At 70.7% G+C, this 57,098-nt stretch carries 50 protein-coding genes and 2 pseudogenes (2 of these 52 only partly in view); 36 read left to right on the top strand and 16 right to left on the bottom strand.

Annotation, left to right across the window (positions count from 1 at the left end):
- The 3 genes in view from AWQ70_RS01175 to AWQ70_RS01165 are tightly spaced (at most 28 nt apart) and all read left to right on the top strand, a layout consistent with a single transcriptional unit that may run on beyond the window.
- On the top strand, positions 1–1,253 hold the 3' portion of the coding sequence (locus AWQ70_RS01175; protein WP_067168848.1) for a bifunctional 3-(3-hydroxy-phenyl)propionate/3-hydroxycinnamic acid hydroxylase. 292 nt of this gene lie to the left of the window's left edge; 1,253 of the gene's 1,545 nt are visible here — the last part of the coding sequence; its start codon lies beyond the left edge, outside the window; the stop codon is at positions 1,251–1,253.
- 28 nt (positions 1,254–1,281) lie between these two features.
- On the top strand, positions 1,282–2,217 hold the full coding sequence (locus AWQ70_RS01170; protein WP_067168846.1) for a VOC family protein: 936 nt from the start codon (positions 1,282–1,284) through the stop codon (positions 2,215–2,217).
- Positions 2,214–3,059, top strand: a complete 846-nt coding sequence (locus AWQ70_RS01165; RefSeq protein WP_067168844.1) for an alpha/beta fold hydrolase — start codon at positions 2,214–2,216, stop codon at positions 3,057–3,059. Before AWQ70_RS01170 ends, AWQ70_RS01165 begins: the two co-directional genes overlap by 4 nt.
- 73 nt (positions 3,060–3,132) lie before the next feature.
- Here the strand turns inward: AWQ70_RS01165 and AWQ70_RS01160 are convergent, their stop codons facing one another.
- Positions 3,133–4,158 carry a LacI family DNA-binding transcriptional regulator gene (locus tag AWQ70_RS01160; protein ID WP_067168842.1) on the bottom strand — a complete coding sequence of 342 codons (1,026 nt, stop codon included), beginning with the start codon at positions 4,156–4,158 and terminating at the stop codon, positions 3,133–3,135.
- A gap of 199 nt (positions 4,159–4,357) precedes the next feature.
- Here AWQ70_RS01160 and AWQ70_RS01155 point away from each other — a divergent pair, with 199 nt between their 5' ends.
- The 8 genes from AWQ70_RS01155 to AWQ70_RS01120 all read left to right on the top strand — a co-directional run bounded on the left by AWQ70_RS01155 (position 4,358) and on the right by AWQ70_RS01120 (position 15,438).
- Complete coding sequence (locus tag AWQ70_RS01155; protein WP_084516405.1) at positions 4,358–5,884, top strand: ABC transporter substrate-binding protein; 1,527 nt, start codon at positions 4,358–4,360, stop codon at positions 5,882–5,884.
- A gap of 37 nt (positions 5,885–5,921) precedes the next feature.
- Entirely contained in the window at positions 5,922–7,592 is a 1,671-nt protein-coding gene (locus tag AWQ70_RS01150) for an amidohydrolase (protein ID WP_084516404.1), read from the top strand.
- Positions 7,585–8,928, top strand: a complete 1,344-nt coding sequence (locus AWQ70_RS01145) for an amidohydrolase family protein (protein WP_067168836.1) — start codon at positions 7,585–7,587, stop codon at positions 8,926–8,928. The genes AWQ70_RS01150 and AWQ70_RS01145 overlap by 8 nt, the downstream gene beginning before the upstream one ends.
- Entirely contained in the window at positions 8,925–9,869 is a 945-nt protein-coding gene (locus AWQ70_RS01140; protein ID WP_067168834.1) for an ABC transporter permease, read from the top strand. The genes AWQ70_RS01145 and AWQ70_RS01140 overlap by 4 nt, the downstream gene beginning before the upstream one ends.
- On the top strand, positions 9,866–11,800 hold the full coding sequence (locus tag AWQ70_RS41880) for a dipeptide/oligopeptide/nickel ABC transporter permease/ATP-binding protein (RefSeq protein WP_084516403.1): 1,935 nt from the start codon (positions 9,866–9,868) through the stop codon (positions 11,798–11,800). Before AWQ70_RS01140 ends, AWQ70_RS41880 begins: the two co-directional genes overlap by 4 nt.
- Positions 11,797–12,801, top strand: coding sequence for an ABC transporter ATP-binding protein (locus AWQ70_RS01130; RefSeq protein ID WP_067168832.1), 1,005 nt, complete (start codon positions 11,797–11,799; stop codon positions 12,799–12,801). Before AWQ70_RS41880 ends, AWQ70_RS01130 begins: the two co-directional genes overlap by 4 nt.
- 24 nt (positions 12,802–12,825) lie before the next feature.
- Complete coding sequence (locus AWQ70_RS01125; RefSeq protein WP_281196812.1) at positions 12,826–13,878, top strand: NAD(P)-dependent oxidoreductase; 1,053 nt, start codon at positions 12,826–12,828, stop codon at positions 13,876–13,878.
- A 114-nt stretch (positions 13,879–13,992) separates the two neighbouring features.
- Complete coding sequence (locus AWQ70_RS01120) at positions 13,993–15,438, top strand: NAD-dependent succinate-semialdehyde dehydrogenase (RefSeq protein ID WP_067168828.1); 1,446 nt, start codon at positions 13,993–13,995, stop codon at positions 15,436–15,438.
- A 166-nt stretch (positions 15,439–15,604) separates the two neighbouring features.
- Here the strand turns inward: AWQ70_RS01120 and AWQ70_RS01115 are convergent, their stop codons facing one another.
- On the bottom strand, positions 15,605–16,294 hold the full coding sequence (locus AWQ70_RS01115; RefSeq protein ID WP_067168826.1) for a GntR family transcriptional regulator: 690 nt from the start codon (positions 16,292–16,294) through the stop codon (positions 15,605–15,607).
- 11 nt (positions 16,295–16,305) lie between these two features.
- Positions 16,306–16,812, bottom strand: a complete 507-nt coding sequence (locus AWQ70_RS01110; protein ID WP_067168824.1) for a VOC family protein — start codon at positions 16,810–16,812, stop codon at positions 16,306–16,308.
- Positions 16,813–16,953: 141 nt separating this feature from the next.
- Between AWQ70_RS01110 and AWQ70_RS01105 the strand changes: the two genes are divergently transcribed.
- Both AWQ70_RS01105 and AWQ70_RS01100 read left to right on the top strand, forming a co-directional pair.
- The gene (locus AWQ70_RS01105) at positions 16,954–19,134 is read left to right on the top strand and encodes an alpha-ketoacid dehydrogenase subunit alpha/beta (RefSeq protein WP_067168823.1); all 2,181 of its coding nucleotides are present in this window, start codon (positions 16,954–16,956) and stop codon (positions 19,132–19,134) included.
- Between the two features lie 13 nt (positions 19,135–19,147).
- Positions 19,148–20,593, top strand: a complete 1,446-nt coding sequence (locus AWQ70_RS01100; protein ID WP_218004365.1) for a 2-oxo acid dehydrogenase subunit E2 — start codon at positions 19,148–19,150, stop codon at positions 20,591–20,593.
- A gap of 223 nt (positions 20,594–20,816) precedes the next feature.
- Here AWQ70_RS01100 and AWQ70_RS01095 read toward each other — a convergent pair whose 3' ends face one another.
- Positions 20,817–21,392 carry an FAD-binding oxidoreductase gene (locus tag AWQ70_RS01095; protein WP_245646616.1) on the bottom strand — a complete coding sequence of 192 codons (576 nt, stop codon included), beginning with the start codon at positions 21,390–21,392 and terminating at the stop codon, positions 20,817–20,819.
- Positions 21,393–21,597: 205 nt separating this feature from the next.
- On the opposite strand from AWQ70_RS01095, the gene AWQ70_RS01090 reads away from it, so the two are divergent.
- A complete protein-coding gene (locus tag AWQ70_RS01090) occupies positions 21,598–22,266 on the top strand; it encodes a hypothetical protein (protein ID WP_067168819.1) in 669 nt (222 codons plus the stop codon).
- Between the two features lie 166 nt (positions 22,267–22,432).
- Positions 22,433–22,723 (top strand): annotated as a pseudogene (locus tag AWQ70_RS42330) (DUF3800 domain-containing protein); the annotation flags it as partial.
- Here AWQ70_RS42330 and AWQ70_RS01085 read toward each other — a convergent pair.
- The 4 genes and pseudogenes from AWQ70_RS01085 to AWQ70_RS01075 form a co-directional block, all read right to left on the bottom strand.
- Positions 22,712–24,046 carry a serine/threonine-protein kinase gene (locus tag AWQ70_RS01085; protein ID WP_169808602.1) on the bottom strand — a complete coding sequence of 445 codons (1,335 nt, stop codon included), beginning with the start codon at positions 24,044–24,046 and terminating at the stop codon, positions 22,712–22,714. The pseudogene AWQ70_RS42330 and the gene AWQ70_RS01085 sit on opposite strands and share 12 nt — an antisense overlap.
- Positions 24,047–24,202: 156 nt before the next feature.
- Positions 24,203–24,535 (bottom strand): annotated as a pseudogene (locus tag AWQ70_RS40920) (transposase); the annotation flags it as partial.
- Positions 24,536–24,645: 110 nt separating this feature from the next.
- Positions 24,646–25,998 carry an amidohydrolase family protein gene (locus AWQ70_RS01080; protein ID WP_067168814.1) on the bottom strand — a complete coding sequence of 451 codons (1,353 nt, stop codon included), beginning with the start codon at positions 25,996–25,998 and terminating at the stop codon, positions 24,646–24,648.
- Between the two features lie 43 nt (positions 25,999–26,041).
- Positions 26,042–27,589: an ABC transporter substrate-binding protein gene (locus AWQ70_RS01075; RefSeq protein WP_169808601.1), complete on the bottom strand. Its 1,548-nt coding sequence runs from the start codon at positions 27,587–27,589 to the stop codon at positions 26,042–26,044.
- 393 nt (positions 27,590–27,982) lie between these two features.
- Between AWQ70_RS01075 and AWQ70_RS01070 the strand changes: the two genes are divergently transcribed.
- The 8 genes from AWQ70_RS01070 (at position 27,983) to AWQ70_RS01035 (ending at position 37,240) form a co-directional block, all read left to right on the top strand.
- Positions 27,983–29,617 (top strand): amidohydrolase, encoded by a 1,635-nt coding sequence (locus AWQ70_RS01070; protein WP_169808600.1) that lies wholly within the window; start codon positions 27,983–27,985, stop codon positions 29,615–29,617.
- Between the two features lie 30 nt (positions 29,618–29,647).
- Entirely contained in the window at positions 29,648–30,607 is a 960-nt protein-coding gene (locus tag AWQ70_RS01065; RefSeq protein WP_067168806.1) for an ABC transporter permease, read from the top strand.
- Positions 30,604–31,494: an ABC transporter permease gene (locus AWQ70_RS01060; protein ID WP_067168804.1), complete on the top strand. Its 891-nt coding sequence runs from the start codon at positions 30,604–30,606 to the stop codon at positions 31,492–31,494. The genes AWQ70_RS01065 and AWQ70_RS01060 overlap by 4 nt, the downstream gene beginning before the upstream one ends.
- On the top strand, positions 31,491–32,474 hold the full coding sequence (locus AWQ70_RS01055; RefSeq protein ID WP_067168801.1) for an ABC transporter ATP-binding protein: 984 nt from the start codon (positions 31,491–31,493) through the stop codon (positions 32,472–32,474). Before AWQ70_RS01060 ends, AWQ70_RS01055 begins: the two co-directional genes overlap by 4 nt.
- The gene (locus AWQ70_RS01050; RefSeq protein ID WP_245646612.1) at positions 32,467–33,525 is read left to right on the top strand and encodes an ABC transporter ATP-binding protein; all 1,059 of its coding nucleotides are present in this window, start codon (positions 32,467–32,469) and stop codon (positions 33,523–33,525) included. The genes AWQ70_RS01055 and AWQ70_RS01050 overlap by 8 nt, the downstream gene beginning before the upstream one ends.
- A gap of 69 nt (positions 33,526–33,594) precedes the next feature.
- Positions 33,595–34,554 (top strand): NAD(P)-dependent oxidoreductase, encoded by a 960-nt coding sequence (locus AWQ70_RS01045; protein WP_218004364.1) that lies wholly within the window; start codon positions 33,595–33,597, stop codon positions 34,552–34,554.
- Entirely contained in the window at positions 34,551–35,795 is a 1,245-nt protein-coding gene (locus tag AWQ70_RS01040) for a M24 family metallopeptidase (RefSeq protein WP_067168799.1), read from the top strand. Before AWQ70_RS01045 ends, AWQ70_RS01040 begins: the two co-directional genes overlap by 4 nt.
- A 92-nt stretch (positions 35,796–35,887) precedes the next feature.
- Complete coding sequence (locus tag AWQ70_RS01035) at positions 35,888–37,240, top strand: amidohydrolase family protein (RefSeq protein ID WP_067168797.1); 1,353 nt, start codon at positions 35,888–35,890, stop codon at positions 37,238–37,240.
- A gap of 13 nt (positions 37,241–37,253) precedes the next feature.
- Here the strand turns inward: AWQ70_RS01035 and AWQ70_RS01030 are convergent, their stop codons facing one another.
- Positions 37,254–37,616, bottom strand: coding sequence for a YybH family protein (locus AWQ70_RS01030; RefSeq protein ID WP_067168795.1), 363 nt, complete (start codon positions 37,614–37,616; stop codon positions 37,254–37,256).
- Between the two features lie 208 nt (positions 37,617–37,824).
- Complete coding sequence (locus tag AWQ70_RS01025) at positions 37,825–38,235, bottom strand: DoxX family protein (RefSeq protein ID WP_067168793.1); 411 nt, start codon at positions 38,233–38,235, stop codon at positions 37,825–37,827.
- A 75-nt stretch (positions 38,236–38,310) separates the two neighbouring features.
- Between AWQ70_RS01025 and AWQ70_RS01020 the strand changes: the two genes are divergently transcribed.
- The gene (locus tag AWQ70_RS01020) at positions 38,311–38,820 is read left to right on the top strand and encodes a MarR family winged helix-turn-helix transcriptional regulator (RefSeq protein WP_067168791.1); all 510 of its coding nucleotides are present in this window, start codon (positions 38,311–38,313) and stop codon (positions 38,818–38,820) included.
- A gap of 10 nt (positions 38,821–38,830) precedes the next feature.
- Here the strand turns inward: AWQ70_RS01020 and AWQ70_RS01015 are convergent, their stop codons facing one another.
- From AWQ70_RS01015 to AWQ70_RS01005, 3 genes are all read right to left on the bottom strand, one after another.
- Positions 38,831–39,328, bottom strand: a complete 498-nt coding sequence (locus AWQ70_RS01015; RefSeq protein ID WP_067168789.1) for a nucleoside deaminase — start codon at positions 39,326–39,328, stop codon at positions 38,831–38,833.
- A 131-nt stretch (positions 39,329–39,459) separates the two neighbouring features.
- The gene (cynS, locus tag AWQ70_RS01010) at positions 39,460–39,930 is read right to left on the bottom strand and encodes a cyanase (RefSeq protein ID WP_067168787.1); all 471 of its coding nucleotides are present in this window, start codon (positions 39,928–39,930) and stop codon (positions 39,460–39,462) included.
- Positions 39,931–40,103: 173 nt separating this feature from the next.
- Positions 40,104–40,712: a carbonic anhydrase gene (locus tag AWQ70_RS01005; RefSeq protein WP_067169026.1), complete on the bottom strand. Its 609-nt coding sequence runs from the start codon at positions 40,710–40,712 to the stop codon at positions 40,104–40,106.
- 123 nt (positions 40,713–40,835) lie between these two features.
- Between AWQ70_RS01005 and cynR the strand changes: the two genes are divergently transcribed.
- Together cynR and AWQ70_RS00995 are read left to right on the top strand one after the other, a co-directional pair.
- Positions 40,836–41,741, top strand: coding sequence for a transcriptional regulator CynR (cynR, locus tag AWQ70_RS01000; protein WP_067168785.1), 906 nt, complete (start codon positions 40,836–40,838; stop codon positions 41,739–41,741).
- Positions 41,742–41,932: 191 nt separating this feature from the next.
- On the top strand, positions 41,933–43,159 hold the full coding sequence (locus tag AWQ70_RS00995) for an amidohydrolase (RefSeq protein ID WP_067168782.1): 1,227 nt from the start codon (positions 41,933–41,935) through the stop codon (positions 43,157–43,159).
- Between the two features lie 112 nt (positions 43,160–43,271).
- Here the strand turns inward: AWQ70_RS00995 and AWQ70_RS00990 are convergent, their stop codons facing one another.
- Positions 43,272–43,859, bottom strand: coding sequence for a TetR/AcrR family transcriptional regulator (locus AWQ70_RS00990; RefSeq protein ID WP_169808599.1), 588 nt, complete (start codon positions 43,857–43,859; stop codon positions 43,272–43,274).
- 210 nt (positions 43,860–44,069) lie between these two features.
- Between AWQ70_RS00990 and ureA the strand changes: the two genes are divergently transcribed.
- From ureA to AWQ70_RS00965, 5 genes are all read left to right on the top strand, one after another.
- Positions 44,070–44,756: an urease subunit gamma gene (gene ureA, locus AWQ70_RS00985; protein WP_067168777.1), complete on the top strand. Its 687-nt coding sequence runs from the start codon at positions 44,070–44,072 to the stop codon at positions 44,754–44,756.
- Positions 44,756–46,399: an urease subunit alpha gene (locus tag AWQ70_RS00980; RefSeq protein WP_067168774.1), complete on the top strand. Its 1,644-nt coding sequence runs from the start codon at positions 44,756–44,758 to the stop codon at positions 46,397–46,399. Before ureA ends, AWQ70_RS00980 begins: the two co-directional genes overlap by 1 nt.
- Before the next feature lie 18 nt (positions 46,400–46,417).
- The gene (locus AWQ70_RS00975) at positions 46,418–47,398 is read left to right on the top strand and encodes an agmatine deiminase family protein (protein WP_067169024.1); all 981 of its coding nucleotides are present in this window, start codon (positions 46,418–46,420) and stop codon (positions 47,396–47,398) included.
- Between the two features lie 66 nt (positions 47,399–47,464).
- Positions 47,465–48,913 (top strand): argininosuccinate synthase, encoded by a 1,449-nt coding sequence (gene argG, locus AWQ70_RS00970; RefSeq protein ID WP_067168772.1) that lies wholly within the window; start codon positions 47,465–47,467, stop codon positions 48,911–48,913.
- Positions 48,914–49,316: 403 nt separating this feature from the next.
- Complete coding sequence (locus AWQ70_RS00965) at positions 49,317–50,576, top strand: amidohydrolase family protein (protein ID WP_067168771.1); 1,260 nt, start codon at positions 49,317–49,319, stop codon at positions 50,574–50,576.
- An 18-nt stretch (positions 50,577–50,594) separates the two neighbouring features.
- On the opposite strand, the gene AWQ70_RS00960 is transcribed toward AWQ70_RS00965, so the two are convergent.
- Positions 50,595–51,152, bottom strand: coding sequence for a GlcG/HbpS family heme-binding protein (locus AWQ70_RS00960; RefSeq protein ID WP_067168770.1), 558 nt, complete (start codon positions 51,150–51,152; stop codon positions 50,595–50,597).
- Positions 51,153–51,375: 223 nt separating this feature from the next.
- Between AWQ70_RS00960 and AWQ70_RS00955 the strand changes: the two genes are divergently transcribed.
- The 3 genes from AWQ70_RS00955 (at position 51,376) to AWQ70_RS00945 (ending at position 54,177) form a co-directional block, all read left to right on the top strand.
- The gene (locus AWQ70_RS00955) at positions 51,376–52,599 is read left to right on the top strand and encodes a sensor histidine kinase (protein WP_084516422.1); all 1,224 of its coding nucleotides are present in this window, start codon (positions 51,376–51,378) and stop codon (positions 52,597–52,599) included.
- Positions 52,596–53,219: a response regulator gene (locus tag AWQ70_RS00950; protein ID WP_067168769.1), complete on the top strand. Its 624-nt coding sequence runs from the start codon at positions 52,596–52,598 to the stop codon at positions 53,217–53,219. Before AWQ70_RS00955 ends, AWQ70_RS00950 begins: the two co-directional genes overlap by 4 nt.
- A gap of 256 nt (positions 53,220–53,475) precedes the next feature.
- A complete protein-coding gene (locus AWQ70_RS00945) occupies positions 53,476–54,177 on the top strand; it encodes a hypothetical protein (RefSeq protein WP_157529827.1) in 702 nt (233 codons plus the stop codon).
- 107 nt (positions 54,178–54,284) lie between these two features.
- On the opposite strand, the gene AWQ70_RS00940 is transcribed toward AWQ70_RS00945, so the two are convergent.
- Entirely contained in the window at positions 54,285–55,787 is a 1,503-nt protein-coding gene (locus tag AWQ70_RS00940) for a PucR family transcriptional regulator (RefSeq protein ID WP_218004363.1), read from the bottom strand.
- Between the two features lie 369 nt (positions 55,788–56,156).
- Between AWQ70_RS00940 and pucL the strand changes: the two genes are divergently transcribed.
- Positions 56,157–57,038, top strand: coding sequence for a factor-independent urate hydroxylase (pucL, locus tag AWQ70_RS00935; RefSeq protein WP_067168766.1), 882 nt, complete (start codon positions 56,157–56,159; stop codon positions 57,036–57,038).
- A gap of 2 nt (positions 57,039–57,040) precedes the next feature.
- Positions 57,041–57,098: the beginning of an FAD binding domain-containing protein gene (locus AWQ70_RS00930; RefSeq protein ID WP_067169022.1), read on the top strand. It continues 818 nt past the right edge of the window; only the first 58 of its 876 coding nucleotides appear in the window; the start codon lies at positions 57,041–57,043; its stop codon lies beyond the right edge, outside the window.

The raw sequence follows: 57,098 nt of genomic DNA, 5'->3' as shown, positions 1-57,098 counted from the left end.
GCCGCAAGCCGCGCTTCTACAACATCTACCAGCCGACCATGGAGGTCGAGCTGCGCGCGGCCGCGCAGGAGTACGGCGACCGCATCGCCGTCCACTACGGCGCCGAGGTCACGGGGATCGACCAGGACGCGGACGGCGTCACCGTCACCTCGACGGACACCGCGACCGGCGAGACCCGCACCGTCCGCGCCCGATACGCGATCGGCGCCGACGGCGGCAGCAGCACGATCCGGGGCGAGGCGGGCTGCCGCCTGCTGGGCGACACCAACGACGTCACATGGGTGGTCATCGACTGCCGCGTCAAACGGTGGTGGCCCGACCGGGACTTCCTGACCTTCTGGTCCGACAAGGAGCGGCCGGTCGTCGACATCGCGCTCTCCGCCGGCAACCACCGCTGGGAGATCCCGCTCAAACCCGACGAGTCCCCTGAGGACTACCCGACCAGCGCCGAGGTCTGGCCGCTGCTCACGGCGCTCGGCGTCACCGAGGAGGACGTCGAGATCCACCAGCACGCCTTCTACAAGCACCACGTCCGGATGGCCGACACCTGGCGCAACGGCCGGGTGTTCCTGGCGGGGGACGCGGCCCACCTGATGCCGCCGTGGGCCGGCGCCGGGATGCAGACCGGAATGCGCGACGCGCACAACCTGGGCTGGAAGCTCGCCCGCGTGATCAGGGGCGAGCTGCCCGAGAGCTGGCTGGACACCTACGAGGCGGAGCGGCGCCCGAACGCGGCCTTCTACACCGGGCTCGCGGTCCAGCTCGGGCGGGTCATCAAGCAGGAGCTGTCCGAGGAGGAGCAGGCCGCGATGAACGCGGTTCCTCAGGACACGGTCACCCCGTTCGAGCCGCCGCTCATCGCCCCGCCGGTGCTCGAGGGCGGATGGATCAGGGGGCCGCTGGGCGACGCCAGCATCGTCGGCCGGATGGTCCCGCAGCCGATCGCCGGCGACGCCGTCGGCCGGATGGCGCGCCTGGACGACCTCCTCGGCGACGGCTTCGTGCTGCTCGGCGACGACGTCGACCCCGCGACCCTGCTGACGGCGGAGGAGAAGGCGGGCTGGGACGCGCTCGGCGCCCGCTACGTCGCGGTGCGCCCGAAGACGGCGTACACGCAGGGCCCGGACGAGCTGGTCGACCTCGACGAGGTCCTCCTGCCGTGGCTGCGCAGGTACGGCGCCCGCGCCGTGGCGCTCCGCCCCGACAGGTTCGTCGCCGCGGCGGACGCCGGCGGCCTCGCCGTACCCGCCTGAGATCGGTCACCCGAGAAGGAGAAGAGAGATGTCCGGAGTCAAGGAGCTCGGCTACGTCGTCTACGAGGTCGGCGACCTCGCCGACTGGGAGCACTTCGCCGTCGAACTGCTGGGCATGCAGTTCGGGGAGAGGACCGACGGCGGCTTCACGCTGCGCACCGACGAGAAGGCCCACCGCTGGATCGTCACCGGGGGGCCGGCCGACGACCTGGTGGCCACCGGCTACGAGGTCTCGGACGCCGCCACGCTCGACGCGCTGGTCGAGAGGGTCCGTGCGGCCGGGGTCGAGGTCACCGAAGGCGACGCCGCCCTCGCCGCGGCCCGCAAGGTGGAGCGGATCTTCGTCACCGCGGACCCCATGGGCAACCGGGTCGAACTGGTCACCGGCCTGGCCGACGCCGCCACGCCGTTCGAGTCGGCGAAGCTGCTCGGCGGGTTCGTGACGGGCGCCGGCGGCGCGGGCCACCAGGTCCTCCTCGCGCACGGAGTCTCGCGGGAGACCTACCTGCACTTCTACATCGACCTGCTCGGCTTCAGGATCAGCGACGTCATCGTCGAGGAGCTGGCCCCGGGCGTGGTCGCCGACCTGATCTTCCTGCACTGCAACGGCCGCCACCACACCGTGGCCTTCGGCGACCTGCCGTCGCCGAAGAAGACCCATCACTTCATGGTCGAGGTGACCGACATCCGCGACGTCGGCCTGGCCTACGACCGGTGCATGGACGACAGGCGGCCGTTCGAGATGACGCTCGGGATGCATCCGAACGACCACATGTTCAGCTTCTACGTCTTCACCCCCTCGGGCTTCAGCATCGAGTACGGCTGGGGCGGGCTGATCATCGACGACGAGACGTGGGAGGTGAGGACGCTCGACAGGCTGCACAGCTGGGGCCACCGCCCCTCGGGCGTCGTCGCCGAGCTGCTGGCCGCCGCGGCGGCGCCGAACCTGGAGGACAACCGATGACTCTCAACGCCAAGGACATCGCGCGCACCGTCCGGACCGAGGACTGGAAGCTCCGCTACTACGAGGCGGGCTCCGGCCATCCGGTCGTGCTGCTGCACGGCAGCGGACCGGGCGCGACGGGGTGGAGCAACTTCGCCGGCAACATCGAGGCGCTGGCCGAGCACTTCCACGTGTACGCCGTCGACATGCCCGGCTGGGGAGAGTCGGACCCCGCGACCGTCGACCGGCTCGACCACGTGAAGGCGGCGATCCAGTTCCTGGACGCCCTCGGCATCGACAGGGCGGCGTTCGTCGGCAACTCGATGGGCGGCCAGACCTCGCTGCGGCTGGCCACGGAGCACCCCGGCCGTATCTCGCACCTGGTCACCATGGGGCCGCCGGTCGGCCGGATGCCCACGCTCTTCGGCGCCGGCGACGGACCGTCCGAGGGCCTGAAGGTGCTGATCGAGGCCTACCGCGACGCGAGCCCGGAGAACATGCGCCGGCTCGTCGAGATCATGGTCTACGACAAGGCCCGGTTCGCCACCCCCGAGCTGTGCCGGGCGCGTTCGGACGCCGCGCTCGCCCGTCCGGACCACCTGCGCAACTACGTGGACGGCCTGCCGAAGGGCGCCCCGCTGCCGACGTGGGTCAAGCCGGAGCTGCTGCCGACGATCCAGGTGCCGACCCTGCTCATCCACGGTCGCGACGACCGCGTCGTCCCGTTCGAGACCTCGCTGTACCTGCTGGCGAACATCCCGGACAGCCGGCTGGTGCTGCTCAACCGATGCGGGCACTGGGCGATGATCGAGCACGCCGACGAGTTCAACCGGCTGGTCGCCGACTTCATCGCGAACAACTGACCCGGCGGGCTGGAGGTCCATCCGGCCGCGAGCACGGCGGAGAGGGCGACGCCCACTCCGCCGTGCTCGCGTTTCACGGCCGGACGGCCGCGGTCGACCCCCGGACGACGAGTTCGACCGGCAACTGCACGGTCTCTCCGCGGCGCGGCAGCCCGTCTCTGATCTGCTTGAGGAGCAGACGCGCGGCCGTGCGCCCCATCTCGTGATGGGGGACGTGCACCGAGGTCAGCGGTGGACGCAGCTTGTCGATGAACGGCATGTCGTTGAACCCGATCACCGAGATGTCTCCCGGGCAGCTCAGCCCGTTGCGTTCCAGGGCGTCGTAGCAGCCGAGCGCGATCAGGTCGTTGGAGGCCAGCACGGCGGTGAACCGGCGTTCGCCGGCGATCAGGCGGCTGAGCGCCGCGTCTCCGGCGGCCTCGGAGTACGCCTCGCAGCGTTCGATCAGCCTGCCGTCGACCGCGACGCCGAGCTCGGCGGCGGCCCGTTTGAAGGTGTTCAGCCGCAGCAGAGCGGTGGACAGGTTGCTCGGGCCGGCCAGGAAGGCGATGTCGCGATGGCCCAGGTCGATCAGGTGCCGTACGGCGGCGGTGACCCCCGCGGTGTCATCGGCGACCACCGAGGTGAAACCGCCGCGCTCGATCGTACGGTTCACCAGCACGAGCGGGATCTTCTCCTGCCGTACCCGGCGGAGCAGCGGATGGTCGCGCCGGGCGGTCGCCACGATGAAACCGTCCACGTGGTGCTGGCGGAGCCGGGTGAACTGCGCCTCCTCCTGGTCGGGCGCGTTGTCGGTGTTGGCGATGAGCGCGGTGTACCCCTCGGGGAGCAGCACCTCCTCGATGCCCCGCACGATCGGGGGGAAGAGCGGGTTGGTGATGTCGGGCAGCAGCACGCCCACCGTGGTGGAACGGGCGGTGCGCAGCCCCCGTGCGAGCGCGTTCGGCCGGTAGCCGAGATCCCGCGCGATGGAGATGATCCTGGCCGCCGTCTCCGCGTTGACCTGGTGTCTGGTCTCCGGGTTGAGCGCGCGCGACACGGTGGCCACGTGGACGCCGGCGTGCACGGCGACATCGCGGAGAGTTGGGACCGCCGACATGGGCACAGAGTAGCCACCCACGGCGCCACCCGTCGATTCACGCATCAAGTGCTAAACGGATCGCAAAGTACACTATTGACACCGCCAAGCGGCCGCTCGTAGATTGCCGCTACCGCAAACGTTTGCGGTAACCATCAGGGCCCTGCCAGGCATTTGTCACCATTGACATGGCCGAGGTCGCGACTGTGAAGGATCAGAGATGACGCGAAGGCTCCTACGAGCCGTCGCGGCGAGCTGCCTGGTGGCAGGCTTCGTCACGGCGTGCTCAGGTTCGGATGCTGACACCTCGGGCGGCACGGAGGTCGCCTCCGGCGACGCACACGGCACGCTGCGGTTCGGCACCAACCAGAAGCTTGAGGACTGGGAGCCGCTCACCAAGGCCAACGAGACCTACGTCAGTCTGGTCTATGAGGGCCTGGTCGCGCTCGCGCCCGACGGCGTGACGTTCCAACCACGACTCGCGGAGAGCTGGACTCAGGACAACAGCAAGATCGAGTTCACCCTGCGCCAGGGGGTGACCTTCCACGACGGCACCCCGTTCAACGCCGAGGCCGTAGTGACGAACCTGAAGCGGATCAAGGACACTCCCAGCGAGTGGCAGACCATGATGGACACGGTCAAGGACATCACCGCCGTGGACGACCATCACGTGCGGATCACGCTGAACAGGGCCGCGCCCAGTTTCCTGCGCAACGCCGCGCAGAGAGGCGCCGTGATGATCTCGCCGAAGGCCCTGGCCGACGGCACCTGGAAGACCCAGCCGAGCGGCACCGGGCCGTGGAAGTTCCAGGGGGATCAGTCCGTTCCCGGCTTCAAGACCGTGGTGACGTACAACGACAAGTACTACGCGCCGCAGGAGGTCGGCCCGCACCGGATCGAGCTGTCCTACATCAACGACCCGGACTCCCTGTACAACTCGCTGCGCAGCGGCCAGATGGACATCGTGTGGACCAACGCCACGCTGGCCAAGCGGGCCAAGGCCGACGGCTTCGCGACCGGCTCCTTCCCCTCGGTCATGTGGCACCTGCTGATGTTGGACACCGACAAGACCTTCAAGGAGCCCAAGCTCCGGCAGGCCATCTGCTCGGCGATCAACCCGCAGGACTTCATCGACGCCCAGCTCGGCGGCGAGGGCGAGGTCCACTACCAGCGCCTCCGTCAGGGCGAGGAGGGCTACAACCCCGACGTCAAGGGCTACCCGTACGACCCGGCCAAGGCCAAGGCGCTGATGGCGGAGCTGGGCAACCCCAAGGTGCAGTTCTCGTTCGCCTCGTTCGACAGCCAGCGGCCCGTCGCCGAGCTGTTCCGCAGCCAGATGGCGCAGATCGGCATCGACGTCAAGGTCGACCTGATGACGTTCGCGCAGTTCTACAGCACCTTCAATTCCGGCAAGTACCCGGCCGCGATCCTGAGCGACTCCGCCGACACCGGGGTGTACGACTACTACCGCTACCGCTACCTCAAGGACGGCGCGGGCAACCCGTTCCACACCGCGCACCCCGACCTCGACGCCACGGTCGAGAAGGCGCTCGACGCCACGGACAGGGAGGCCGAGAGCGCGGAGTGGCGCACGCTGGTCAAGCAGATCGACGACCAGGCGCTGGACTGCGGCTTCTTCGACTACACGGGCTTCTGGGCGTACGACCCGAAGAAGATCGAGAACGTGGTGAGCACGGTCGGCAACGTCGCGACCTTCCGTTACAGAGAAGCCAAGGTCCGCGGCTGATCCCGGCGGCTCCGCTACCTCACCGGCAGAAGGAATCATGAGACATCCGGATGTAATTCTGGTCAACGGGCTCGTCACCACCATGAGCGAGTCTCCCGAAGTGCCTGCCGAGGTCCAGGCCGTCGCGGTCAGCGGCGACCGGATCACCGCGGTCGGCGACACGGCCGAGATCGAGGCGCTCGCCGGTCCCGGCACGGTTCGCGTCGACGTCGGGGGCCGGCGGGTGATCCCCGGCCTGAACGACTCCCACGTCCATGTGGTGCGCGCCGGTCGCACATGGAACGACGAGGTGCGCTGGGAGGACGAGAAGACGCTCGCCTCCGCGTTGGAGGCGATCCGCGGGCGGGCCGCCGAGCGGCCGGCCGGCACCTGGATCCGGGTGATCGGCGGATGGGACCCGCGGCAGTTCCCCGAGGGGCGCGGTCCCGTCCAGGCGGAGCTGGACGCGGTCGCCCCCGACCACCCGGTCTACGTCCAGTACCTCTACAACTGGGCGGTGCTGAACTCCCGAGCCGTGGCGGCCATGGGGATCGACGAGGCCGTGATCGCCGAACTGGGCGCCGACCACTTCGAACACACCGCGGACGGCGTGCTCACCGGCCGGGTGTACGGCATGCCGCTGATGAAGTGGTGCTACCGGCACATGACCGCCCCCACCTTCGAGGAGCAGGTCGCCTCCACCGCGGCGATGTGCCGGGAACTGAACCGGCTCGGCGTGACCGGCGCGCTCGACGGCGGCGGCGTCAACACCGGCCCCGAGGCGTACCAGCCGATGTACGAGGCGTGGCGGCGTGGGCAGCTCACGGTCCGGACCCGGCTGGTCGTGCACGCCTCCGAGGCCGGCCGCGAGCACGAGGAACTGGCCGGGTTCCGCCGGTTCACCCCGCTCGACCTGGGTGACGACATGCTCCGCGTGATCGGCGCCGGCGAGATCATCCTGTACCGGTCGCACGACCGGATCTCCGGAGTCGCCGACGTCTCGCCGAGCGCCCGCGAGGAGATGCGCGAGCTGTTCCTCGGACTGGCGCGTTCCCGGTGGACCGTGCACATGCACGCACACCAGCGCGAGACCATCGAGGCGGTGCTGGACGCCTGGGAGTCGGTACACGCCGAGGTAGGCATCGACGGGCTGCGCTGGGCGCTCGTGCACGGTGAGCCGCTGCTGCCCGAGGACCTGCCGCGACTGCGCGAGATGGGCGCCGGCCTGCTCACCCAGGCGCTCTACCGGTTCCAGGGCGACGACGCCTTCCAGGCGTGGGGCCGCGACCGGGTGGCAGAATCGCCGCCGTTCCGCCGCCTGCTGGACGCCGGGGTGCCGGTCGGCCTCGGCTCCGACGCGATGCGGGTGGCCACATACAACCCGTTCACCAACCTCGCCTGGTACATCACCGGCAAGACCATCGACGGCAAGGACACCCTCGCTCCGCACAACCTGCTCAGCCGGGAGGAGGCGCTGCGCGGCTACACCGCGACCGGCGCGTGGTTCAGCTTCGAGGAGAACGTCCGCGGCCGGATCGAGCCGGGGTTGCAGGCGGACATCGCCGTGCTCAGCGAGGACTACTTCACCGTCCCGGTCGAGCGCGTCCCGGATCTGGAGTCGGTGCTCACCCTGGTCGGGGGCAAGGTCGTGCACGCGGCCCCATCACTCAAGGGTGACCGGATCGAGGTCGCCCCCACCATCGCACCTGTAGGAGTGTCCCGTGTCTGAAGGACGAGCCGCCGCCGGACGGATCCTGATCAAGGGCGGCACGGTCGTCACCATGGATCCCGCTCACGGCGACTTGGACCGCGGTGACGTATTGGTCGAGAACGGCCGGATCGCCCAGGTCGGCGCCGACCTCGAGGCGCCCGGCGCCGAGGTGGTCGACGCCTCCGGCAAGCTGGTCATCCCCGGCCTGATCGACACCCATCTGCACATGTGGCAGCACCCGCTGGCGGGCCTCGGCGCCGACCTGTGGAGCGACGAGGACTACGGGATCAAGGTGTTCCCGGTCCGGGAACGCTTCACCGCCCGGGACATGTACGAGTCGACCTACACCTGTGCGGTCGAGGCCCTTTCACGGGGCACCACCACGGTGCTGAACTTCTGCCACAACGTGCTGTCCGAGGAGCACGCCGAGGAGTCGCTGCGCGCGCACCGCGCGCTCGGGCAGCGCGTGCTGTTCGCGTACGGCATGCTCGGCCACATGGATCGGCTGGCCGCCGAGCACGGCAGCCGGCTGGCCCACCTGGACCGGATCCGCGGCGAGCTGGCCGGGGATCGGGACGGCCTGATCCGGCTCGGCATCGGCGTCACCTCGCTGGAGTACGGCGGGATGGAGCTGGTCCGCAAGGAGATCGAGTACGGCCGCGAGCACGGCCTGATGATGACCATCCACCAGAACCCGCCCGGCCAGATCCTGGAAATGCACCAGAACGGTCTGCTCGGAGCGGACCTGGTGCCGGTTCACGCCAATGTGGCGACCGACCACGAGCTGGGCCTGCTCGGCGCGTGCGGCTGCTGCGTCTCCTTCACCACTGAGGGCGAGTTCGGCGGCGGCCGGTCGATGGGCGTCATCGCCAGGGCCGACCGGGCCGGCGTCCGGCCCACTCTCGGCGTGGACGTCCCGTCCGCCGTGGCGGTGGACATGTTCTCCCAGCTCCGCATCACGCTGAACATCATGCGCGCGGTCGAGGCGCAGGTGGAGCGCGAGGCCGGCCGCTGGCCGCTGTCCCGGCACCCCGGCTCGCCGCTGGTCTCCGCGAGGCGGGTGCTGGAGTACGCCACGGTGAACGCCGCCCGGGCGGTGGGCCTGGCCGACGAGATCGGCAGCATCACGCCGGGCAAGCAGGCGGATCTGGTGCTGCTGAACACCGGCCCGTTCGGGATCGGCGTCGGTGACCCGGCCAACCACATCGTGCTGCAGAGCACCGCGGCGGACGTCGACACTGTGCTGGTCGCCGGCCGGTTCCAGAAGCGCGCCGGTGAGCTGATCGGCGTCGACATGGAGGCACTGCCTCGTCTGTTCCAGGGCGTTCGCGGCCGGGTGCTGGGCGTGTCATGAAGAAGCTGGTCGTCTCCAGGCTGATCTCCAGCGTGCCGCTCCTGGTGCTGCTCTCGCTTTTCGTGTTCGGGCTGATCAACCTCACCCCGACCGATCCGGCCGCCCAGATCCTCGGAGTCGGCGCCGGTGAAGACGCCAAGGCGGCGTACCGGCACCAGCTCGGCCTGGACCGGCCGCTCCACGAGCAGTTCGGCCAGTGGGTGCTCGGCGCGCTGCGCGGGGACCTCGGGAAGTCCTGGTTCACCGCGCAGCCGGTCACCCAGATGATCGGTGACCGGCTCGGCGTGACGCTGTCCCTGGCCCTGCTGGCCCTGGTGCTGGCGCTCCTGGCCGGAGTCCCGCTCGGGATCCTGGGCGCACTGCGCCCAGGATCCGTCCCGGACCGGATTCTGACCCTGGCGGTCTCGCTCGGGCTGGCCGTGCCCGGCTTCTGGCTCGCCCTGCTGCTCGCCCTGCTGTTCGCGCTGACTCTGCGCTGGTTCCCCGTGGTCGGCTACACGCCGTTCACCGAGGACCCCGGGGAGTGGGCCAGGTCGCTGGTGCTGCCCGCGACGGCGATGGCGGTGCACACGGCCGCGGTCATCGCCAGGCAGACGCGCGGCGCGCTGGTCGACACGCTCAACGCGCCCTACGTGCAGGCGCTGCGCTCCCGGGGCATCCCGTTCCGGCGCATCCTGCTGCGTTACGCCATGAAGAACGCGATGATCCCGGTGCTCGCGGTCATCGCGGTGCAGATGTCGGTCCTGGTGGGCGTCACCTTCGTGGTCGAGCGCATCTTCGCGCTTCCCGGCATCGGCACGCTGCTCATGGACGGTGTGGTCCAGGCCGACATGCCCGTGCTGCAGGGCACGGTGGTCGTGGTCGGCGCGCTGGTGCTGCTCATCAATCTGATCACCGACATCGCCTACGGCGTCGTCAACCCGAAGGTGCGTCCCCGATGACGACTTCAGCGGACATCACCCCGCCCGAGGAGCAGCAGCGGCACGGCGCCGCCCGCCGTCCCGTCAGGGCGAGCAGGCTGCGCCGCCCGGCCGTGCTCTGGTGCGCCGTCTTCCTCGGCGTCCTGGTGCTCGTCGCGCTGGCCGCCCCATTGCTCGCGCCGTACGACCCGCTCGCGCTGGACATCAAGAACAAGCTGGCCTCGCCGAGCGTGGCGCACTGGCTGGGCACCGACGACCTGGGTAGGGACGTGCTGTCCCGGCTGATCTACGGCGCGCGGACCTCGGTGGTCGCCTCGGCCGAGGTGGTCGCGGTGGCGCTGCTGCTCGGGGTCAGCGTCGGCCTGCTGGTCGGCTACCTGGGCGGCCTCTGGGACCGGGTGACCATGCAGGTCGTGGACGCGCTGCAGGCGGTGCCCGCGCTGCTGCTGGCCCTGGCCATGGTGGCCGTGGTGGGCAACGGGCTGGTCAAGGCGATGTTCGCGGTCGGCCTGGTGTTCGCGGTCAGTTTCATGCGGGTCACGCGCGCGGTGGTGCTGGCCGAGCGGGAACAGCTCTACGTGGACGCGGCCCGGGTCACCGGGCTCGGCCGGGCGCACATCGTCTTCCGGCAGATCCTGCCCAACGTGGCCGCGCCGCTGATCGTGCAGGCGTCGATCGCCGCGGGCACCGCGTTGCTGATCGAGGCGAGCCTGAGCTTCCTCGGCGTCGGCATCGACACCACCCAGGTGAGCTGGGGCGGCATGCTGGAGACCGCGCGGCAGTTCCAGAGCGAGCAGCCGTTGCTGCCGATCTTCCCGGGCGTGGCGATCGCCGTCTGCGTGCTGCTTTACAACCTGCTCGGCGACGGACTGCGGGACGCCGTCGGCGTGCGCGACCCGGCCGCGGGGGCCCCGGCGCGATCGGCCAGGACTCGGACGCGGCTCAGTGTGGTCGAGCGGCGCCCCGCCGAGGCGGCGCCGGCGTCGGCCCCGGCGGACGGCACGCTGCTGTCGGTCCGCGGACTGACCGTCGCCGCCGGCGATACCGAACTGGTCAGCGACGTCTCCTTCGACGTGCGCAAGGGGGAGACGTTCGGCCTGGTCGGCGAGTCCGGCTGCGGCAAGTCGGTCACCGCGACCGCGGTGATGGGCCTGCTGCCCGGCGCGGTCCGGGTCACCGGGGGATCGGTGCTCCTTGACGGCCGGGACCTGGTCAGGCTGGGCGAACGCGAGCTGCAGCGGATCCGTGGCGAGCGGATCGGCATGGTGTTCCAGGATCCGGTCGCCGCGCTGTCGCCCAGTCATACAGTCGGCCACCAGCTCGGCGAGGCCCTCATGGTGCACAAGGGCATGACCAGGAAGCAGGCCGCGGCACGCTCCGCGGAACTGCTCTCACTGGTGGGCGTGCCGGACGCGCGGCGGAGGCTGGCGGACTACCCGCACCAGTTCTCCGGCGGTATGGCACAGCGCGTGGTGATCGCCGCCGCGCTGGCCTGCGAACCCGAGCTGCTGATCGCGGATGAGCCGACCACCGCGCTGGACGTGACGATCCAGGCCCAGGTGCTCGACCTGCTCGACGACCTGAAACGGCAACTGTCCATGTCCGTCCTGCTGATCACGCACGACCTGGGCGTCGTCGCGGACGTCTGCGACCGGGTCGCGGTGATGTACGCCGGGCAGGTCGTGGAGGTCGGCAGTACGGAGGACCTGCTCCTCTCCCCGAGACATCCGTACTCGGAGGCGCTGCTCGCCGCGATGCCGCACGGCGCCCCGGTCGAGCGGCTGGCCACGATCCCGGGACGGGTGCCGCCCGCCTGGGACTGGCCGTCCGGATGCCGGTTCCACCCGCGCTGCCCGTACGCGGTGGAGCGGTGCGGCGAGGGCCGACCGGAGATCGCCGACGGCGCCCGTTGCGTCCGCGCCGCCGAGCTGACCCTGAAGGGAGTGCGATGAACGACGAACCCCTGCTCAGGGTGGACCGGCTGAGCGTCGCCTACCGCCTCGGCACCGGAATGCTCGGGGGGAGGCGAAAGGTGGCCGCGGTACAGGACGTCAGCTTCGAGATCCCGAAGGGCGCCACGTTCGGGCTGGTCGGCGAGTCGGGGTCGGGCAAGAGCACGACCGGCCGGGCCATCCTGCGGCTGCTCCAGCCGTCCGGCGGCCGGATCGTCTTCGACGGCCGGGACGTGACCGCGTTCGGCCGCAGGACGCCGCTGTCCTACCGGCGCGACGTGCAGGTCGTCTTCCAGGACCCGCTTTCCTCGCTGAACCCCAAGCAGACCGTGCGCACCACCATCGGGCAGACCATCCGGCGTCACCGAAAGCTGGGCGGGCGGGAGCTGCGCCGCGAGGTCGACGAGACGCTCGACATGGTCGGGCTGTCCTCTTTCCACGGCGACCGGCTGCCGCACGAGTTGTCCGGCGGCCAGCGCCAGCGGGTCGCCATCGCCCGGGCCGTCGCGGTGCGGCCGAAGTTGATCGTCTGCGACGAGCCGGTGAGCGCGCTGGACGTGAGCACACAGGGCCAGGTCATCAACCTGCTGACCGACCTGCAGCGGACCCTGGGCGTCAGCTACCTGTTCATCGCGCACGATCTGGACGTCGTCAGGCATGTGAGCACCACCATCGGGGTGATGTACCTGGGCAGGCTGGTGGAGACCGGCCCGGCCGACGAGGTCTGCACCGCACCGGTGCACCCGTACACCCGGATGCTGCTGGACTCCGCTCTGGTGCCCGACCCGGTCGAGCAGGCGGAGCGCCGGGCGCGCAGGCGGGCGCTGGGGCGGGGCGGTGAGCCGCCGAGCCCGCTCGCGCCGCCGCCGGGCTGCGCGTTCCACACCCGCTGCCGGTGGGCGAGCGAGGTGTGCGGTGCGGAGGTGCCCCAGATGACGAGCACCGGCCCGGCACGCCGGGCCGCGTGCCATCACGCCGGTGACCCGGCGATGACCGGCTGATCCCCCCGCGCGGGTTCCCTCCCGGTGAGGGAACCCGCTGCCGGGGAGACCCGGCCGCTCTCCGCGGCGGGCGACTACGACGATGAACACGACGGGCGGAGGACCACTCCGGCCCTTGGTTGCAAACGATTGCAGAAACGATCGGGAAGGATCGAGATGGAGAAGACGAGAGTCGGCTGGATCGGGCTGGGCCGGATGGGCGCCTCGATGGCCGGCCAGTTGCTGCGCGCGGGCTACGAGGTCCATGTGTGGAATCGGACCAGGTCCAAGGCCGAGCCGCTGGAGCGGCAGGGCGCCAAGGTCGTCGACCAGATCACCGACCTGGCCGACCTGGACGTGGTGTTCACCATGGTCTCCACGCCCGCCGTTCTGGAGCAGGTGATGCTCGGCGACGGCGGCCTGCTCACGGGCGAGCGGGTGCCGCGAGTCGTGGTGGACGGCTCCACCGTGGACGCGGGCACCTCCGAGCGGCTGCGAGAGGCGGCCGAGGCCAAGGGGGCGGCGCTGATCGCCGCCCCGGTCAGCGGCAACGGCAAGGTCGCGGCGAAGGGCCTGCTGTCCATCGTCGCCTCCGGCCCGCGGGACGCCTTCGAGTCCGTCAGGGAACCGCTGGAGGTGATCGGCAGGGCGGTGACCTACGTCGGCGAGGGGGAGCGCGCCCGGCTCGTCAAGATCGCGCACAACCTGTTCCTGGGCATCGTCACGCAGGCGATGGCCGAGGTCACCGTGCTCGCGGAGAAGGGCGGCATCAGCCGTACCGACTTCCTGACCTTCCTGAACGACTCGGTGATGGGGTCGGTGTTCACCCGGTACAAGACGCCGGCGTTCGTCAATCTGGACATGACGCCGACGTTCACCCCGGTGCTGCTGCAGAAGGACTTCGACCTGGGGCTGGAGGCCGCGCGGTCGCTGCAGGTGCCGGTTCCGGTGACCGGGCTGGTCGCGCAGATCATCGGCGGAGCCGTCGGCGAGGGACGCGTGGAGGAGGACTTCGCGGTCCTGCTGCCGCTCGTGGCCCGGTCCGCGGGCATGGCGCTGACTCCCGACGGATCCGACGTGAGCGACGGCCTGTCGTGAGCGGCGGCGTGCGCACCAGCGGGTCATGGCCACCGCCGACGGCCCCCGCGTGCTCACCCTCTCGCCGGCCGAGGCGCTCTTCGTGCGCAACCCCTACTGACGGAAGGATGTGACATGTCCCTGCCGAACTCGGTTCCGGCGGAGCTGTACATCGGCGGGCGGTGGCGTCCCGCCGACGATGGAGGCCGCCTGGCCGTCGCCGATCCCGCGACCGAGGACATCATCGCCGATGTGGCCGCCGCCACGGTGGACGACGGCATCGCCGCGGTCGGTGCGGCGTACGACGCGCTGGGCGGCTGGGCGGCGACGCCGCCGAGGGAGCGCGGCGAGGTCCTGCGCCGGGCCTTCGAACTCACGCACCGGTGTTTCGACGACCTGGCGCGGCTCATCGTCAGGGAGAACGGCAAAACCCTGACCGACGCACGCGCCGAAGTAGCGTACGCGGCGGAGTTCTTCCGCTGGTACGCGGAGGAGGCGGTGCGGCTCGAAGGCGGGGTGCTGACCGCGCCGTCCGGTGCCAACCGCATCCTCGTCCCGCTGCAGCCGATCGGCGTCTCCGTGCTGGTGACCCCCTGGAACTTCCCCGCGGCCATGGCCACCAGGAAGATCGGGCCGGCGCTGGCGGCCGGATGTTCCGTGGTGCTCAAACCGGCGCGGGAGACGCCGCTCACCGCGCTCGCCATCGCCGCGATCCTCGAAGAGGCGGGCGTGCCCGCCGGAGTGGTCAACGTCGTGCCCAGTTCGCGGTCCGGGGCGATCGTGTCCGCCATGCTGCACGATCCACGGGTGCGCAAGCTGTCCTTCACCGGGTCCACCGAGGTCGGGCGGATCCTGCTGCGCGAGGCGGCCGACCAGATCGTGTCCTGCTCCATGGAACTCGGCGGGAACGCGCCGTTCCTGGTGTTCGGAGACGCGGACGTCGAGGAGGCGATCGCGGGCGCGATGGTGGCCAAGATGCGCAACGGTGGGGAGGCGTGCACCGCGGCCAACCGGTTCTACGTGCATCGCTCGGTCGCGGAGGAGTTCACCGACCGGCTCACCGCGGCCATGGCCGCGCTGCGCGTGGGATCCGGTCTGGAGGAGGGGACGGACGTCGGGCCGATGATCAACGCCGCTTCCCGGGACAAGATCGCGGCTCTCGTCGACGCGAGCGTCGCGGCGGGAGCGACGGTCCGCACCGGCGGCGCCGTGCCCGATGGGCGGGGGTTCTTCTACCCGCCCACCGTCTTGGCGGACGTACCGCAGGACGCGGCGGTGCTCCAGGAGGAGATCTTCGGGCCGGTCGCGCCGGTGGTCGTCTTCGATCACGAGGACGAGGCCGTCGCACTCGCCAACGCCACCGAGTACGGCCTGGCGGCGTACGTGTACACCGGCGATCTGGCCAGAGGCCTTCGGGTGAGCGAGCGGTTGGAGTCGGGCATGGTCGCGCTCAACCGGGGCCTGGTCTCCGACCCCGCCGCGCCGTTCGGCGGCGTCAAGCAGAGCGGTCTCGGCCGCGAGGGCGGCCACGGCGGAGTGCTGGAGTACATCGAGCAGAAGTACATCGCGTTGAGTTGGTGATCGCGGAGTGGGAGGCGGCCATCGGATCGCCGGTGGCCGCCTTCGCGCTTGGGACCGGGGGCTGGACCGGCGCTTCGCGCGGGCCGGGGCGCGGCGGCGTGCCGATGGCGGCGCCCATCGGCCCCGGCCGCCGGGGCCGTACGGACGGCAGGCGCTCCGGTCGAGGTCAGGGCGTCTCCTCGTCGAAGACGTCCGGATGCCGGGAGAGTTCGACGCGGGTCCGGCGGATGTGCCCCTCCAGGAGGCGTTCGGCGTCGACCCGATCCCGCCGCTCGATGGCGTCCAGCAGCAGCCGGTGCTCGGCGTTGACCACCCACCGCCTGCCGGCCCCGCCCAGACGCATGAACACGCGGCGATGGTGCTGGGTGGAGTTCCACAGCCGGACGACGATCGAGGAGAGCTGGTCGATCCGGCAGCCGGAGTAGCTCCGCAGGTGGAACTCCCGGTCGAGCGCGAGGAACTCCAGGATGTCCTCGGTCGCCTCTATCCGCCGCTGGATCTCGTCCAGCGCGCGTACGTCGTCCTCTGTCAGGTGGGGGAGGCTTTCGCCCAGGGCGAGCGGCTCCAACCGCTCGCGCATGCGGTAGACGACGTCCACCTCGTGCCTGCCGAGCCTGGGCACCCGGGCGCCCCTGTGCGTGCGATGTTCGGTCAGTCCCTCGGCTTCCAGCATGCGCAGGGCCTCGCGCACGGGCAGCCGGCTGGCGCCGAACCGCTCGGCGATCTTCTCCTGCCCGATCCGCTCCCCGGGCGCGATCTCGCCGTTCAGTATCGCCTCACGCAGATGGTCCGCGATCCGGCGGCTCACCGCCTCGGCCGGTCCGTCTCCGGCGCCCTCGTTCCGCTGTCGTGGCACGGGTCCGGACCCTACCGCGCCGCGTTCCGCCGGTCGAAGGCCTTGCCGCCGGGGTACGACACGAGTTCGAACTGCATGCCCCAGGGAGCGAGGAAGTACACCCAGCGCTGGCCTTCGCTCGGCCCGCTGCTGGCCGTCGGCTCGCCGAGGACGCGGACCCCCCGGCCTTTCAGGTGGTCGACCGCCGCGTCCAGATCGTCGACGTACAGGGCGACGTGATGGCCGCCGATGTCGCTGTTCTTCGGCATGGTCGTGCCCTGGTCGGGCGCGGAGTACTCGAAGACCTCGAAGACGGCCTGGCCGCCGCACCGGAAGAAGTGCAACCTCCGCATGATCGCGCGGGGATGGACGTTGAGACGCTCGGACATCCAGTCCCCGTCGTCGTGGTGGAACGGGCCCAGCGAGTACATGTACTCGCAGCCGAGCACGTCTACCAGGAACGCTCTGGCCTCCTCGAGGTCCGGCACCGTGAACCCGATGTGGTCGACGCCGGCCAGGCCGGGTAGTCCGCGCTTCATCGCACTCCTTAGGGGCGGGTTGGATCCAAAGATCCTAGGCATATCCGGTAAATCAGGTCCAGCAGGTCCTTGGGGCTGGATTCGGGATCCAATCATGTGCAAAGCTGAGGCGATCTGCAAACGATTGCACGGAGATAGCCCATGCCTCAGCTGAACCGGCTCGAACCCGCGGCGCCGTGGGTCGAGGTGGTCGCCACGGGAACCGACTGGGACGAGGCCGACCCCGCCCTGCTCACGTCCATGCTCAGTCAGCTCGTCCTCATCCGCGCCTTCGAGGAGTACGTCCTCGACCTCTCGAAAGCCGGCCTGATCCACGGCCCCGCGCACTCCAGCATCGGGCAGGAGGCCGCCGCCGTCGGTTCCGTCCTCTGCCTCACCAGCGCGGACACGGTCAACGGATCACACCGGGGCCACCATCAGTTCCTCGCGAAGGCGCTCGCCCACATCGAGCCGGAGGGCATCGATCCCACCCGCGAGTTCACCGACGAGGTGCGCGCGGTGCTGCTGCGGACCCTGGCCGAGATCTGCGGCCTCGACCGCGGCTTCAGCCACGGCCGCGGCGGATCCATGCACCTGCAGTGGAAGGAAGCGGGCGCCATCGGCACGAACGCCATCGTCGGGGGAGGGGTCCCGCTCGCCGCCGGCTCCGCCTGGGCGCATCGGCAGGCCGGGACGGACGCGGTGTCGGTGACCTACTTCGGCGACGGCGCGATCAACATCGGCTCCACGCTCGAGACGCTCAACCTGGCGGCCGCCTGGCGTCTGCCTCTCTGCTTCTTCATCGAGAACAACCGGTACGCCGTGTCCACCAGCGTCACCGAGGCCACCGGCGAACCCCGGCTCTCCGCGCGCGGCCCCGGCTTCGGGATCCCGAGCTGGAAGGTCGACGGCATGGATCCGCTCGCCGTCCACCTCGCCATGCGGCAGGCGCTCGCGCACCTGCGCGCGGGCGGCGGTCCCGCGGTCATCGAGGCGGACGTCTATCGCTACTTCCACCAGAACGGCCCCTTCCCCGGCAGCGCCTTCGGCTACCGGACCAAGAAGGAGGAGAAGGAATGGCGGGACCGGGACCCGATCAAGCAGATCTCCGGTCACCTGGTACGGCGCCGCATCCTGCGCCGCTCCGACATCGACCTGCTGACCGAGCGGGCACGGAGTCTGATGGCCGATCTCGGCGACGTGCTCCTCGAACCACTTCCGGGCGGCAAACCGGGACAGCGTCGGATCAAGCCCGCCGAATGGCCCGATCCGGCGTTCGCCGACGTGGGGATCCGAGGTGACCTCCGCGAGTTCGCCGACGCCCGGCTCGCGGACCGCGACACCTTCACGGGCGCGCTGCGCGAGCAGAAGTTCATCGACGCGGTCGCGGGCGTGATGGCCCGGCGAATGGAGACCGACGGGACGATCGTCGTGATGGGGGAGGACGTCCACCGCCTCAACGGCGGCACCAACGGCGCGACCCGCGGCCTCAAGGAGTCCTTTCCGGACCGGGTCCTCGGCACGCCCATCAGCGAGAACGCCTTCACCGGGCTCGGCGGGGGCATCGCCCTGGACGGGCGCTACAAACCGGTCGTCGAGTTCATGTACGCCGACTTCATGTGGGTCGCCGCGGACCAGCTCTTCAACCAGATCGGCAAGGCCAGGCACATGTTCGGCGGCGACGACGACGTGCCGTTCGTCCTGAGGAGCAAGGTCGCCACCGGGACCGGATACGGCTCCCAGCACTCGATGGACCCCGCCGGGATCTTCGCGACCGCGCCGGGCTGGCGCATCGTCGCCCCCTCCACTCCGTTCGACTATGTGGGGCTCATGAACAGCGCCCTGCGCTGCAAGGACCCGGTGGTCGTCCTGGAACATGTCGACCTCTACATCTCGACGGGAGAAGGGCCCGTAGACGACCTGGACTACTGCATCCCGGTCGGCAAGGCCGCCGTCCGCCGTACCGGATCCCAGATCACCGTGATCTCCTATCTGGCGATGACCGGCCACGTCCTGGAGGCCGTCGAGTCGCTGGGCGTCGTCGACGCCGAGGTCATCGACCTGCGCTGGCTCGACCGCGCGAGCATCGACTGGGACACGATCGAGGCGAGCGTCAAGAAGACCAACAACGTCCTCATCGCGGAACAGGGCGCTCGCGGCACGTCCTACGGCGGCTGGCTGGCCGACGAGATCCAGCGCCGCTTCTTCGACTGGCTCGACCAGCCGGTCCAGCGCCTGACCGGCGGTGAGGCGTCACCCAGCATCAGCAAGGTCCTTGAGCGCGCGGCCGTCGCCAAGAGCGAGGAAGTCGCCGCCGAACTCACCGAGATCACGGGGTACTGACGTGGCCGGCCTCATGAACATGCCCGAAGTGGCCGCCAACACCACGGAGGCCGTCCTCCAGGCATGGGAGATCCGAGAGAACACCCCCTTCGCCGCCGGAGACGTGCTCGCGACCGTGGAGACGGACAAGGCCGTGGTCGACATCACGGCCGAGACGGACGGGGTCATCCTGAGGACACTCGTGTCCGAGGGGGATCGCGTCGAGGTGGGCAGCCCGGTGGCGCTCATCGGCGAGCCGGGGGAGCGGGTGGACGATCCCGAGGTGATCCTCGCCCGGCTCGGCGTGGCACCCTCGCGGGGCACGGCGGCCCCTCCGGCCGGCGACGTCTCCGGCCGGGCGGCCACGGCCGCGGCCGCCGCGGCGGAGTCCCCCCTCGCATCTCCGGCGCCGACCACGTCGCCAGGGACAGGCGCCGGGGAGATGGCATCGGCCGCAGGGCCCGCGCCGGTCGAGACCAGTGATTCACCGGAGAGGGTCTTCGCCAGCCCGCTCGCCCGACGGCTGGCGCGAGAGGCCGGCATCCCGGTCGGGAGCATCACCGGGACGGGGCCGGGTGGGCGGATCGTCCGCCGCGACGTGGAAGCGGCGGCCGCACGTCTGGCCGCGACGCCGTCGAGCGCGGGTGCGCCCGTCCGTCCCGCCGAGCCGGAGGTCACCCCCGCCCGGCGGCCGGAGAACGTCGCGCCCCCGGCGAGCACGGCATCGCAGGGAAGCACAGTGTCCCCGGGAAGCGCACTGTCCCCGGGAAGCACGGCATCGCAGGGAAGCACGACCGGCCAGGGGTTCACCGACGAGCCGCACTCGCGAATCCGCAAGGCCGTCGCCACGCGGTTGAGCGAGAGCAAGCAGACGGTCCCGCACTTCTACCTCCGTGCCACCGTCCGGGTGGACAGGCTGCTGGAACTGCGCCGGCAGCTCAACGAGTCCGGCCCGGCGCGCGTCTCCCTCAACGACCTGGTGATCAAGGCCGCGGCCCAGGCGCATGTGCGCGTTCCGGCCATGAACGTCATCTGGACGCCGCAGGCGACCAGATCGTTCTCCTCGGTGGACGTGGCGGTGGCGATCGCCACCGAGCGGGGCCTGGTGACTCCGGTGCTGCGGTCCGTGGAGCGGACGACCGTCTCCTCCGTCGCCGCGGCGGTCAAGGACTTCGCCGAGCGGGCCAAGGCCGGGAGGCTGCGCCAGGACGAACTGGAGGGCGGCTCGCTCACGGTGACCAACCTGGGCATGTTCGGCACGGAGGAGTTCATGGCGATCATCAACCCTCCGCAGTCGGCGATCCTCGCCGTCGGCGCGGCCCGGCAGGAGCCGGTCGTGGACGACGGCGCGCTGACGGTCGGCACGGTGATGCGCGTGACCCTCTCCGTGGACCACCGGCCGATCGACGGGGTGATCGCCGCCGAGTGGATGAGCGCGTTCGTCTCGCTGGTCGAGAACCCGGTGCGGATCCTGGCCTGAGCTCGGCGCCCGCGGATGCGGTGGCCCGGGCCAACGGCGTCCCGGGCCACCTGTCGTCGTCCGACGCCTGGCGCGAGCAGGGCCCCCTTGCCGGCCGGAGGCTCCGGTCGCCTCACCGATCACAACGGCGGGGGGCCGCGCCGTCATGCCGGCGCCCCCCTCGGGGGAATGTTGAAGTTGATCCGGAAAACGTTGCCGGGGTCGTAGATGGCTTTGAGCTCGGTCAGAGCGAACGGCTCCATTCGGCGTAGGCGTGCAAGACGTCGCCGGTGGCGTCCACGGGGAAGTAGAGGCCGCCGCCGTACAGCCGCGACACCGGGAACAGCTCGATCTCCATGCCGACGGCGACGCCGAAGTTGTCCTTGCCGCCGCGCACCGCCCAGAACAGATCGGGGTCGCTGCCAGGGCCGACCTCGCGCAGACGGCCGTCGGCGGTGACCACACGCAGCCGCCGTACGTGATCGGCGGCGAAACCGAAACGGCGGCCGAGGAGGCCCGCGCCCCCGCCGGTCGTGTACCCGACCGCGCCCACGTTCGGACTGGAACCGTTGAGCGGAGCCAGGCCGTGCGGGCCGGCCCGCTCCACGACCTGCCGCCACCGCGTCCCCGCCTCCACCCAGGCGGACCTGGTCCGCGGGTTCACCTCGACACCGTTCATCCGCCCGGTGTTGATCAGCACGGCGCCGTCCGCCGCCACCGACGGGCTGTGGCCGCTGGCCATCACGCCGACGGGCCTGCCCTGCGCCACCGCCATCCGCACGGCGGCGACCACGTCGTGCTCGCCGGCTGCGCCGACCACGCAGGCCGGACGCGACTCAACAGCCCGGTTGAGTCCCATCCGCTCGTCGTCATACCTATGCTCACCAGGTCGAAAGAGCTGGCTTGGCGATACGTTCATGCGAGGCAACGTATCCACGCACCTGGGTGGCGGTCTTGTAGGAATCGGACGTCGCCGCAAGCGCCGCGCAAACCGCGTGCAAGCGGGCACCGGTAGCGTCCGGATCATGTCGATACGATGGCTCGCGGGCGCGGCCGCGACGATGGCCGCGGCCGCGCTGTTGCTCCCCTCGCCCGCCTCCGCGTCCGCGTCCGCCTCCGGGACGGGGTCAGGTGGCCACGCCGCTCCGAGCGCTCCGGCCGCGCCGACGACGGTGGCCAAGCGGCTTTTCGGCGCCTGGCTGCGCGGCGACCGCGCGGCGGCGGCCCAGGTCGCCTCGCCGTCCGCGGTGAACACGTTGTTCGCCTACGTCTACCGCGCGCCAGACGGCTTCACCGGGTGCACCGGGAACCGGTGCCGGTTCACGCACACCAGCGTCCGGGTGCCGGGCGGCCTGAACGGGATCCTGATGATCGTCTCGGGGAGGAAGGTGACACGGGTCTACGAGTCCCGCCACCTCACCCGCCCGTCGGCGGCGGCGGCGTACCTGTTCTCCGCGTGGCAGAAGGGTGATCGCGACCGCGGGCTGGAGGTCGCCTCGACGGCGGCCGTCTCCTCCCTGTTCCGCACGAAGTACGACCCGGCCGGCGTGACGTACTACCCCCAGGGGTGTACTGCCGAGCCGAAGGGCTTCAGCTGCGCCTACTCTTACGAGGGCGGGGCCATGCTGATGCACGTCACCGGGTCGCGCTCCTCCGGGTACGAGGTGCGCTCGATCAGCTACATCGCGGACTGACCGGAAGCGCTGCGCCCGGCATCGCCCGGAGACCGGTCGACGACTACGCCCACGCGCGGTAGGAGCACGTGCTCGTCATCGCTGACGAGGTGGGGCAGCAGGGCGAGTACCGGCAGGACCTGCGGACGTATCAGACGGTCGGTATGGTGGCGCGTCCGCAGGTTGGACCGCATCGTGGGACACGCTGCACTTCGCGCCGTCGCACGTCTCCCGGCTGCTGCAGGCTGCTGACCTGCTGGCGTTCCTGCATCACCGGATCACCTCAGAGGCTTATCACCGTCACCTCATTGCCTGCGGTCCTGCACCACTCAGGCACGGGCGACCGCCCGCAGGTCATGGCGAGGAAAGGGCGCTGGGCCCGTGGCCGGACGCGCCTGCCGGACCGTGCGCGAGGCGAGTTGTCGGTGCGGCTTGCCACCATGGCTCTCAGAGGGCGTTTCGCAGCTTATACCCGTAACTGCCAGGTCTTCCTCGACTCCCAGGCCCAGCCCCCCGTGAGGAGCATGACGATAGTGATCACGATCAACGGGATCACCCAGATTCTGTCGCCATGCTTGGTGTCCATCATCGCCAGAAGAACGGCGATGCCGTCAAAGGCGAAATACACGGCGCCGACACCGGCGAGAAACCCGACGGCACCTCCGATGATGGCCACGGTCTTGCCGGCGATCGGCGCTATGAAGCGGGCGACCTGGGCGCACAATAAGCCGGCCAGACCGATGTCGGCGATGAGGACGACTCCCAGGGCAACGTCCCAGACATCGTCGAAGCCCCAAGCCTGGTGTTCCACCACTATTCCACGGAGGTAATTCCAGGGATCACCGACGTCCGTGAGCCCGAGGATACCCAGGTCGTTCATGAGGCCGAGGAAACCGAGTGTGAAGACAATCGCCATCATCACCGCGACGCCTTTGCGCTGCCACCCCTGCACGGGGACTTCCCCGGGTGGGAGGATCTTGGTGCGGTCCTGGACATGGGCCCGGCTCGGCTGCCGCTCACCGAGCATGGCCAGCGCCTGCTCAACAGTCGGCCTGCTGTGCGGGTCCTTGTCGAGCAGCCGGGTGATGAGCGGTGCGAGCCGGCCTGCTTTGCCCGGTGGTGGGGGCTCTTCCAGCAGGACCGCGGTCAGCGCCGCCGGTTGGGTGTTGCGGCGGAACGGCGAGACGCCCTCGACGGCGTGGTAGAGGGTCACGCCGAGGGAGAACAGGTCACTGGCGGGGAGCCCGTCAATGCCGCGCAGCCGTTCAGGGGCCATGTACTCGGGCGAGCCGATGAGCATCCCTGTGGTCGTCAAAGTGGTGTCGGTGGTGTGGACCGCGATCCCGAAGTCGGTGAGCAGGATCTTTCCGTCCCTGGCGAGCATGACGTTGGCTGGTTTGACGTCGCGGTGCACGATGCCGGCCTGGTGCGCCGCGCCCAGCGCTGCCAGCAGCCCCGCGGCGAGCTGCGCGGCCCGCTCCACCGGCAACGGCCCCTGCGTGTCGAGGTGCTCGTGCAGTGATTGGCCGTCGATCAGCTCCATCACGATCCAGGGCAGGCCGTCGGTGACGATGTCGTGGATGGCCGCGACGTTCTCGTGTGCCCGCAACTGGACGGCGTTGCGGGCTTCACGTGTGGTGCGCTCCAGCCGCTTGTCCTGCTCCGCCTCCGACATCCCGGGCAGCAGTTGCAGTTCCTTGATCGCCACGTCGACGTCCAAGACCTGGTCATGGGCGTGCCAGACCCGCCCGAACCCGCCGGACCCCAGTATGGCGATCAACCGGTAACGTCCGCCGACCATGTAACCAGGCTGTGCCGATGTCATGACCATCCGCCCTCTTGCCCTGAATGACGGTGATCAGAATAATCACCGCCATGGGCGTCGTGATCCATAATGCGATCCCGAGCAGCCGGCGCTAGGTACCACGCGTACTTACATCCCGCACTGCGAGGACGCTCAGAGTTGACCCATTTCGCCGCAAACCCAGATCGCCGCTCTGGAACCGGTCTGTAGTGCGCCGGCTCTGCCAGGTCGCGCCAGCGAATTGTTCCATCCGGATGCTCCACTCGCGAATGACGCAGGGTGGACCGTGCGATGGTGGCTCCTCGAAGTTAAGCGAGGTCGAGACATCCGCTGCTTTCGTCGGGTGGTGGCGCAGCGGGTGCGTAGACGCTGGTTTTCTGGATTGCGGAAGCCGTACGCATCGCGGGAAACCGTCTTGAGCACGCGGTCGGTCCCTTCGGAGCCCGCGTTGGTAGTGCCGGTCTGGATGAACACGGGGATTTCCGGCCACCGGTCTCGACCGTGCTCACCAACGCGCGCCCTTGAAAAGGAGAGGGCGGGCCGGCATCCGGGAGGATGTGGAGGCCGGCCCGCCCTCTCCTGCTCGCGGCCGCGCGTTACGCGCGGCCGATGGCGGTCAGCACCCGCTGCCGGACTTCGCGGTTCATCGCCCGCACCTCCCGCGGGTCGACGTCCACCAGCCGGCCGTCGCGCTTCTTCACCACGCCGTCGATGACCACGGCCTCGACCTCGTGCTTGCCGGGTGTGGAGAGCACCGCGTACGCGACCGGGTCGGCCAGGGTCACGTCCGGGTCGTGCGGGCGGACCACGATGACGTCGGCCAGCTTGCCCGTCTCGATCGTGCCGAGCCGGTCGCCGAGGCCCAGCGCCTTCGCGCCCTTGACCGTGGCGGTGGCGAAGACGTCGTCGAGAGACGCCGTCGGCGGGTCGAGCTTGAGGTCGATCGGGAACCGGCCGCCCTCACGCGCGGCCTGGTTGTCGAGCAGCGTCAGGTAGGTGAACAGCGACCTCATCTGCGCGAACAGGTTGAGCGGCATGATCGACGGGGGAGTGTCGATGCCGATCGCGATGTCGACGCCCGCCCGCATGGCCCGGTTGACGACGGCCAGCGACTTGCCGGACGAGGTCTCGGTCTGCGGGGAGATCGACAGCACCACGCCGGTCTCGGCCAGGAACCCCAGCTCCCGGTCGGACGCCCGGTTGCCGTGCGAGGGCACGATGTCCGGCCCGAGCAGCCCGCGCTCGTGCATCGCCATGAACTCGCCGATCTCGTTCGCGTGGAACGACATCTGGGCCCCCAGCGAACGCGCCCGGGTCAGCTCCTCGACGAAACCCTCGAAGAACTTCGGCCGCGGCGTGGCAAGGGCGAGGCCGATCTGCAGGGGGGCGTCCTGGTCCGGGTGCTCGGCGCGCAGCCGGACGAAGTCCTCCAGCCGCTCCCGCCGCGCCTTCTCGAACAGGGCGTCGTCCTCGATGTTGTACGCCGCGGTCATCCCGTAGGCGAGGAGGACCCGCTGGCCGGACCGCTGGTGCGCCTCGGCGGCGGCGTCGGCGTGCTCGCTGGTGGAGTTCGCGCCGTGGAAGAAGTCGAGCACGCCGGTGACGCCGTGGTCGATCATCTCGAGGCCGCAGCCGAGCGTGGACTCGTAGGTGTCCTTCGGCGTGAACGCGGGGCGGATCGGCCAGAAGATGTCCTCGTACGAGGGGCCGCCGAGCTTGCGCACCAGCAGACCGCGCCAGGCGTGCTCCCACATGTGCATGTGGGTGTCGATCAGGCCCGGCATCACGATGGCCTCGGTCGCGTCGATGACCTCCGCGCCGTCGGCCGCCAGGTCCGCGCCGATGGCCGCGATCCGGCCGTCCTCGATGAGGACGTCGTGGCCGCGCAGCACGGTCGCGTCGGCGTCCGCCGTGATGACGTGGCCGTTCTTGATCAGGATCTTGCTCATGCCCCTTCTTTCTCTCGCTGCTCGTGCCACCGACCTCGCCGGATCACTTGGCGGCGATGTCGATGCCGGTCGGGACGACCCCGCCCGTCGCCCGGTACGTGAGCCCGGTGAGCTTGCCGTTGTAGGCGATGATGTTGGTCGGCCTGACCAGGTAGATGGACGCCGTGGCGTCGGTGATGATCTTGTGGATCTGGTCGTAGAGCTTGGTCCGCTTGCCCGTGTCGGCCTCCGAGCGGGCCTCGGTCAGCAGGTCGTCGAGCCCGTCGGCGACGAACTTGCCGACGTTCGTGGGTGTGTCGCTCTCGTAGAACCGGGCCACGTTCATGTCCGGGTCCGCCGAGCCGGTGAAGGAGTTGAGGTAGACCTGGAACTTGCCCTGCTGGGTCGCCTCGGCCGAGGTGGTCGACTCCTGGATGTTGAGGGTGACCTCGAAGCCGGCCTCCTTGGCCATCTGCTGGATCATCTCGCCGACCCGGCGGTACTCCGGCATCTGGTTCATCAGGATCTCGATGTGGAACGGCAGGCCGACCCCGGTGGACTTCAGCAGTTCCTTGGCCGCGGCCGGGTCGTAGCCCGGGCAGCTCTGGCTCTCCTTGGTCGAGAACTCACTCGTCGGGGCCATGAACCCGCAGGCCGTCTCGTACTTGCCGCCGAATACCACCTTGTTGATCGCGTCGCGGTCGATGGCCAGCTCCAGCGCCCGGCGCACGTCGGCGTTCTTGGCGATCGGGTCGTCCAGCAGCTTCGCCGGCTTGGCCGCGCCGTCGGAGTTGCCGATGTTGAAGATCAGGTTCACGTGGCCGAGGCTCGGGAACGTCTCGATCTTCAGCCGGTCGGACGCCTCGATCGTCGGCACGTCGGTGGGCGAGACCCGGTCGATGATGTCCAGGTCGCCCGAGCGCAGGTTCGCGATCCGCACCGCCGAGTCGGGGATCACCCGGTAGACGACCTTGTCCAGGTGGACGTTGGCCGCGTCGAAGTAGTTGGGGTCCTTGACCAGCGTGACGTTGTCCTGCGCGACCCGGCCGGCGAACTTGAACGGGCCCGAGCAGACCGGGGCCGCGGCGAAGCCCTCGTCGCCGAGCTTCTTGACCGCGGTCGGGGACATGATCGTCCCGCCGCGGCTCGCCAGGTTGGACTTCAGCACGCCGGGAGCGATCGGGTAGTTGAACGTCAGCTCGACGGTGTGGTCGTCCACGACCGTGACGTCCTTCACCGCGTCGAGCTCGTTCACGCGCTGCGAGCCGGGCAGCGTCTTGTGCCGTTCGAGGGAGAAGCGGACCGCCTCGGCGTTCACCGGGGTGCCGTCGGCGAACTTGGCGTCCTCGCGCAGCGTGACGCGGGCGCTCTTCATGTCCTTGCTGAACTCGGGGTCCTTGGTCGCCAGCACCGGCACGGTGCCTTCGCGCATCTCGTTGTAGAGCATCTGGCAGAACGCGGGATAGAGCGCCGACGACGAGAGCGAGTTCGACAGGGTCGGGTCGAGGTTGCCCGGCTCTCCGGCCAGGCCGATGGCCACCTTTCTGCCGTCGGCGGCCGTTCGCTCCGACGACCCACCGGACGCGCACGCCGTGAGCCCAAGAGCGACCATGGCGGTGACGGCGACTGATCGCGCCGGAATGCGAACCTTTGTTTGATAATTCTTCTGGGACGCCATCGAGCATCTCCGATCGCGATGTTCCTGGGGGAGGAGGTGCGCCGAACCCGGTGGTTCAGGGCGGTGTCGGCGCGAGGGCGGACATCCGCTGGGGGTCCAGTTGCCGCCCGATGAATACAAACGATTGCAGTCCGCCCTGTCAAGAGCGGCGCGATTCGCGGCGGGACTCGCGTTTCCCCTGGAGGCGACCGCCGGAACGGCCTGTTGATCAGCACGTCTCGGGAAACGGCAACCAAACCGTTAACCGCGGCCCCGGTCTTGACAGCGGGCGGTTCGGCCAGGATGCTGCCTCGCTATAGCAATCGTTTGCAGAGGAGTCGCATCGACGTGAATGCGCAGGCTGATCTCATTCTCGTGAACGGCAAGATCACCACGATGTCGGACAGCGCGGACGTCCCGTCCGAGGTGCCGGCCATCGCGGTGGGCTGCGGCAAGGTCCTCGCCGTCGGTGACGACGCCGCGGTCCGGGCCAGGGCCGGCGAGAACACGCACGTCATCGACCTGGAGGGCGCTCGCGTCATTCCCGGCCTGATCGACTCGCACGTGCACTTCGTCCGGGCGGGCCGTACCTGGAACGACGAGCTGCGGTGGGAGAACGTCTACTCGCTGGCCGACGCGCTCGATCTGGTCGCGGCCCGCGCCGCGTCGTTGCCCGACGGCGTGTGGATCCGGGTGATCGGCGGCTGGGACGAGCGTCAGTTCGCCGAGGGCCGTGGCCCGACCCGCGAGGAACTGGACCGGGTCGCTCCGGCCAATCCGGTGTATGTGCAGATGCAGTACACCTACGCGGTGTTCAACACGGTCGGCATGGAGGCGCTCGGCCTGGACGAGGCCGGAGTGGCCGCCTCCCCGGACCCGGCAGGGTTCCAGCGGGACGCCTCCGGCGGGCTGACCGGCCGCGGCGACGGCATGAAGCTGATGACCTGGTTCTACCGCCAGCTTCCCGCGCCCTCACAGGAGGAGCAGGTCGCCTCGACCATCGCGCTCTCCAGGGAGTTCGCCCGGCTCGGCATGACCGGCGCCATCGACGGCGGCGGCGTCAACACCGGCCCCGAGGCGTACGGGGCGATCTACGAGGCGTGGCGCCGCGGCGAGCTGAAGACCCGGGTCCGGCTGTTCAAGCACGCCACCCGCCAGGGCACCGAGCCGGAGGACTTCGCCGGCTACCTGCGGTTCGAGTCGCCCCGGTTCGGCGACGACATCCTCCGCATGTCCGGCATCGGCGAGGTGCTGATGTACCGCACCCACGACCGGGTCGCCGAGCCGGCCGACTACGGCGAGGAGGCGATGGCCGAGACCAAGGCGCTGCTCACCGACCTGGCCGCCAAGCGGTGGACCGTGCAGATCCACGTGCACCAGCGCGAGTTCTTCCTCAAGCTGCTGGACACGATGGAGGAGATCGACAAGGTTCACCCGATCATCGACCTTCGCTGGGGCTTCGTCCACGCCGAGTCCACCTACCGGGAGGACATCGAGCGGCTGCGCGCGCTCGGCGCCGGACTGCTCTTCCAGAGCCTCTTCCGCTACAACGGCGAGTCGGCCATCGCCGCCTGGGGTGAGGAGCGGGTCACCCACTCGCCCGAGCTGCGTGACCTGACCGATGCGGGCATCCCGATCGGCTTCGGCTCGGACGCCATGCGGGTGGCCTCCTACAACCCGTTCCACAGCATGCAGTGGTTCCTCACCGGCCTGACCGTCTCCGGCACGCCGACGCTGCGCGCCCCGCACCTGCTCAGCCGGGAGGAGATCCTGCGCGGGTACACCGCCGGCGGCGCGTGGTTCACCTACGAGGACGGCCACCGCGGCCGGCTCGTCCCCGGCCAGCTCGCCGACCTGGCGGTGCTGAACCGCGACTACTTCGCGGTGCCGGTCGAGGAGATCCATCTGCTGGAGTCGGACCTCACGCTGCTGGGCGGCGAGGTCGTGTGGGACTCGGGTCGGTACAGTGCCCGCCTGGCCTGACACCACACGCGCCCGCCACGGGGAGCGGCGATGATCACCGCCGTCCTGGTGCGCGTCGCCCGCGCCGTGCTCACCCTGTTCCTGGCGGTGATCGTGGTGTTCCTGGGCATCCGTATGCTGCCCGGCGACATCGCCGTGGCCATGCTGGGCCAGGAGGGCAACCCCGACAATCTCGCGCAGATCCGTGCGGCGTACGGGCTCGACGACCCGATCTGGGTCCAGTTCGGGCACTATCTGGGCCAGGTCGTCCAGGGGAACCTCGGCCGATCCTCCTCCACCGGGCTCCCGGTGGCCGAGGTCATCGGCCGGGCTCTCCCGGTCACCCTGGAGCTGGCGGTGCTGGCGATGATCGTGGCGATCGTGATCGGCGTGCTGTTCGGGGTGGCCGCCGCCACCAACCAGGGCCGCCCGGCGGACTGGGCGGTCAGTTCCACCGCCCTGTTCTGGTTGTCGGTCCCCAGCTTCTGGCTCGGCATGATGGGGATCCTGCTGCTGTCGATCGTGTGGCCGATCCTGCCCGCCTCGGGGTTCATCCCGTTCTTCGAGAGCCCGGCGGACAACCTGCGGCACCTGGTGATGCCCGCGGCGGTGCTCGGCACCGGCTTCGCGGCGATCATCATGCGGCAGACCCGCTCGTCCATGCTGGACGCGCTGAGCGGCGACTACATCCGCACCGCCAAGGCCAAAGGGCTCAGCCGGAGCAAAGTGGTCTTCAAGCACGCGCTGCGCAACAGCCTGATCGTGGTGATCACCGTGGTCGGCCTGCAACTCGGCGCGCTGATCTCCGGGGCGGTGATCACCGAGCAGGTGTTCGTCATCCCCGGGATCGGCAAGCTCACCATCGACGCGATCTTCATGCGTGACTACCCGATGATCCAGGGGGTGGTGATCGTGGTCGCCGGGGCGTACATCCTGATCAACCTGCTCACCGACCTGCTGTACACCCTGGTGGATCCGCGCATCCGGCTGGGCGGAGGTGCGGCATCATGACCGTCACGACAGCGGGGACCGCCCGGCCGGCCAGGTCGCGCGCCCGCTCGACCGGCGCGCTCGCGGTCTTCCGCCGCGCGCTGCGTTCCCCCGCCGGACTGGCCGGGTTCGTCATCGCGGTCGTCGTGGTGGCGGCCGGGCTGCTGGCCCCGTGGCTCTCCCCGATGGCGCCGGAGGCGACCGACTACGCCAATCCGTTGTCCGGGCCCTCCGGCCTCCACCTGCTCGGCACCGACGAGCTGGGCCGTGACCAGCTCTCCCGGGTGCTGTACGGCATCAACGCCTCGGTGCTGGTCGGGCTCGCCTCGGTGGTGCTCGCCGCACTCGTCGGTGTGCCGCTCGGGCTGGTGGCCGGATACTTCCCCAAGGTGGACCGGGTCATCTCGCAGCTGGTCGACGTCATGCTGGCCTTCCCGAACCTGATCCTGGCCGTCGGCCTGGCCGCGATCCTCGGCCCGAGCGCGATGAACGCGGCGATCGCGCTGGCGGTCGGCGCGGTCCCCGGATTCGTCCGGCTGATCCGCGGCGAGGTGCTGCGGCTGCGCGGCCTGGACTTCGTCTCCTCGGCGATCGCGGCGGGCAACACGCACACGCGGATCCTGTGGCGCCACATCCTGCCGAACGCGACCAGCACGTTGCTGGTCCAGATCAGCGTCGCGATCCCGCACGCGATCCTCGGCGAGGCGATGTTGTCCTTCCTCGGCCTGGGCATCCGGCCGCCGACACCATCGCTGGGGATCATGCTGGCCGGCGCCCAGCAGTACATCGAGACGGCTTGGTGGCTGGCGGTCTTCCCCGGCCTCGCGATCGTGGCGCTCACCCTGGCGTTCAACCTGTTCGGTGACGCGCTGCGCGACGCACTCGACCCGAAGGGACGACGCCGGTGAACGTTCTCGACGTCCGCGACCTCTCGGTGGAGATCCCCACCGAGACCGGTCACGTGCTGGCGGTGGACGGCCTGTCCTACTCCGTCGGGGAGAGCGAGATCCTCGCCATCGTCGGCGAGTCGGGCTGTGGCAAGAGCGTGGGCGTGTTGTCCCTGCTCGGGCTCGGCCCGGAGCACGCCCGGGTGACCGGGGAGGTGAACTACGCGGGCCAGAACCTGCTCACCCGGAAGCCGGACGCGCTGCGCCGGGTTCGCGGACAGGACATCGCCTACATCTTCCAGGACCCGATGACAGCGCTGAACCCGCTGATGCCGGTCGGTAAGCAGGTCGAGGAGGTGCTGGCGCAGCACGCCTCGATGTCCCGCGCGGAGCGCCGGGCCCGGGTGGTCGAGCTGTTCGAGCTGGTCGGGATCCCCGCCGCCGCCGAACGGGCGCGGGCCTATCCGCACCAGCTCTCCGGCGGGATGCGGCAGAGGGTCATGATCTCGATGGCGATCGCGTGCGGCCCACGCGTGCTGATCGCGGACGAGCCGACCACCGCACTGGACGTGACCGTGCAGGCCGCCATTCTGGAGATCCTCAAGGACCTCCGCGACAAGCTCGGCATGGCGATCGTCCTCATCACCCACGACATGGGCGTGGTCGCGGACATCGCGGACCGTGTCGTGGTGATGTACGCGGGCCGGGCGATCGAGGAGGGCGGCATCGAGCAGGTCTTCCGCCGTCCGGCGCACCCGTACACCCGCGGCCTGCTCTCCGCGGTGCCGGTTCCCGGGCAACGCGCGGCGCGCGCCCGGCTGCGCGGCATCCCGGGGACCGTGCCGGTCATCGCCGAGTCCGTGGACGCCTGCACCTTCGCGGACCGGTGCGGGCGGGCGGACGAGGCGTGCCGGTCCGGCCGGCCGCCGCTGGCGGAGGCGGCCGGTGGCACCCGGGTGGCGTGCCGGCACCCCGAGACGAAGGAGTCGAACGGTGAGTGAGCCGAACACCGCCGTGGCGGGCGGCACCGGGAACGGGTCGGCCGACGTTCCGGCTCTGCACCTGAAGAACCTGGTGAAGCACTACGCCACCAGGCGCGGCACGGTCCGTAGCGTGGACGGCGTGGATCTCACCATCAGGAAGGGTGAGATCCTCGGGCTGGTGGGCGAGTCCGGCAGTGGCAAGTCCACCCTGGGCAAGCTGGCGGTGGCGCTGGCCGAGCCGACCTCGGGCAGCGTGGTCATCGACGGCACCGACGTCTCCCGGCTCTCCGGCCGGGAGTTGCGCCGCAGGCGGAAGTCGTTCAACATCGTCTTCCAGGACCCGGGCTCGTCGCTCAATCCCCGGATGACGGTCGGCGAGGCCGTCGCGGAGCCGCTGCGGATCCACCGGATCGTCGAGCGGCGGGGCGAGGCGCGTAAGGTGGCCGAGATCCTCGACACGGTCGGGCTGCGCCCGGAGATCGCCGACCGTTACGTGCACATGTTGTCCGGCGGGCAGCGCCAGCGGGTCAGCCTGGCCCGCGCGCTCGCGCCCGAGCCCACCCTGCTGGTGGCCGACGAGCCGACCTCGGCGCTGGACGTCTCGGTGCAGGCGTCGGTGCTCAACCTGATCGCCGACCTCCAGCACGATCTCGGGTTCGCCTGCCTGTTCATCAGTCACGACCTTGCCGCGGTGGAGTACCTCGCCGACCGGGTGGCGGTGATGTACCTGGGCCGGGTCGTCGAGGTCGCGGACGCCGAGAGCCTGTTCACCAGGCCACTGCACCCGTACTCGGAGATCCTGCTCAAGGCCGCGCCGCTGCCCGATCCCGACGCCCAGCGCACCCGGGAGCGGATCGTGCTGGGCGGCGACCTCCCCAGTCCGCTGAATCCGCCGGCGGGCTGCCGGTTCCACCCGCGATGCCCGATCGCGGTGGACCGGTGCCGGACCGAGGAGCCGGAGCTGCGCGAGATCGTCCGGCCAGGCGGCGCCACGTCGTCGTTCGCCTGCCACCTGGTCGACGACCAGGGGGTACGGCCGCCGCTCATCGCGGACATGCCCTCGGGCTGACCGCTCCAACGACCATGTTCTCCCGGCCGCGTGGGGCGGCCGGGACCGCATCTAGCAAACGATTGCATCGTGCGATCGGGAAGGACCAAGGTGACCCCCAAGACCGGGCCGCGTATCGGCTGGATCGGTGTCGGCCGGATGGGCTACCAGCTCGTCACGCGGCTGCTGGACGCAGGCTATGAGGTGTCCGTCTACAACAGGACCCGTTCGAAGGCCGAGCCGCTCGCCGAGAAGGGAGCGACCATCGTCGACCGGCCGGTCGAGCTCGCCTCCCTGGACCTCGTCATCAGCATGGTGGCGGCGTCGAAGGATCTCGAGGCCGTGATGCTCGGTGAGGGCGGCCTGCTCACCGACCCCGCGGCGTCGCCCCGCGCGATCGCGGACTCCTCCACGGTCTCGATCGAGGCGAGCGAGCGGGTCCGCCGCGCGGCCGAGGAGCGGGGCACCGCCCTGCTGGCCACGCCGGTCAGCGGCAACCCCTCCGTGATCGCGGCGGGCAAGCTCACCGTGGCGGTGTCCGGTCCGCGCGAGGCGTTCGAGGAGTTCGAGCCGGTGCTGCTCGCCTTCGGGCGCGGCGTCACCTATGTCGGCGAGGGCGAGCTGGCCCGCCTGGTGAAGATCGCGCACAACGTCTTCCTCGGCGTCGTGACGCAGTCGCTGGCGGAGATCACCGTACTGGCCGAGAAGGGCGGCGTGAGCCGCGAGGCGTTCCTCGCCTTCCTGAACGACTCGGTCATGGGCTCGGTCTTCAGCCGGTACAAGACCCCGGCCTTCGTGAACCTCGACTTCACCCCGACGTTCACCATGCCGCTGCTGCAGAAGGATTTCGACCTCGGCCTGGCCGCGGCCGACAAGTTGAAGTCGCCGATGCCCATCGCCTCGGCCGCCCGGCAGATCGTCGCCCAGGCGGTGGGCGGCGGGAACACCGAGCTCGACTTCGCCACCCTCATCCTGGATGTGGCCCGAGGGGCGGGGCTGGAGATCACCTCGGAGAAGGCCGACGTCTCCGACGGGCTGAGCGACCGATGAGCGGAACTCCGATCCTGGCCGCGCCCGGCCACATGGCCGTCGACTACGAGGAGCGGGTCGACTTCGACCGGCTGCGCGGGTATCGGCTGGCCCGTGCCAAGGAGGCGCTGGAGGCGAGCGGCTGCGGCGCTTTCCTGCTCTTCGACTTCTACAACATCCGCTACACCACGCAGACGTGGATCGGCGGCGCGCTCGGCGACAAGATGATCCGCTACGCGCTGCTGACCAGGGACGGCGCTCCGATGTTGTGGGACTTCGGTTCCGCGGTGCGGCACCACAAGCTGTACTCCAACTGGCTGCCCGACGAGAACTGCCGCCCGGGCTTCCTCGGCTTCCGCGGCGCGGTCTCCCCGGGCGCCGGGCTGATGCGCGACGCGGTCACCGAGATCAAGGCGCTGCTGACCGAGGCCGGCGTCGCGGACGCACCGGTGGGCGTGGACATCGTCGAACCGCCGTTCCTGTTCGAGATGCAGCGGCAGGGGCTGACCGTCGTGGACGCCCAGCAGTTCATGCTCGACGCCCGCGTGATCAAGTCCCGCGACGAGATCATGCTGCTCAACCAGGCCGCCGCCATGGTGGACGGCGTCTACCAGGACATCTCCGAGGCGCTCAAGCCGGGCGTGCGGGAGAACGAGATCGTCGCGCTGGCCAACCGGCGGCTGTACGAACTCGGCTCGGACCAGGTCGAGGCGGTGAACGCCATCTCCGGTGACCGCTGCAACCCGCATCCGCACAACTTCACCGACCGCATCATCCGGCCGGGTGACCAGGCGTTCTTCGACATCATCCACTCCTACAACGGCTACCGGACCTGCTACTACCGCACGTTCGGGGTCGGCTGGGCCACGCCTCAGCAGTACGACGCGTACAAGCAGGCCAGGGAGTGGATGGACCGCGCCATCAGCGCCATCCGCCCGGGCGTGGGAACCGACGAGGTGGCCCGAGTCCTGCCCAAGGCCACGGACTTCGGGTTCGAGAACGAGCTGGCCGCGTTCGGGCTGCAGTTCGCGCACGGGCTCGGCCTCGGCCTGCACGAGCGGCCGATCATCTCTCGGCTCAACTCGTTCGCCGAGCCGATCGAGTTGCGGCCCGGCATGGTCTTCGCGATGGAGACCTACTGCCCGGCCGCGGACGGCGCCTCGGCTGCCCGGATCGAGGAGGAGGTCGTGCTCACCGAGCAGGGCCCGGTGATCCTCACGAAGTTCCCCGCCCAGGAGCTCTTCGTCGCGAACAAGTACTGACGAACGACGAGGAGTACCACCCGACCGCCGGGGGCGTCCGTTCCGGGTGCCCCCGGCGCCACCCCCAGACCGAACGGGAAACGGATCCGCACATGCCCCGCTCATCCATCGTCATCCGCAACGGCACGATCGTCACCATGTCCGGAGACCACACGGTGCTCCGCGGGCACGACCTGCGCATCGACGGCGAGCGCATCCAGACGATCGGCCCGGACCTCGACACCACCGGCGCGGAGGTGATCGACGCCACCGACGCCATCGTCATGCCCGGTTTGATCGACACCCACATGCACGCCTGGCAGTACGCCTGGCGTGGCCTGGCCGCACGGATGTGGAGTTCGAGCGCCTACCGCGACCTGTTCTGGTTCCTGCGCGAGACCTACACCCCGGAGGACACGTACGAGTCCACCCTCGGCTGCGGCCACGAGATGATCGAGCACGGCGTCACCGGGGTGCTCGACTTCTTCCACGGCGCGAACGCCACCACCGAGCACGCGGACGCCGCGTTCGAGGCGCACCTTGCCACGGGCCAGCGGGTCCAGCTCGCCTACGGCTCGATCGTCGCCGACCCGGCCGACCGTGACCGGTTCGCCCGCGCCCACCGGCAGCGGCTGGCCGGCGCCGACGCGCTGCGGGCCAGGGCGGAGGCCGAGGCGCGGGGCCTGATCGACGTCGGGCTGGGTCTCGTCACCCCGGCGCGCGAGGTGATGGGCCTGTTCCTCGACGAGGTCGGGCACGCCCGTGCCGCCGGAATGCGGATGACCTTCCACCAGAACGCCCCCGGCGAGATCCGGGCGATCCACGAGGCCGGTGGACTCGGGCCGGACCTGGTCCCGGTCCACGCCAACACCGTGTCGGACCGGGAGCTGGCCTGGATGGCCGAGGCCGGGATGGCGATCTCCGCCACTCCTCAGGCCGAGGTGGCCGCCACCCGCTCCGTCTCCGTGCTGCGCCGCGCCATCGCCCACGGGGTGACGCTCAGCGTCGGCGTGGACACCCCGGCGGTGCTGCCGATCGACCTGCTCGGCCAGATCCGGCTCGCCTACATCCTGCTCCAGCACACCGACGCCCAGGCCATGCACGAGGCCGGCCGCATCGCGGTGGACGACGTGCTCGACCCGAGGTCGGCGACGTTCGAGGACGTGCTCGCCATGGGGATCCGGGGCGGGGCCGCCGCGATCGGTCTCGGCCGGGAGCTCGGCGTGCTTCGCGAGGGCGCGCTCGCCGACGTCGTGGTGCTCCGGCCGCGTGACGTGGACGCGGCCATGAGCGACCCGGTGGCCCACGTCGTGCTCACCGCCGCCTCCGCGCACGATGTGGACACCGTGGTGATCGGCGGCGTCGTCCGGAAACGGGGCGGGGCGCTGGTCGGTGTTGACGCGGCGGAGCTCGAACGACGAAACGGCGCGGTCCGCAGGCGGGTGCTCGACCGCCTGTCCCGCTGAGAAGCCCCCTGACCTATGGCAGAAGGCCGGGCTGGTCGATCACCCACAACCAGGTGCCGTCATCCTGGCGGCGGGCCACCTCGACGGTGAAACCGCCGTCGGGCAGGCGCACCGAGGTGAGCGCCAGGTCGCCGTTACGCAGCGTCGGCTGCTGCCGCCCGGGAGTGAAGGTGGGCTTGCCGGTGACCAGATGCTCGTACGCCCGGCGGATCTCCTGGCTGCCCGTGGCGACCTGGCCGTCCGGCAACGCCAGCACCGCGTCCGGTTCGTACAGCGCCACCAGCCCTTCGACGTCGCCCGCGTTCAGCCGCTCCACGACGAACCGGCTGAGATCCTCCGGCTGGACGGCACGCTCTCGGACATCCTCACTCGTCATCGTCTGCAACTCCCATCGGACCCGGTCTAGCTGTCTCGGACATCAGGCGATCATGTCAGGCGGGTACGACAAAACCGGTACCGCCGCGGAGCAGGCCGAGGTTCGCGGCCTGAGGGCCGCGGCGCGGTTCATCGACGAGGGGATGCCTTGGCGCCTGATCACCTGAGTCCCGCGGCTGGGGGAGCGGCGAGCCGGGCCGGGGAGCGTGTCAACGCCTGCGCCTCGTCCAGAGGGTGTCGAGGGCGAGCGTCCCGCCCCCGCTGAAGCCGATCACCAGGGCCGCCGCCGCCAGGGCGAGGACGAACTCGTAACCGCCCTTGTCCACGGTGAAGCCGTTGCCGCCGTGGACGAAGGCGATCGCGCCGAGCATGTCGAGCGCGAGCAGGGTCCCGGCGACGGGCAGCGCGACGCCGAGGATGAGGGCCGCGCCGCCGAGCAGTTCCAGTGCGGTGACCGCCGGCGCGGCCAGCCCGGGCAGCGGGATCCCGATCTGCTCGAAGAACGCCGTGGTGCCGGACAGCCCGTTGGTCGCGAGCTTCTGCCAGCCGTGGACGAGGAAGACGACCCCGATGCCGACCCGGCCGATGAGCAGGGCGATGGGGCGAAGCCGTGCGTGCATGAATGACCCTTTCGTTCGAATTTGAACGAAACCTAGCGCATGGTTCAAATTTGAACAAACCGTACACTTGGCGATGTGACGGAACCCCCTTGGCTCAGTGAGCGGGAGCTGGACGCCTGGCTGGCCTATCTCACCGCTTCGCACCTGCTGGAACGCCGCATCGAGGAACAGCTCAAGGCCGACGCGGGCCTGACGCACCCGCAGTACGAGATCCTCACCCGGCTCTCGTCCGCCCCCGGCCAGAGGATGCGGATGACCGAGCTGGCCCGCCTGGTGGTCGTGTCCAAGAGCGGACTCACCTACCAGATCGGCCAGCTCGAGAAGGCCGGGCTCGTGGAGCGGGCCGCCTGCCCCTCGGACGAGCGGGGCATCATGGCGGTCCTCACCGGCGAGGGGATGCGCTGCCTGGAGCGGACCGCGCCCGGTCACCTGGCCGTCGTCCGCGCCTTCCTGATCGACCATTTCGGGCCCGACGAGCTGACGTCCATGACGCGGATCATGAGGAAGGCCGCGGCGGCGATGGGGGCCGCCGTGCCACCGCCCGCGGGCGAGGCGGGCCCCCACACGCCGGGTCCGCGTACGTAGTCCCGTGCGCTCAGGCGGTGGGAGCTCCGGCCACCCGCCGCTCGCCGCCGTTGCGCTCCTGCCACAGGCGGTAGACGTCGACGGCCGCCTCGCGCGGCTCGTACCGCATCGGCAGCCGCCGCTCGTCCCAGCTCTTGCCGAACTCGGCGTAGAAGGTGTCGAGCTCGAAATACTTGCGGTCGTCCACGTAGTGGGGCTCGTAGGCCTCGCGCGTGGTGAGGAAGACGACCTCGTCCGGTGAGCAGTAGTACAGCGCTCCCAGGCACATCGGGCAGGGGTGCGCCAGGACGTAGACGGTGGTGCCGACCAGGTGTTCGGTGCCCAGTCTCACGCACGCCTCGCGGATGGCGAGGATCTCCGCGTGCGCGGTCGGGTCGGAGGTCTGGGCCACCTTGTTCGCGCTCTCGGCCAGGATCTCGCCGTTCTTGACGATGACGGTCGCGAACGGGCGGCCGCCCTCGGTGACGTTCTGGCGGGCGATGTCGACGGTGCGCTGTGCGAAGTCCATGAGAGGTCCTCCGAGAAAGAAACGGGTCCCCGCGGCGAGCGGGCCGGCGGGGGGCGGGCCGGGTGCGGTGGAGGGGAGCCGCCCGGCCTGCCCCGGTGCCGCGTGCGGATCGGGTTCGGATCGGGTTCGGATCAGAAGGGCTTGGTGGGCAGGTACTTGCCGTCGAGGGTGATGACGGCGCGCTCGCCGCCCTCGGGGTCGGCGACCTTCCGCACGTCGAGCCTGAAGTTGATCGCACTGATGATGCCGTCGCCGAACTGCTCGTGGACGAGGGCCTTGAGCGTGGTGCCGTACACCTGGAGTATCTCGTAGAAGCGGTAGATGGTCGGGTCGGTGGGGACGGCGCCGGCGATGGAGCCGCGGGTCGGGATGGTGGTCAGCAGCGTCGCGGCGTCGTCGTCCAGGCCGAGCAGCTCGGCGACCGCCCTGGCCGAGGCCTCGGGCAGGGCGTGCTGGCCGAGTACGGCGGCGGTGACGAAGGCGACCGACAGGCCGGCCGCGTCGGCGATCTGCTGCCAGGTCAGGTCCCTGCGGGTCTTGGCCTCGACGGCGGCGGCGGCCAGGGTCTGGCGGGCCGTGGGGTCGAACTGGGCGTGTGCCATGAGAGTGCTTCCTTTTCGTGCGTCTGTTGTGCGATGGGTCCCGCGGCGTCGGTCTCGACGCAGGAGATCTCGGACCGTCGTGGACGGGGGCCGCGCCGGCGGAACACGGCAGGTTCCGGTGATGTGCGCCGATCCCGGGACGGACGGCGGCGCGTCAGGCGTCGGCTTCGTCGTCAGACCGCGAGCGCGGAGGGGCGGCCGGTGGCGTCGAGTTCCGCCACGCTGCCGGTGCCGATGTCGTAGACCCAGCCGTGCAGGGTGACCGTCCCGGCGGCCAGGGCGTGCGCCACCGAGGGGTGGGTGGCCAGGTTCGCCGTCTGCGCGAGCACGTTCTGACGTACCAGCGCGGCCACCTCGCCCGCGTCCGACTCCGCGATCGTGACGCGGGCCCGGGAGGCGTCCGCGTGGCGCAGCCATCCGGCGAGCGCGGGCAGCGCTGCCGGGTCGAGGCCGTCGGCCACGGCGGTCATCGCGCCGCAGCCGGAGTGCCCGCACACCACGATGTCGGAGACGCCCAGCACGGCCACGGCGTACTCGATGCCGGCGGCGACGCCGTCGGCGGAGCCGGGCGCATAGGTGGGCACGAGGTTGCCGGCGGTGCGGATGACGAACAGCTCGCCCGGCTCGCTCTGGGTGATCAGCTCGGGCACCACGCGGGCGTCGGAGCAACTGATGAACAGCGTCGCGGGCCGGTGAGTGGTCGCCAGGCGGGTGAAGAGCTCCGTCTTGGCCGGGAAGACGTCTCGTCGGAAACGCGCGACTCCCCGTTCGAGGTCCTGCATGGTCACTCCCTTCGGTTGGGGCCGGCCTCGTGGGCTGACGTCATCCACCATGCATGACGTGCGGCCATAGTGTCCAAGACGAAGTAGCCATCGCTTCTATAGATGTGGCCTATAGTTGGGAGAATGGCCCCGGAGCTCCGTCATCTGCGCTATCTGATCGCCGTCGCCGAGCACGGCAATTTCACCCGCGCCGCCGAGGAATTGCGGATCTCCCAGCCCACCCTCTCGCAGCAGATCAAGCAGCTTGAGCGCGCGGTGGGCGCGCAACTGCTGGACCGCAGCGGCCGCAGCGTACGGCTCACCGACGCGGGCGAGGCTTACGTCCACTACGCCCGGCGTGCCCTGCGGGACCTGGGCGCCGCCGAACGCGCGGTCCTCGATGTGGCGGACCTCTCGCGCGGCAGCCTGCGGCTGGCGGTGACCCCGACGTTCAGCGCCTATCTCGTCGGGCCGCTGATCGCCGAGATGCACGCCCGCCACCCCGGCATCACCCTGGACGTCAAGGAGATGACGCAGGACCGCATCGAGTCGGGGCTGCTCGCCGACGAGCTCGACCTCGGGATCGCGTTCCACGGCGACCACCTGCCCGGCATCAGCGGCACGGCGCTGTTCACCGAGACGCTCAGCCTCGTGGTCGGCGTCCACCACTCAGGCGGCGAGCGGTCCGGGCCGATGCCCGCCCGGGATCTCGCCGAGCGCCGGCTCGCGCTCCTCAGCGGCGAGTTCGCCACGCGAGAGCACATCGACGCCTACTTCAGGCGACAGCGTGTCAGTCCGCGCATCGTGGTGGAGGCCAACTCCATCCAGGCCGTCATCGAGATCGTCCAGCGCGGGTCCGTCGCCACCGTTCTCCCCGACGCCGTCACCCACGACCACCCGGGCCTGAGTCCGGTCCCGCTCGCGCCCGCCCTGCCCGCCCGTACCGTCACCCTGCTGCGGCGGGAAAGCGCCTACCGGAGCGCCGCCGCCCGCGCCTTCGGTGTCGCCCTGGCCGACCACGTTCGCGCCCGCGGCTACACCCCCGCCTGAGCCGGCGGCCGAAGGCCGACGCCCCACTGTCCTTCCGTGGCCCATATCCGGTGGCGGAGGAAGCCCGTACCGTGACGTGTACGAGGTGAAGATCGGCGTCGACCAGTTCCTGAGGATCGACACCGGTCTCCGAACAGGTGTCGAACGTGCGGGATACTGGTATACCGCAAGCGTTTCGAGAGGAGACCGCGGTGACGAACCCCACTGCCGATTCCGAGGCCCGCGCCACCGTCTTCCGTGACGTGCGCCCGTTCGGCGGCCCCGTCGTCGATCTGGTCGCCGTGGACGGCGTGCTGGTGGACACGATCCCGGCCGGCGCCTCGGTCGAGTACGTCGAGGGGGAGGGGCGGCTGGCCCTGCCCACCCTGGTCGACGCGCACATCCATCCCGACAAGACGGCCTGGGGCGAGCCCTGGCACAGCCGCCGGCCCGCCCACGGCATCCGCGGGTACGTGGCGGGGGATGTGGAACTGCACCGCGCCCTGCCCACTCCGCTCGCCGAGCGCGCGCTGCGGCTGATGGCGCACGCGGCCGCCCAAGGTACGCGTGCGATGCGCGCCCACGCCGACGTGGCGCCCGCGTACGGGCTGGAGGGCGTCGAAGGCGTGGCCGCGGCTCGCGAGAAGCTGCGGGGCGTCCTCGACGTGCAACTGGTGGCGTTCCCGCAGCACGGAGTGGTGCGGACGCCCGGCACCGCCGAACTGCTCGAGGAGGCGGCCGCGGGCGGGCTGGTCGACGCGGTGGGCGGGATCGACCCCGCGGGCTTCGACCGCCTACGGGGCGACGGCGACTCCGCGGGGAAGCGGCAACTGGACGTCGTCTTCGGGATCGCCGAGCGGCACGGGCTGGCGCTCGACATCCATCTGCACGACGTGGGGGAGCGGGGGCTCGGCCCGTTGCGCGAGATCGCCGCACGGACCGAGGCTCTCGGCCTGCGGGGGAAGGTCACGGTGAGCCACGCCTTCGCGGTCGCCGCCCTGTCCGGACCGGAGCTGGACGCGACGGCGGATCTGCTGGCCTCGGCGGACATCGCGCTCACCACGGTGGCGCTGTCGGCGAGCACCGTGCTGCCCTTCCGGCGTCTGGCCGAGCGCGGCGTACGGGTCGGCCTCGGCTCCGACGGCGTGCGCGACAACTGGAGCCCGTACGGCGACGCGGACATGCTGCACCGTGCCTGGCTGCTGGGCTGGGCCCTCGACCTGCGCCTCGACGAGGAGCTGGAGGCGGCCTTCCGGCTGGCGGCCGACGGCGGCGCCGAGCTGCTCGGGCTGCCGAAGGCGGATCTGCGGCCGGGGTCGCCCGCCGACTTCATGCTGGTGGAGGGCGAGTGCCTGCCGCAGATCGTGATCGATCTGCCGCGCCGCGACGTGGTGGTGCGGGCGGGGCGGGTCGTGGCACGCGACGGCCGTCTCGTCTGAGATCGCGCACCGGTCGGGAATCGAGAAGAGCGGGTCACGGAGCCGCACCTGGGGATCGCGATTCACAAAGTGCGCCGCCCCAGGACGAGCCGCGGGGGCCGGAGGCGAGGTGTCACGGAAGCTCGCGGCGCATGGACGCGAGCACGGCCTCCTTCGCCCAGGTCGCGTCATGACCCGGCATGCCGAGCAGGACGTCGTTGCTCAGGCCGTCCATGAGGCGGCAGTGCCTGACCGCGAAGTCCTCGGCCGCCTCCGCGCCGAGGCCCGCCAGCCGCCGCACGACGGTCGCGAGCGCGGCCGCCCAGGAACGGAAGAAGCCGTCGAGCCGGAGCAGCGTCTCCTCGTCGTCGGGCGGCCGGGCGACGACCTGTGCCCACAACCGCCAGCGCACGTCCTGCGCGCTCTTGGGCAGATAGAGCTCGACCAGGCGCTCCAGCGCCGCGTGGTCGTCCAGCCCGGCCAGCTCGACGCGGCGGCGCTCGTCGAGGTCGGCCTCGCTCATCAGCAGCGTGGAGACGAGGATCCGGTCGCGGCTGCCGAAGTAGTAGAGCACGTGGCCGGTGCTCATCCCGGCCCGATCGGCGATGTCCCTGATCCGCAGACGGGTGAATCCGACCTCCTCGATCGCCAGCAGCGCGGCCTTGAGCACATGTGCGCGCATGTCGGGCCGTTCAAGAGCGATCTTCGACTCCGGTGGCATGCCACAACCGTAGTGCTTCATGGCTTGATTTCTGCTCAAATCTAGATCTGCGCTCAAAACTTGAGTAGCATTCAAATTCCCATCGTGTCCTTGGCCGGGCGGGCAGGCGAGGCCGCCGGCCGGCGCGATCGGGGAAGGGCCCGGCCGCGACCGGCCCCGTTCGGCGTCCCGATGGTCGCGCCGCCCTGCTCGCCTGATCCGGAGGAAGACGTGAGACTCACCCCCACAGAGCGGGATCGGCTGCTGCTGTTCACCGCGGCCGAGCTGGCCCGCACCCGGCGGGCCAGGGGCCTGCGGCTCAACGTGCCCGAGGCGACCGCGCTGATCGCGGACGCCGTCTGCGAGGCGGCCCGCGACGGCGCGCGGCTGGCCGACGCGATCGAAGCGGGCCGGAGCCTGCTGGGCCCGCACGACGTGCTGCCCGGCGTGCCGGACGTCGTGACCGAGATCCAGGTGGAGGCCGTCTTCGACGACGGCACCCGGCTCGCGGTGGTCACCGACCCGTTCGGCGGCGGCTCGCTCGGCGCGGACGCCCCGGGCGCGGTCCTGTCCGCCGAACCCGCGCCCGGTGAGGAGGGGCCGGTGGAGAGCGTCGAGATCGAGGTCGTCAACACCGCGACGGTGCCGATCAGCGTGACCTCGCACTTCCACTTCTTCGAGGTCAACCCGCTGCTGCGGTTCGACCGCGCCGCCGCCTACGGCCGGCGTCTGGCCGTGCCGGCCGGGTCGACGGTCCGGTTCGATCCCGGCGCCCGGCGCAGGGTGTCGCTGGTCGCCATCGGCGGGGCGCGGGTGGCGATCGGCTTCGCGGGGCTGGTGGACGGGCCGCTGGACGCGCCCGGCGCGTTCGAGTCGGCGATGGAGCGGGCGCGGGCCTGCGGATATCTGGGGGCGTGATGAGTCTGTACGGCTACCGGCAGGGTGACCGGGTCCGGCTGGGTGACTCCGGTCTGGTCGTCGAGGTCGAGCACGACTCGCAGAAGCGGGGCGAGGAGTTCCTGGCCGGGTTCGGCAAGACGGCCAGGGACGGGCTGCACCTGAAGGCCGCCTCCGTCCGTGACACCTGCGATCTGGTGATCAGTAATGTGCTGATCCTGGATCCGATCCTGGGCGTGCGTAGTGCGTCGATCGGGGTGCGGGAGGGGCGCATCCATGCGATCGGCCGGGCCGGGAACCCGGACACGCTGGACGGTGTGGACGTGGTGGTGGGCACGGGCACCACGATCGTGTCCGGGGAGGGTCTGATCGCGACGGCCGGGGCGATCGACACCCACGTGCATCTGCTCTCGCCGCGGATCATGGAGGCGTCGCTGGCCTCCGGGGTGACGACGATCATCGGTCAGGAGTTCGGCCCGGTGTGGGGTGTGGGGGTGAACTCGCCGTGGGCGTTGCGGCACGCGTTCAACGCCTTCGACGCCTGGCCGGTCAATATCGGTTTCCTCGCGCGTGGCTCGTCCTCCCATCCGGCGCCGCTGGTGGAGGCGCTGGTGGAGGGGGGCGCGTCGGGTTTCAAGGTGCACGAGGACATGGGCGCGCACACCCGCGCCCTGGACACCGCCTTGACCGTCGCCGAGGAGTACGACGTGCAGGTGGCGTTGCACACCGACGGGCTGAACGAGTGCCTGTCGGTGGAGGACACCCTCGCGGTGTTGTCGGGCAGGACGATCCACGCCTTCCACATCGAGGGCTGCGGCGGCGGGCACGTGCCCAACGTGCTCAAGCTGGCGGGGGTGGCGAACGTGATCGGCTCCTCGACCAACCCGACGCTGCCGTTCGGCCGTGACGCTCTCGCCGAGCACCACGGGATGATCGTCTCGGTGCACGACCTCAAGCTCGACCTGCCCGGTGACGCCGCGTTGGCCAGGGACCGGATCAGGGCGGGGACCATGGGCGCCGAGGACGTCCTGCACGACCTCGGTGTCATCGGGATCACCTCCTCCGACGCGCAGGGCATGGGCCGGGCGGGGGAGACCGTCCGGCGCACGTTCGCCATGGCGGGCAAGATGAAGGCCGAGCGCGGCGCCCCCGACCGGCACGACAACGAGCGTGTGCTGCGCTACCTGGCCAAGTTGACGGTCAACCCCGCGATCGCGCACGGCCTGTCGCATGAGGTCGGCTCGCTGGAGGTGGGCAAGCTCGCCGACATCGTGTTGTGGCAGCCGGCCTACTTCGGCGCGAAGCCGCAGCTTGTGCTGAAGGCGGGCTTCCCCGCGTACGGCGTGACCGGGGACCCCAACGCCTCCACGGACGTCTGCGAGCCGCTGGTGCTCGGCCCGCAGTTCGGCGCGCACGGCGCGACCGCCGCTGATCTGTCGGTCGCTTTCGTGGCGCAGGCGGCGGCGTCCGGTGATCGTTTGCCGACCCGCAGGCGCCGGGTCGGTGTGCGTGGCACTCGGGGTATCGGTCCTGCCTCGATGGTGCGCAACGCGCGTCTGGGCCGTGTGGACGTCGATCCGCGGGGCCGGGTCTCGCTGGACGGCGAGCCGGTCGAGTCCGGGGCCGCGGACTCGGTCTCCCTGAACCGCCTCTACTTCCTCTGAGGAGTGATCCCCTTGTTCATGCCGCCGGAGTGGCACCCGCACTGTCGCACGTGGATGTCGTGGCCGGTCGGCTACGCCCTGGACCGAGCGGAGGAGTCCTATCGGGCGTGGTCGTCCGTGGCCAACACGATCGTGAGGTACGAGCCGGTCACGATGCTGGTCGACCCGTCGGAGCGGGAGTCCGCGGCCAAATGGCTCGACCCGCGCGTGGAGATCGCCGAGCAGCCGCTCGACGACTGCTGGATGCGCGACAGCGGCCCCACCTTCGTGTTCGACGGGGGCCGGCTCAGGGGGGTCGACTGGACCTTCAACGGCTGGGGCTGGGGACCGCACGAGAAGGACGATCTGGTCGCCGCGTCCGTCCTCGACCGGGCGGGCGTGCCCGGCCACCGCACCGCGATGGTCGGCGAGGGGGGCGGCATCCACGTCGACGGCGAGGGCACGGTCATCGTCACCGAGACCGTCCAGCTCGACCCGCGCCGCAACCCCGGCTGGACGAAGGCCGACGCCGAGGCCGAGCTGCGCGCCCTGCTGGGTGTGGAGAAGGTCGTCTGGCTGCCCCGGGGCCTGACCGCCGACTACGGCGGCTACGGCACGAACGGCCACGTCGATCTGCTGGCCTCGTTCGTCCGGCCCGGCCTGGTGCTCTGCCACGTGCAGCCCGACCCGGCGCACCCCGATCACGAGGTCACCCGGGAGAACCTCGCGATCCTGCGCGCCGCGACCGACGCCAGAGGCCGCCCGCTGGAGGTCGTCGAACTGCCCGCCCCCACCGTCCAGGAGGCGAACGGCGAGCTGGTCGACTACTCCTACATCAACCATTACCTCGCCAACGGCCTGGCGCTGCTCTGCTCCTTCGACGACCCCCGCGACGCCGAGACCGCCGACCTCTTCGCCCGGCTCTTCCCCGGCCGCGCGATCCAGTCGGTCGACGCCCGCGACATCTTCGCGCTCGGCGGCGGCATCCACTGCATCACCCAGCAGCAGCCCGCGCTCTGACCGGGCCACGCCGTCACCCGGCCCAGCTTTGCATGGCCATGCGCATGTATGCATATACTTGTTCTCGTGTCCAAGGTCCTCACCTCTCTGCCTGTCAGCGAACGTGTCGGCATCGCCTTCTCCGGCGGTCTCGACACCTCGGTAGCGGTCGCGTGGATGCGGGAGAAGGGTGCAGTGCCGTGCACCTACACCGCCGACATCGGCCAGTACGACGAACCCGACATCGCCTCGGTGCCCGGGCGCGCCATGGCGTACGGCGCCGAGGTCGCCCGGCTGGTCGACTGCCGCGCGGCCCTCGTGGAGGAGGGGCTCGCCGCCCTCGCCTGCGGAGCGTTCCACATCCGGTCCGGCGGCCGCACCTACTTCAACACCACCCCGCTCGGCCGGGCGGTCACGGGCAGCCTGCTGGTGCGGGCGATGCTCGAGGACGACGTGCAGATCTGGGGGGACGGCTCCACCTTCAAGGGCAACGACATCGAGCGGTTCTACCGTTACGGCCTGCTCGCCAACCCCTCCCTGCGCATCTACAAGCCGTGGCTGGACGCGGACTTCGTCAGCGAGCTCGGCGGCCGCAAGGAGATGTCCGAGTGGCTGCTCGCGCACGACCTTCCCTATCGGGACAGCACGGAGAAGGCGTACTCCACCGACGCGAACATCTGGGGCGCGACCCACGAGGCCAAGTCGCTCGAACACCTCGACACGGGCATCGAGATCGTCGAACCGATCATGGGCGTGCGGTTCTGGGACCCCGCCGTCGAGATCGCCACCGAGGACGTCACGATCGGCTTCGAGCAGGGACGGCCGGTGACGATCAACGGCAAGGAGTTCGCCTCCGCTGTCGATCTGGTGATGGAGGCCAACGCGATCGGCGGCCGGCACGGCCTGGGCATGTCCGACCAGATCGAGAACAGGATCATCGAGGCCAAGAGCCGGGGCATCTACGAGGCGCCGGGAATGGCGTTGCTGCACGCGGCGTACGAGCGGCTGGTCAACGCGATCCACAACGAGGACACCCTCGCCAGCTACCACAACGAGGGACGCCGGCTGGGCAGGCTGATGTACGAAGGCCGCTGGCTGGACCCGCAGGCGCTGATGCTGCGCGAGTCGCTGCAGCGCTGGGTCGGGACGGCGGTCACCGGCGAGGTGACCCTGCGACTGCGCCGCGGTGAGGACTACTCCATCCTGGACACGTCCGGACCGGCGTTCAGCTACCACCCGGACAAGCTCTCCATGGAGCGGACCGAGGACTCCGCCTTCGGCCCGGTCGACCGGATCGGTCAGCTGACCATGCGCAACCTCGACATCGCCGACTCCCGCGCCAAGCTCGAGCAGTACGCCAGGATCGGCATGGTGGGCAGCCCCCATCCGGTGCTGATCGGTGCCGCGCAGGCGGCCTCGACCGGGCTGATCGGCGCGATGCCCGAGGGCGGAGCCGAGGCGATCGCCTCCCGCGGAGAGGTCCCCGGCGACGACGAGCTGCTCGATCACGCCGCGATGGAGTTCGGCACCGACTGATCGGCCACGACGGGGTCGGGGCCGCCTGACCCGTCCGCTGACGGGTCCGGCCTCCAAGGCCGAACCCGAAACGCCCCCACCCTCATTCGAGGGTGGGGGTTCGTGCTTTCCCGGCCGTCCGCTGCACCGTTTCCCGTGCGACCTCGCTGTCCAACGCCGACAGCGGCGCTCTGGGGCGGATACGACCTGCGTTTCCAGGTCAGGGTGCTCGACGCGAGGGTGATGCTCCCCACCATCCCCGGATCGCCGAAACGACAGGGGCGATCAGTCAGGCAGGCCCGGGCTCCTGCTCACCGGCTCTCGGCGGGGACAGCATGGCGCGTCTTTGGTATACCAGTAAGTGCGCAGGCGTTCCCGCCCCGCGCGCCCGGACCACCCATCCTCACGCCCTCGGAGAGCCCGTATGCAGAGCAGCCGTTCCCACCCTTCGGTGCTGGCCGACGTCACGCTGCCGGACGGCAGGCGGGCCGACGTCTTCCTCCGCGACGGTCTCGTCGCGTCCGTCCAGGAGCGCGCTCCGTACGGCGGGACGCCTGACGAGACCGCCGCCGGGGACGGCCGCGTGGACCTGGGCGGCGCGCTGCTGCTCCCGGCGTTCGTGGACGGGCACTCCCACCTGGACAAGACGTTCCTCGGAGCCGCCTGGCAGCCGCATGCGGAGGGCGGCACGATCCGCGAGCGGGTCGGCGCGGAGCTCCGGGCCCGGCGCCGGCTCACCGTCCCGGTCACCGAACGCGCCCTGCGGCTGGTCCACCGCATGGTGGAGCACGGCACCGGCCACACCCGGTCCCACGTGGACATCGATCCCGAGGCCGGTCTGGACAACCTGCACGCGGTGCTCGACGTGCGCGAGCGCGTCCGCGACCTGATGACCGTGCAGATCGTCGCGTTCCCGCAAAGCGGGGTGGTCACCGCGCCCGGTGTGCCCGACCTGCTGGACGCGGCGCTGCGTGAAGGCGCCGACCTCGTCGGCGGCCTCGACCCGCACGGCTTCGACGGCGACGTGGCCGGGCAGCTCGACGTCGTCTTCGGGCTCGCCGAGCGGCACGGCGCCGGCGTCGACATCCACCTGCACGACCCGGGCGAGATCGGAGCGGAGCAACTGCGGGACATCGCCGCCCGCACCGCCGCGCTCGGCCTCGACGGCCGGGTGACGGTGAGCCACGCCTACTGCCTCGGCGAGGTCGCCGACGCCACGCTCGCCCGTACGGCGTCGGCGCTCGCCGCGGCGGGGGTGTCCATCCTCACCAACGGGCCCGCCGGATCGATGCCGCCCGTGCTGCGGCTGCGCGAGGCGGGCGTCCGCGTCTTCGCCGGCTCCGACAACATCCGCGACGCCTGGTGGCCGTACGGCACGGGGGACATGCTGGAGCGGGCGACGATCATCGGCCTGCGTTCGGAGTTGATGACCGACGACGAGCTGCGTGTCGCGGCATCGCTCGTCACCACGGAGGCCGCCGGCGCCTTGGGCCTGGAACGTTACGGGCTGGAGCCGGGCAGCCGCGCCGACCTCGTCGCCGTCGCGGCGGCGAGTGTCGCCGAGGCGGTGGCCGCGCATCCCCGGCGCCTGCTGGTGATGCGGGCCGGCCGGGTCCTGGTGACCGACGGCTGCCCGGTGGCGGGCCTGCCCGCACCCGAGCCGGGCGTCCAACGGGCCTGGTAGCGCGCGATGCCCGGCCTGTCAGCCGAGCGAGCCGGCGACCGCCTTGAGGCCCGCCTGGGCGATGGCCTCGTCGATGTCGCCGCTCGGCGCCCCGCCGACGCCGATGCCCGCGATGGGGGCGCCGCCGGAGGCGACGGGAACGCCGCCGCCGAGGAAGAGCGTGCCGGGGATGTCGGCGATGGTCGGGCCCCCGCCGGTCACGCCCTTGCCCAGCTCGCCGGTCGTCCTGCCGAAGGACACCGCGGTGAACGCCTTGCGCCTGGCCGACTCCTCGGTCTGCGGGCCAGCGCCGTCGCCCTTCAGCACCAGCCGGGTCGCGCCGGACCGGTCGACGATCACCACCGTGACGCGCTGCTTCCGCTTGCCGGCCTCCTTCATCGCGGCATCGGCGATCTTCAGGGCCGCGTCGGCGGAGAGGACGCCGGTCTGCACGACCGCCTGCGCGGCGCGCGCGTTCGCGGCGGGAGCGGCCTGGGCGGGAGAGGTGACGGCGGTGGTGACGCCGAGGGTGCCGGCCAGGATGGCCAGCCCGGTGAGAGAGCCGGCGGCCAGGCGGGCGCGAGCGGAGCCAGTCATTGTTTCTCCAGTTCAGTGTGGTGGGAGCTTGCGTACTCAAGGGTCGCGGTGGCGTCGCCCCATGCCATCGGGAGCATGGGCGATCCCCGGGCGCCGAGTGGTTGAGGCGGCGGTCAACCGATCGGTTGACGCGCGGCGATGCCGGCGGGGCGCATCATCGGTGGGCGACGGCGACGGCGACGGCGACGGCGACGGCGCCGGAGCGGAACGGACGGGGAGGGCGATGAGGGAGCGCGTCTGGCTCAACTGGGCCATGCACGCGGGCTTCCACCTGCTGCTCGCGGCCTCCGCCCTGCGGCTGGTGTCCCGGCACGGCATGGGACCGCGTACCGTCGCCGCGCTGGCCGTCTGCGGCCTCCTCGCCCTGGCCTACACGGCCGGCGTCGCCTTCTGGAACCGCCTCGGACGGCGGCGCCTCGCCTGGCTGGGAGGCGTGGCGGCGGTCTGGCTCGTGCTGGTGGTCCTCGCGCCGTCGTTCAACTGGTGCGCGGTCCCCCTGCTCTTCCTGTGTCTGCGGTCGCTGAACGCGCGGGGGTTCGCGGTGGCCGCCGCGGTCCTCAGCGGCGTCGTGATCGCGGCCCAGCTCACGATCGCGCAGGAGGTCGACCTCAGCCTGATCCTCGCGCCGGTCGGCGTCGCCGCCATGACAGCGGTGGTCTTCTGGGAGCTCCAGCGCGAGAGCGCCTCCCGGCAGCTCCTCATCGACGACCTGATCAGCACCCGGGGGACGCTGGCCGACTCCCGGCACCGCACCGGTGTCCTGGAGGAGCGCGAGCGGCTGGCCCGGGAGATCCACGACACCCTCGCCCAGGGGCTCACCAGCATGGGCATCCTCCTCCAGGCCGCCGACCGCATGTGGGAGACCGATCCCGAGCCGGCCCGCGCCCACGTACGGCGGGCCGCCGCGGCCGCCGCCGAGAACCTCGACGAGGCCCGGCGGTTCGTCCGCGACCTCCGGCCCCCGGGGCTGGTGGACGTCTCGCTGCCCGAGGCGCTCGCCCGGCTCTGCGAGAGCGCCGACGGCTCCGCGGGTCCGCGGGTCCGCTTCCGGCAGGAGGGCGAGCGGTACCCGCTGGACCCGGGCGTACAGGTGGCGCTGCTGCGGGTGGCCCAGGGCGCGCTGGCCAACGTCCGCGAGCACTCGGGCGCGGGAACGGCCACGGTGACCCTGTCGTACCTCGACGGCGAGGTCACGCTGGACGTCTTCGACGACGGCGCCGGGTTCGCCGAACCGGCCCCCGCCCCCGGCCGGGGATACGGGCTGCGGGCGATGCGCGACCGGCTGGCGGAGGTGGACGGCGTCCTGGTCGTCGAGAGCGCACCGGGTGAGGGCACGGCGGTCGCGGCCGCGGTCCCCACGGGACGGCCGCACCGAGCGCCTGATGACCCGGCGGGGACACGGACGGACGACGGCGACGGCACGAGCGGCCGGGTGGGCGGGCGATGAGACTCTTCCTGGTGGACGACCACCCGGTGGTCCGGGCGGGGCTGGTGGCGCTGCTCGGCGGCGAGGACGACATGGAGATCGTCGGCGAGGCGGCCGGCGGGAGCGAGGCGCTGCGGGAGATCGCCGCGCGGAAGCCGGACGTCGTGCTCATGGATCTGCAGCTCGGCGACGGCATCGACGGAGTGGAGGTCACCCGGCGGATCCTGGAGCTGCCCTCGCCGCCGCGGGTCCTGGTGCTGACGACGTACGAGACCGACGCCGACATCATGCGGGCCGTCGACGCCGGGGCCACCGGGTACCTGCTCAAGGCCTGCCCGCCCGAGGAGCTGTTCCAGGGCATCCGGGCCGCGGCCGAGGGCGAGACGGTGCTGTCCGCCAAGGTCGCCACCCGGATGATGAAGCGGATGCGGGAACCCGCCCCGGCGTTGAGCGCCCGTGAGGTCGAGATCCTGGAGCTGCTGGCGAGCGGCGCGGGCAACCGGGAGATCGCCAGGAGGCTCTTCGTCACCGAGGCGACGGTCAAGACCCATCTGGTGCACATCTACGGCAAGCTCGGCGTGGACACGCGTACCGCCGCCGTCACCGCCGCCGTCGAACGGCGACTCATCCGGCTCCCCTGAACGTTCACCGGCGGGAGGGCCGCTTCGCCCCGTCGGCCTGTACGAACGCCTCCACGCCGCGGGCGGCGCCCCGGCACCGCGGGCCCGCCCCCGGCGGCATCGAGTGGACCGCGAGCTCGACGTGGTCCGGCCGGTGGGCACCGGCCGGACCGATCGGGAATGTCACCGCCTGCCGAGCAGCCTCCGGTACTGCTTGTAGACGGACCGTACGGCCTCGAACGCCTGTACCGGCCGGTCGTCGAGGTAGTGGTCGACCGTGGGAGGAACTCCCGGCCGCTCGCGCTCAGCGCCCAGGCGTCCCCGGACTCGAAGCCGGGATCGGCGACCGGACTACGGCCTGTGGGGTGGCGCGCTGACGATCTACGACTACACCACCCGCGAGCACACCGTGATCCGCGCCCGCATCGCCGATCAGGGCGTGATCTCCCTCCTGGTCCGCGGTGACACCCTGTGGGGCGGCACGACCGTCAACGGCGGAGGCGGCACCACCCCCAAGGCCAAAGAAGCGAAGCTCTTCACCTACGACCTCAGCACCGGCACGAAGACGTCCGAGCTCACCCCGGTGCCGGGAGCCGGCTCGATCACCTCGATCGTCCAGGGCCCGGGCGGCATGCTCTGGGGGCTGGCCGACGGCGTCCTGTTCGTCCTCGACCCCGCCACCTCCGAGGTGACGCACCGGATCAAGCTCCCCGCGGCCTACAGCGGCGTCCAGGACGAGCTCCACGTCAACCCCGACGAGCACGTCTACGCCTCGCTCGACGGCTACCTGCTGCCGTCGATCCCCTCTCGAAGGCCGTCACGGTGCTGCGTGACTCCGGCACCTACCGGTCCACCCAGGACAGTGCGGGCAACCTGTGGTTCCGAAGCGGCACCAAGGCCGCGAACAACGCCGTCCTGGCGGGCACGCGCCTCCTGCGCTACACCCCGCCCGCCGACGCCTGCCCCGGATCCGACCTGACACCCCACGTGGTCATCAAGGGAACCGACAGAGGAACCGGGCAGGGCGGCTCCGGACAGGGCGGCTCCGGACAGGGCGGCTCCGGACCGTCCCGTCCCGGTGCGGTCCTAACCCAGCCGCAACGCCAGGAAGAAATCCACCCGGTCTTCCAGGCGGGAAAGGTCCCGGCCGGTCAGATCCTGGATCCGCCGGATCCGGTAGCGAAGGGTGTTGACGTGGATGTGGAGGATCTCGGCGCACTTCCGCCAGGCCCCCGAGTTGAGCAGGAACACCTCCAGCGTGCGGACCAGATCGGCCCGGTGCACCCGGTCGTAGCCGCGAAGCGGGTCCAGCAGGCGGACCCGGAAGACGTCCCGCACGTCGTCGGGGACGGAGGCGAGCAGCAGCACGTGGGTGGCCAGTTCGTCGTGGCCCACGACCGCGCCGGGTCCGGCCCGGCCCTCGGCTATCCGGCGGGCGTACCGGGCCTCCTCGACCGCGCCGCGCAGCCCTTCCATCGGGACCGTCCCGCTGACCCCGATGGTGAGGCGGCTCGCGCCGAGTCCGGGAGCCAGCGTGCCCACCGCCTCGCGGACCTCGGCGGTGACATCCGACCGGGATGCGGGGAGGAGCGCGATGACCTCTTCTCCGGCCACGCCGACGGCCGGCGACGCGCACGACCTGTTGAGTATCTCCTTGACCACCACCCGCAGCTCCCCGGGACGCAGCCCGTTGTGCGAGGCCGCGGCCACGGCGACGAATCCGTGCTCGGAGACCAGACCGGTGACGTCGAGCCGCGGCAGGATGTCGCTGGGCCTGCCGTCGGCGAGGACGAACCGGATGAGCTCCTGGGCGATGCGGCCCTCCGGTCTCATACGATCGTCCAGGCGGGCGCGCTCCAGCGCCACCACCGCGGCCAGTTCGCCGGCCAACGCCAGCCGTTCCTCGGGCCAGTCCTCGCAGACGCCCTCGAAGGCCAGGAACCAGTCGGCGACTCTCGCCGTCTTCTGCTCGTCCACGGGGAAGACGGAGTAACGCTCCGCGCCCCGGACCGTGCACGGCATCCGCCTGGCGGTCAGGAAGCCCCGGGCCAGCAGCGGGGCGGTCTCCTCCGGCAGCCGGTGCGAGCCGGCGACCACGCGTCCGGCCGGAGTGAGCACCCAGCAGGGCATGCCCAGGTCGTGGCCGAGCATGTGGAGCACGGGGTTCAGCCCCGAGCCCGGGGTGACGCCGGAGACGAGCCGGCGGTGCCGGTCCAGTACGGCGGTCATGTCGGCGGCTCTGTCCTTGGACAGGCGTCGCGCGATCTGCTCGGTGACATCGGCGAACGACAGGACGTCGGGCACGTGGAACAGCGGCATCCCGTATTTGCGGCACGCCTCCACGAGGTCGGCGGGGAGCTCGGCCCGGCGGGGGTCGCCCGCGGCCAGCGCGGAGACCCTGGCGTGGGCGAGTCCCCGGACGAACCGGTCGCTGTCCTCGGGGCACTGCCGCCAGATCAGCCCGGTGAGCACCAGCTCGCCGCCGGTCAGGTACCGGCCGGGATCGAGCAGGTCGGTGGTGACGACCCACCGGATCCTCCGCTCCAGCTCGTCGCGGCCCGTCACCAGCGAAAGGCCCAGCTCGGACATCTCCAAGAGCGCGTTCAGGCGTATCGCGGGTCTCCCTTCCCTCGGTGAGGAGGCCGATCGAGAGGTCGATCCCCTACAACCCTCGGTAGTGACGAGGAAAAAACCAATTGGAGCATGACACGAAAAGTCGCGATAAAGAGGAACTTCACTTCAGATTCCGTGCTGCTGGACCATCCGGCGCCCCGATCTGTGTACTGCTTGCAACCGAACGCGCAACCGAACGCAACCGAAACGCGGAACGTCCCCGCCGGCGGGGAGGCCGGCCCGCGTCGACATACGGCGTCGCGGAGGCGGGGCGCCGGCCCCACCCCGGCGCCCGCGCAAGAGCACGTGCCGCAGCCGCTCGCCCGCCACACAGAAGGAGCGAACATGCCCGTTGTCCTCGGCGCCAACCGTTACGGCAAGGCGGAGACCCGCGTCCTCCGCGTCGTCAGAGACGACGGCGTCCACCACATCAAGGACATCAACGTCAGCTCCGCGCTCTCCGGCGACATGGACGAGGTGCACCTGAGCGGCGACAACGCGGCGGTCCTGCCGACGGACACGCAGAAGAACACCGCCTACGCCTTCGCCGAGAGGCACGGCGTACACGAGATCGAGGATTTCGCGCTCCTCCTCGCCCGCCACTACGTGGACTCCCAGCCGTCCATCCACCACGCCCGGGTCGAGATCGAGGAGTACTTCTGGGACCGCATCCCCCTCCGCGGGGAGGCCGCGGGACGGTACTCGTTCGTGCGCTCCGGCGGTGAGGTGCGCACCTGCGTCGTCCACCACGACCGGGACGGCACGACGACCGTGGTCTCCGGCCTGAAGAACCTGGTGGTGCTCAACTCCACCGGCTCGGAGTTCCACGGCTTCATCGAGGACGAGTACACCACCCTGCGGCCGACCCGCGACCGCGTCCTCGCCACCGAGGTGTCGGCCAGGTGGCGGCACCTCTCCGACGGCTCCCCCTTCGGCGCCTCCTACCGGGAGGTGCGCCGATGCCTGCTGGAGGCCTTCGCCACGACCCACAGCCTGTCGTTGCAGCAGACCCTCTACGCGATGGGCCGGCAGGTGCTCGAGGAACGCGACGAGGTCTGCGAGGTGCGCCTGGCGATGCCGAACAAACACCACTTCCTGGTGGATCTGAGCCCGTTCGCGCTGGACAACCCCGGGGAGGTCTTCCACGCCGCCGACCGCCCCTACGGGCTCATCGAGGGCGCCGTGCTCGACGAGAACGCCCCCGACGCCGGCTTCGCCTGGGAGTGACCGTGGAATTCCTGCGACCCGCCACGTGGGCGGAGGCACTGGCCGCCAAGGCCGACCTGC

This window comes from Microtetraspora niveoalba (assembly GCF_001570405.1).
Lineage (GTDB): Bacteria > Actinomycetota > Actinomycetes > Streptosporangiales > Streptosporangiaceae > Microtetraspora > Microtetraspora niveoalba.
Note: the sequence above shows the minus strand (reverse complement) of the source record. Positions and strands in the feature narration are given on the sequence as shown.

Coding starts and splice junctions, on each gene's coding strand:
- AWQ70_RS00980 (WP_067168774.1), top strand. CDS start 44,756: ATGAGTCTGTACGGCTACCGGCAGGGTGACCGGGTCCGGCTGGGTGAC.
- AWQ70_RS01015 (WP_067168789.1), bottom strand. CDS start 39,328: ATGGACTTCGCACAGCGCACCGTCGACATCGCCCGCCAGAACGTCACC.
- AWQ70_RS01005 (WP_067169026.1), bottom strand. CDS start 40,712: ATGCAGGACCTCGAACGGGGAGTCGCGCGTTTCCGACGAGACGTCTTC.
- AWQ70_RS01110 (WP_067168824.1), bottom strand. CDS start 16,812: ATGAAGCGCGGACTACCCGGCCTGGCCGGCGTCGACCACATCGGGTTC.
- cynR (WP_067168785.1), top strand. CDS start 40,836: ATGGCCCCGGAGCTCCGTCATCTGCGCTATCTGATCGCCGTCGCCGAG.
- AWQ70_RS01035 (WP_067168797.1), top strand. CDS start 35,888: ATGCCCCGCTCATCCATCGTCATCCGCAACGGCACGATCGTCACCATG.
- AWQ70_RS41880 (WP_084516403.1), top strand. CDS start 9,866: ATGACGACTTCAGCGGACATCACCCCGCCCGAGGAGCAGCAGCGGCAC.
- AWQ70_RS01105 (WP_067168823.1), top strand. CDS start 16,954: ATGCCTCAGCTGAACCGGCTCGAACCCGCGGCGCCGTGGGTCGAGGTG.
- AWQ70_RS00975 (WP_067169024.1), top strand. CDS start 46,418: ATGCCGCCGGAGTGGCACCCGCACTGTCGCACGTGGATGTCGTGGCCG.
- AWQ70_RS01060 (WP_067168804.1), top strand. CDS start 30,604: ATGACCGTCACGACAGCGGGGACCGCCCGGCCGGCCAGGTCGCGCGCC.
- AWQ70_RS01075 (WP_169808601.1), bottom strand. CDS start 27,589: ATGGTCGCTCTTGGGCTCACGGCGTGCGCGTCCGGTGGGTCGTCGGAG.
- AWQ70_RS00965 (WP_067168771.1), top strand. CDS start 49,317: ATGCAGAGCAGCCGTTCCCACCCTTCGGTGCTGGCCGACGTCACGCTG.
- AWQ70_RS01100 (WP_218004365.1), top strand. CDS start 19,148: ATGAACATGCCCGAAGTGGCCGCCAACACCACGGAGGCCGTCCTCCAG.
- AWQ70_RS00940 (WP_218004363.1), bottom strand. CDS start 55,787: ATGTCCGAGCTGGGCCTTTCGCTGGTGACGGGCCGCGACGAGCTGGAG.
- AWQ70_RS01165 (WP_067168844.1), top strand. CDS start 2,214: ATGACTCTCAACGCCAAGGACATCGCGCGCACCGTCCGGACCGAGGAC.
- AWQ70_RS01160 (WP_067168842.1), bottom strand. CDS start 4,158: ATGTCGGCGGTCCCAACTCTCCGCGATGTCGCCGTGCACGCCGGCGTC.
- AWQ70_RS00960 (WP_067168770.1), bottom strand. CDS start 51,152: ATGACTGGCTCCGCTCGCGCCCGCCTGGCCGCCGGCTCTCTCACCGGG.
- AWQ70_RS01170 (WP_067168846.1), top strand. CDS start 1,282: ATGTCCGGAGTCAAGGAGCTCGGCTACGTCGTCTACGAGGTCGGCGAC.
- AWQ70_RS01085 (WP_169808602.1), bottom strand. CDS start 24,046: ATGGTCGGCGGACGTTACCGGTTGATCGCCATACTGGGGTCCGGCGGG.
- AWQ70_RS01040 (WP_067168799.1), top strand. CDS start 34,551: ATGAGCGGAACTCCGATCCTGGCCGCGCCCGGCCACATGGCCGTCGAC.
- AWQ70_RS01090 (WP_067168819.1), top strand. CDS start 21,598: ATGTCGATACGATGGCTCGCGGGCGCGGCCGCGACGATGGCCGCGGCC.
- AWQ70_RS01025 (WP_067168793.1), bottom strand. CDS start 38,235: ATGCACGCACGGCTTCGCCCCATCGCCCTGCTCATCGGCCGGGTCGGC.
- AWQ70_RS01140 (WP_067168834.1), top strand. CDS start 8,925: ATGAAGAAGCTGGTCGTCTCCAGGCTGATCTCCAGCGTGCCGCTCCTG.
- AWQ70_RS01080 (WP_067168814.1), bottom strand. CDS start 25,998: ATGAGCAAGATCCTGATCAAGAACGGCCACGTCATCACGGCGGACGCC.
- cynS (WP_067168787.1), bottom strand. CDS start 39,930: ATGGCACACGCCCAGTTCGACCCCACGGCCCGCCAGACCCTGGCCGCC.
- AWQ70_RS01155 (WP_084516405.1), top strand. CDS start 4,358: ATGACGCGAAGGCTCCTACGAGCCGTCGCGGCGAGCTGCCTGGTGGCA.
- AWQ70_RS01030 (WP_067168795.1), bottom strand. CDS start 37,616: ATGACGAGTGAGGATGTCCGAGAGCGTGCCGTCCAGCCGGAGGATCTC.
- AWQ70_RS00950 (WP_067168769.1), top strand. CDS start 52,596: ATGAGACTCTTCCTGGTGGACGACCACCCGGTGGTCCGGGCGGGGCTG.
- AWQ70_RS00990 (WP_169808599.1), bottom strand. CDS start 43,859: ATGCCACCGGAGTCGAAGATCGCTCTTGAACGGCCCGACATGCGCGCA.
- pucL (WP_067168766.1), top strand. CDS start 56,157: ATGCCCGTTGTCCTCGGCGCCAACCGTTACGGCAAGGCGGAGACCCGC.
- AWQ70_RS01130 (WP_067168832.1), top strand. CDS start 11,797: ATGAACGACGAACCCCTGCTCAGGGTGGACCGGCTGAGCGTCGCCTAC.
- AWQ70_RS01120 (WP_067168828.1), top strand. CDS start 13,993: ATGTCCCTGCCGAACTCGGTTCCGGCGGAGCTGTACATCGGCGGGCGG.
- AWQ70_RS01065 (WP_067168806.1), top strand. CDS start 29,648: ATGATCACCGCCGTCCTGGTGCGCGTCGCCCGCGCCGTGCTCACCCTG.
- AWQ70_RS01150 (WP_084516404.1), top strand. CDS start 5,922: ATGAGACATCCGGATGTAATTCTGGTCAACGGGCTCGTCACCACCATG.
- AWQ70_RS00955 (WP_084516422.1), top strand. CDS start 51,376: ATGAGGGAGCGCGTCTGGCTCAACTGGGCCATGCACGCGGGCTTCCAC.